The sequence below is a fragment of the Microbacterium enclense genome (assembly GCF_004022425.1).
GTDB lineage: Bacteria > Actinomycetota > Actinomycetes > Actinomycetales > Microbacteriaceae > Microbacterium > Microbacterium enclense_A.
Map to the genome: position 1 here is coordinate 1 of NZ_RBZY01000005.1, position 57,032 is coordinate 57,032.

General features: G+C 70.6%; 52 protein-coding genes, 3 tRNA genes and 1 pseudogene (1 of these 56 running past the window's edge). 17 read left to right on the plus strand and 39 right to left on the minus strand.

The window, feature by feature from the left end; translation table 11 throughout:
- The coding region (locus D8Y23_RS02030) for a Clp protease N-terminal domain-containing protein (RefSeq protein WP_128216509.1) at positions 1-1,216 on the minus strand (1,216 nt) is incomplete at its 3' end.
- Positions 1,217-1,408: 192 nt separating this feature from the next.
- On the opposite strand from D8Y23_RS02030, the gene D8Y23_RS02035 reads away from it, so the two are divergent.
- Genes D8Y23_RS02035 through D8Y23_RS02045 form a run of 3 tightly spaced genes read left to right on the plus strand, consistent with a single transcriptional unit; the run spans position 1,409 to position 2,903 of the window.
- Positions 1,409-2,035, plus strand: a complete 627-nt coding sequence (locus D8Y23_RS02035; RefSeq protein WP_128216510.1) for a hypothetical protein — start codon at positions 1,409-1,411, stop codon at positions 2,033-2,035.
- On the plus strand, positions 2,035-2,649 hold the full coding sequence (locus tag D8Y23_RS02040; protein ID WP_128216511.1) for a hypothetical protein: 615 nt from the start codon (positions 2,035-2,037) through the stop codon (positions 2,647-2,649). The genes D8Y23_RS02035 and D8Y23_RS02040 overlap by 1 nt, the downstream gene beginning before the upstream one ends.
- A complete protein-coding gene (locus D8Y23_RS02045) occupies positions 2,646-2,903 on the plus strand; it encodes a helix-turn-helix domain-containing protein (protein ID WP_128216512.1) in 258 nt (85 codons plus the stop codon). Before D8Y23_RS02040 ends, D8Y23_RS02045 begins: the two co-directional genes overlap by 4 nt.
- Here D8Y23_RS02045 and D8Y23_RS02050 read toward each other — a convergent pair.
- From D8Y23_RS02050 to D8Y23_RS02060, 3 genes are all read right to left on the minus strand, one after another.
- Positions 2,881-3,591, minus strand: a complete 711-nt coding sequence (locus D8Y23_RS02050) for a hypothetical protein (protein ID WP_128216513.1) — start codon at positions 3,589-3,591, stop codon at positions 2,881-2,883. The two genes, D8Y23_RS02045 and D8Y23_RS02050, sit on opposite strands and share 23 nt — an antisense overlap.
- Before the next feature lie 16 nt (positions 3,592-3,607).
- Positions 3,608-5,071 (minus strand): cardiolipin synthase, encoded by a 1,464-nt coding sequence (gene cls, locus D8Y23_RS02055; protein ID WP_128216585.1) that lies wholly within the window; start codon positions 5,069-5,071, stop codon positions 3,608-3,610.
- A 69-nt stretch (positions 5,072-5,140) separates the two neighbouring features.
- On the minus strand, positions 5,141-5,326 hold the full coding sequence (locus D8Y23_RS02060; RefSeq protein ID WP_128216514.1) for a hypothetical protein: 186 nt from the start codon (positions 5,324-5,326) through the stop codon (positions 5,141-5,143).
- A gap of 136 nt (positions 5,327-5,462) precedes the next feature.
- Between D8Y23_RS02060 and D8Y23_RS02065 the strand changes: the two genes are divergently transcribed.
- Complete coding sequence (locus D8Y23_RS02065; RefSeq protein ID WP_164878106.1) at positions 5,463-6,623, plus strand: DUF4192 family protein; 1,161 nt, start codon at positions 5,463-5,465, stop codon at positions 6,621-6,623.
- Here D8Y23_RS02065 and lysS read toward each other — a convergent pair.
- The 14 genes from lysS to D8Y23_RS02135 form a co-directional block, all read right to left on the minus strand.
- Positions 6,574-8,091, minus strand: coding sequence for a lysine--tRNA ligase (gene lysS, locus D8Y23_RS02070; protein WP_128216516.1), 1,518 nt, complete (start codon positions 8,089-8,091; stop codon positions 6,574-6,576). The genes D8Y23_RS02065 and lysS overlap by 50 nt on opposite strands.
- A gap of 84 nt (positions 8,092-8,175) precedes the next feature.
- Positions 8,176-9,030, minus strand: coding sequence for a pantoate--beta-alanine ligase (gene panC, locus D8Y23_RS02075; protein WP_128216517.1), 855 nt, complete (start codon positions 9,028-9,030; stop codon positions 8,176-8,178).
- The gene (locus tag D8Y23_RS02080; protein ID WP_128216518.1) at positions 9,027-9,758 is read right to left on the minus strand and encodes a DUF2520 domain-containing protein; all 732 of its coding nucleotides are present in this window, start codon (positions 9,756-9,758) and stop codon (positions 9,027-9,029) included. Before D8Y23_RS02080 ends, panC begins: the two co-directional genes overlap by 4 nt.
- On the minus strand, positions 9,755-11,368 hold the full coding sequence (locus D8Y23_RS02085) for a PH domain-containing protein (RefSeq protein WP_240663729.1): 1,614 nt from the start codon (positions 11,366-11,368) through the stop codon (positions 9,755-9,757). Before D8Y23_RS02085 ends, D8Y23_RS02080 begins: the two co-directional genes overlap by 4 nt.
- Positions 11,369-11,466: 98 nt before the next feature.
- A complete protein-coding gene (locus D8Y23_RS02090; RefSeq protein ID WP_128216519.1) occupies positions 11,467-12,066 on the minus strand; it encodes a PH domain-containing protein in 600 nt (199 codons plus the stop codon).
- The gene (locus D8Y23_RS02095; RefSeq protein ID WP_128216520.1) at positions 12,008-12,505 is read right to left on the minus strand and encodes a DUF3180 family protein; all 498 of its coding nucleotides are present in this window, start codon (positions 12,503-12,505) and stop codon (positions 12,008-12,010) included. Before D8Y23_RS02095 ends, D8Y23_RS02090 begins: the two co-directional genes overlap by 59 nt.
- Positions 12,502-13,029: a 2-amino-4-hydroxy-6-hydroxymethyldihydropteridine diphosphokinase gene (folK, locus tag D8Y23_RS02100; protein WP_128216521.1), complete on the minus strand. Its 528-nt coding sequence runs from the start codon at positions 13,027-13,029 to the stop codon at positions 12,502-12,504. The genes D8Y23_RS02095 and folK overlap by 4 nt, the downstream gene beginning before the upstream one ends.
- A complete protein-coding gene (folB, locus tag D8Y23_RS02105) occupies positions 13,026-13,394 on the minus strand; it encodes a dihydroneopterin aldolase (RefSeq protein ID WP_128216522.1) in 369 nt (122 codons plus the stop codon). Before folB ends, folK begins: the two co-directional genes overlap by 4 nt.
- Complete coding sequence (gene folP / locus D8Y23_RS02110) at positions 13,394-14,185, minus strand: dihydropteroate synthase (protein WP_128216523.1); 792 nt, start codon at positions 14,183-14,185, stop codon at positions 13,394-13,396. The genes folB and folP overlap by 1 nt, the downstream gene beginning before the upstream one ends.
- Positions 14,182-14,772 carry a GTP cyclohydrolase I gene (gene folE, locus D8Y23_RS02115; RefSeq protein WP_128216524.1) on the minus strand — a complete coding sequence of 197 codons (591 nt, stop codon included), beginning with the start codon at positions 14,770-14,772 and terminating at the stop codon, positions 14,182-14,184. The genes folP and folE overlap by 4 nt, the downstream gene beginning before the upstream one ends.
- Positions 14,773-14,778: 6 nt before the next feature.
- Entirely contained in the window at positions 14,779-16,782 is a 2,004-nt protein-coding gene (gene ftsH, locus D8Y23_RS02120; RefSeq protein ID WP_128216525.1) for an ATP-dependent zinc metalloprotease FtsH, read from the minus strand.
- Positions 16,783-16,931: 149 nt separating this feature from the next.
- The gene (gene hpt / locus D8Y23_RS02125; protein WP_128216526.1) at positions 16,932-17,483 is read right to left on the minus strand and encodes a hypoxanthine phosphoribosyltransferase; all 552 of its coding nucleotides are present in this window, start codon (positions 17,481-17,483) and stop codon (positions 16,932-16,934) included.
- 9 nt (positions 17,484-17,492) lie between these two features.
- A complete protein-coding gene (locus D8Y23_RS02130) occupies positions 17,493-19,112 on the minus strand; it encodes an FGGY family carbohydrate kinase (protein ID WP_164878107.1) in 1,620 nt (539 codons plus the stop codon).
- A gap of 10 nt (positions 19,113-19,122) precedes the next feature.
- Positions 19,123-20,766 carry a glycerol-3-phosphate dehydrogenase/oxidase gene (locus D8Y23_RS02135; protein WP_128216528.1) on the minus strand — a complete coding sequence of 548 codons (1,644 nt, stop codon included), beginning with the start codon at positions 20,764-20,766 and terminating at the stop codon, positions 19,123-19,125.
- A 212-nt stretch (positions 20,767-20,978) separates the two neighbouring features.
- Here D8Y23_RS02135 and D8Y23_RS02140 point away from each other — a divergent pair, with 212 nt between their 5' ends.
- Positions 20,979-21,923: a sugar-binding transcriptional regulator gene (locus tag D8Y23_RS02140; protein ID WP_164878108.1), complete on the plus strand. Its 945-nt coding sequence runs from the start codon at positions 20,979-20,981 to the stop codon at positions 21,921-21,923.
- Positions 21,924-22,024: 101 nt separating this feature from the next.
- A complete protein-coding gene (locus tag D8Y23_RS02145; protein ID WP_164878109.1) occupies positions 22,025-23,005 on the plus strand; it encodes a sugar-binding transcriptional regulator in 981 nt (326 codons plus the stop codon).
- A 97-nt stretch (positions 23,006-23,102) separates the two neighbouring features.
- Here the strand turns inward: D8Y23_RS02145 and pepD are convergent, their stop codons facing one another.
- The 16 genes from pepD to tilS all read right to left on the minus strand — a co-directional run bounded on the left by pepD (position 23,103) and on the right by tilS (position 40,600).
- On the minus strand, positions 23,103-24,596 hold the full coding sequence (gene pepD, locus D8Y23_RS02150) for a beta-Ala-His dipeptidase (RefSeq protein ID WP_128216531.1): 1,494 nt from the start codon (positions 24,594-24,596) through the stop codon (positions 23,103-23,105).
- 50 nt (positions 24,597-24,646) lie between these two features.
- On the minus strand, positions 24,647-25,663 hold the full coding sequence (locus D8Y23_RS02155) for an ABC transporter permease (RefSeq protein WP_128216532.1): 1,017 nt from the start codon (positions 25,661-25,663) through the stop codon (positions 24,647-24,649).
- A 4-nt stretch (positions 25,664-25,667) separates the two neighbouring features.
- Complete coding sequence (locus D8Y23_RS02160) at positions 25,668-27,194, minus strand: sugar ABC transporter ATP-binding protein (protein WP_128216533.1); 1,527 nt, start codon at positions 27,192-27,194, stop codon at positions 25,668-25,670.
- Positions 27,191-28,231, minus strand: a complete 1,041-nt coding sequence (locus D8Y23_RS02165; protein ID WP_128216534.1) for an ABC transporter permease — start codon at positions 28,229-28,231, stop codon at positions 27,191-27,193. Before D8Y23_RS02165 ends, D8Y23_RS02160 begins: the two co-directional genes overlap by 4 nt.
- A 72-nt stretch (positions 28,232-28,303) precedes the next feature.
- Positions 28,304-29,455 carry a sugar ABC transporter substrate-binding protein gene (locus tag D8Y23_RS02170; protein ID WP_128216535.1) on the minus strand — a complete coding sequence of 384 codons (1,152 nt, stop codon included), beginning with the start codon at positions 29,453-29,455 and terminating at the stop codon, positions 28,304-28,306.
- Between the two features lie 104 nt (positions 29,456-29,559).
- Positions 29,560-30,804 (minus strand): epoxide hydrolase family protein, encoded by a 1,245-nt coding sequence (locus D8Y23_RS02175; RefSeq protein WP_205796738.1) that lies wholly within the window; start codon positions 30,802-30,804, stop codon positions 29,560-29,562.
- A gap of 142 nt (positions 30,805-30,946) precedes the next feature.
- Positions 30,947-31,762, minus strand: coding sequence for a lipoyl protein ligase domain-containing protein (locus D8Y23_RS02180; protein WP_128216536.1), 816 nt, complete (start codon positions 31,760-31,762; stop codon positions 30,947-30,949).
- Positions 31,759-32,427, minus strand: a complete 669-nt coding sequence (locus D8Y23_RS02185; protein ID WP_128216537.1) for a 2-oxo acid dehydrogenase subunit E2 — start codon at positions 32,425-32,427, stop codon at positions 31,759-31,761. The genes D8Y23_RS02180 and D8Y23_RS02185 overlap by 4 nt, the downstream gene beginning before the upstream one ends.
- The gene (locus D8Y23_RS02190; RefSeq protein ID WP_128216538.1) at positions 32,424-33,296 is read right to left on the minus strand and encodes a class II fructose-bisphosphate aldolase; all 873 of its coding nucleotides are present in this window, start codon (positions 33,294-33,296) and stop codon (positions 32,424-32,426) included. The genes D8Y23_RS02185 and D8Y23_RS02190 overlap by 4 nt, the downstream gene beginning before the upstream one ends.
- Positions 33,297-33,350: 54 nt before the next feature.
- Positions 33,351-33,593, minus strand: coding sequence for a biotin/lipoyl-containing protein (locus D8Y23_RS02195; RefSeq protein WP_128216539.1), 243 nt, complete (start codon positions 33,591-33,593; stop codon positions 33,351-33,353).
- A gap of 22 nt (positions 33,594-33,615) precedes the next feature.
- Positions 33,616-34,647, minus strand: coding sequence for an alpha-ketoacid dehydrogenase subunit beta (locus D8Y23_RS02200; RefSeq protein ID WP_128216540.1), 1,032 nt, complete (start codon positions 34,645-34,647; stop codon positions 33,616-33,618).
- Positions 34,644-35,639, minus strand: a complete 996-nt coding sequence (locus tag D8Y23_RS02205) for a thiamine pyrophosphate-dependent dehydrogenase E1 component subunit alpha (protein WP_205796742.1) — start codon at positions 35,637-35,639, stop codon at positions 34,644-34,646. The genes D8Y23_RS02200 and D8Y23_RS02205 overlap by 4 nt, the downstream gene beginning before the upstream one ends.
- 36 nt (positions 35,640-35,675) lie before the next feature.
- Positions 35,676-36,515 (minus strand): HAD-IIA family hydrolase, encoded by an 840-nt coding sequence (locus D8Y23_RS02210; protein ID WP_128216541.1) that lies wholly within the window; start codon positions 36,513-36,515, stop codon positions 35,676-35,678.
- Entirely contained in the window at positions 36,508-38,007 is a 1,500-nt protein-coding gene (locus D8Y23_RS02215) for a xylulokinase (RefSeq protein ID WP_205796745.1), read from the minus strand. The genes D8Y23_RS02210 and D8Y23_RS02215 overlap by 8 nt, the downstream gene beginning before the upstream one ends.
- A complete protein-coding gene (locus D8Y23_RS02220) occupies positions 38,004-39,452 on the minus strand; it encodes an iron-containing alcohol dehydrogenase (RefSeq protein WP_128216542.1) in 1,449 nt (482 codons plus the stop codon). Before D8Y23_RS02220 ends, D8Y23_RS02215 begins: the two co-directional genes overlap by 4 nt.
- Before the next feature lie 155 nt (positions 39,453-39,607).
- A complete protein-coding gene (tilS, locus tag D8Y23_RS02225; protein ID WP_128216543.1) occupies positions 39,608-40,600 on the minus strand; it encodes a tRNA lysidine(34) synthetase TilS in 993 nt (330 codons plus the stop codon).
- A 98-nt stretch (positions 40,601-40,698) separates the two neighbouring features.
- Here tilS and D8Y23_RS02230 point away from each other — a divergent pair, with 98 nt between their 5' ends.
- Positions 40,699-41,232: an inorganic diphosphatase gene (locus tag D8Y23_RS02230; RefSeq protein WP_128216544.1), complete on the plus strand. Its 534-nt coding sequence runs from the start codon at positions 40,699-40,701 to the stop codon at positions 41,230-41,232.
- Positions 41,233-41,283: 51 nt separating this feature from the next.
- On the opposite strand, the gene D8Y23_RS02235 is transcribed toward D8Y23_RS02230, so the two are convergent.
- Positions 41,284-42,768 (minus strand): M23 family metallopeptidase, encoded by a 1,485-nt coding sequence (locus D8Y23_RS02235; RefSeq protein WP_342672098.1) that lies wholly within the window; start codon positions 42,766-42,768, stop codon positions 41,284-41,286.
- A gap of 216 nt (positions 42,769-42,984) precedes the next feature.
- Between D8Y23_RS02235 and D8Y23_RS02240 the strand changes: the two genes are divergently transcribed.
- The 3 genes from D8Y23_RS02240 (at position 42,985) to D8Y23_RS02250 (ending at position 43,294) form a co-directional block, all read left to right on the plus strand.
- Positions 42,985-43,057: transfer RNA gene (locus tag D8Y23_RS02240), tRNA-Glu, on the plus strand.
- 26 nt (positions 43,058-43,083) lie between these two features.
- Positions 43,084-43,157: transfer RNA gene (locus D8Y23_RS02245), tRNA-Asp, on the plus strand.
- 64 nt (positions 43,158-43,221) lie between these two features.
- Positions 43,222-43,294 (plus strand) — tRNA-Phe (locus D8Y23_RS02250).
- Between the two features lie 85 nt (positions 43,295-43,379).
- Here D8Y23_RS02250 and chrA read toward each other — a convergent pair.
- Together chrA and D8Y23_RS02260 are read right to left on the minus strand one after the other, a co-directional pair.
- The gene (chrA, locus tag D8Y23_RS02255) at positions 43,380-44,573 is read right to left on the minus strand and encodes a chromate efflux transporter (RefSeq protein ID WP_128216546.1); all 1,194 of its coding nucleotides are present in this window, start codon (positions 44,571-44,573) and stop codon (positions 43,380-43,382) included.
- Between the two features lie 45 nt (positions 44,574-44,618).
- The gene (locus D8Y23_RS02260) at positions 44,619-45,575 is read right to left on the minus strand and encodes a Gfo/Idh/MocA family protein (RefSeq protein WP_128216547.1); all 957 of its coding nucleotides are present in this window, start codon (positions 45,573-45,575) and stop codon (positions 44,619-44,621) included.
- Positions 45,576-45,688: 113 nt separating this feature from the next.
- Between D8Y23_RS02260 and D8Y23_RS02265 the strand changes: the two genes are divergently transcribed.
- The 7 genes from D8Y23_RS02265 (at position 45,689) to D8Y23_RS02290 (ending at position 52,934) form a co-directional block, all read left to right on the plus strand.
- Complete coding sequence (locus D8Y23_RS02265) at positions 45,689-46,840, plus strand: polysaccharide deacetylase family protein (protein ID WP_128216548.1); 1,152 nt, start codon at positions 45,689-45,691, stop codon at positions 46,838-46,840.
- Between the two features lie 135 nt (positions 46,841-46,975).
- Positions 46,976-48,100: a glycosyltransferase gene (locus tag D8Y23_RS02270; RefSeq protein ID WP_128216549.1), complete on the plus strand. Its 1,125-nt coding sequence runs from the start codon at positions 46,976-46,978 to the stop codon at positions 48,098-48,100.
- A gap of 44 nt (positions 48,101-48,144) precedes the next feature.
- Entirely contained in the window at positions 48,145-48,399 is a 255-nt protein-coding gene (locus D8Y23_RS02275; RefSeq protein WP_128216550.1) for a glutaredoxin family protein, read from the plus strand.
- 11 nt (positions 48,400-48,410) lie between these two features.
- Positions 48,411-49,346 (plus strand): hypothetical protein, encoded by a 936-nt coding sequence (locus D8Y23_RS17030; RefSeq protein WP_240663730.1) that lies wholly within the window; start codon positions 48,411-48,413, stop codon positions 49,344-49,346.
- Entirely contained in the window at positions 49,336-50,574 is a 1,239-nt protein-coding gene (locus D8Y23_RS02280) for a kynureninase (RefSeq protein WP_240663731.1), read from the plus strand. The genes D8Y23_RS17030 and D8Y23_RS02280 overlap by 11 nt, the downstream gene beginning before the upstream one ends.
- 47 nt (positions 50,575-50,621) lie before the next feature.
- Positions 50,622-52,370 carry a cation:proton antiporter gene (locus D8Y23_RS02285; protein WP_128216552.1) on the plus strand — a complete coding sequence of 583 codons (1,749 nt, stop codon included), beginning with the start codon at positions 50,622-50,624 and terminating at the stop codon, positions 52,368-52,370.
- A 90-nt stretch (positions 52,371-52,460) separates the two neighbouring features.
- Positions 52,461-52,934, plus strand: a complete 474-nt coding sequence (locus D8Y23_RS02290) for a dehydrogenase (protein ID WP_128216553.1) — start codon at positions 52,461-52,463, stop codon at positions 52,932-52,934.
- 37 nt (positions 52,935-52,971) lie between these two features.
- Here D8Y23_RS02290 and D8Y23_RS02295 read toward each other — a convergent pair.
- A pseudogene (locus D8Y23_RS02295) lies at positions 52,972-55,318 on the minus strand (ATP-binding cassette domain-containing protein).
- A 224-nt stretch (positions 55,319-55,542) separates the two neighbouring features.
- On the minus strand, positions 55,543-57,032 hold the 3' portion of the coding sequence (locus tag D8Y23_RS02300; RefSeq protein ID WP_128216554.1) for a DEAD/DEAH box helicase. Its footprint extends 52 nt past the window's final position; only the last 1,490 of its 1,542 coding nucleotides appear in the window; its start codon lies beyond the right edge, outside the window — the gene reads right to left on this strand; it ends in the stop codon at positions 55,543-55,545.

Genomic DNA, 57,032 nt, shown 5'->3' on the forward strand with positions numbered 1-57,032 from the left:
CGTCGATCAGGTCGATGGCCTTGTCGGGCAGGAACCGGTCGCTGATGTAGCGGTCGGCGAGGTTCGCCGCGGCGACGATCGCGCCGTCGGTGATCTGCACCTTGTGGTGCGCCTCGTAGCGGTCGCGCAGCCCCTTCAGGATGTTGATCGCGTGGGGCAGGCTCGGCTCGGCGACCTGGATGGGCTGGAAGCGGCGCTCGAGCGCGGCATCCTTCTCGAAGTGCTTGCGGTACTCGTCGAGCGTGGTGGCACCGATCGTCTGGAGCTCACCGCGGGCGAGGAGGGGCTTGAGGATGGATGCCGCGTCGATGGCACCCTCGGCGGCACCGGCACCCACGAGGGTGTGGATCTCGTCGATGAAGACGATGATGTCGCCGCGCGTGCGGATCTCCTTGGTGACCTTCTTCAGGCGCTCCTCGAAGTCACCGCGGTAGCGGGACCCGGCGATGAGCGAACCGAGGTCGAGCGAGTAGACCTGCTTGTCCTTCAGCGTCTCCGGGACGTCGCCCTTCACGATCGCCTGCGCGAGGCCCTCGACGACAGCGGTCTTTCCCACACCGGGCTCGCCGATGAGGACGGGGTTGTTCTTCGAGCGACGCGAGAGGATCTGCATGACCCGCTCGATCTCCTTCTCGCGCCCGATCACGGGGTCGAGCTTGTTGTCGCGCGCGGCCTGCGTGAGGTTGCGACCGAACTGATCGAGCACGGCCGATCCGCCCTGGGTGGCGCCCTGGGTCTGCTCGCCGGCACCGGATGCGACGCCCGCGGGCTCCTTGCCCTGGTACCCCGAGAGCAGCTGGATGACCTGCTGGCGCACCTTGTTCAGGTCGGCGCCGAGCTTGACCAGCACCTGAGCGGCGACGCCCTCGCCCTCGCGGATGAGTCCGAGCAGGATGTGCTCGGTACCGATGTAGTTGTGGCCGAGCTGCAGCGCTTCGCGCAGCGACAGCTCCAGCACCTTCTTCGCGCGCGGCGTGAAGGGGATGTGACCGGTCGGCTGCTGCTGCCCCTGACCGATGATGTCCTGGACCTGCTCGCGCACGGCGTCGAGCGAGATGCCGAGGGACTCGAGCGCCTTGGCGGCGACTCCTTCTCCCTCGTGAATGAGGCCGAGGAGAATGTGCTCGGTCCCGATGTAATTGTGGTTGAGCATCTTCGCCTCTTCTTGGGCGAGCACAACTACACGACGGGCACGGTCGGTGAATCTCTCGAACATCCTCAGTCCCTCCAAAAATGGGCTGACAGGCACGCCTCCGCGCGCCGTACATCGAGAGTAACCAGCGGTCGGATGCCACGGACCCGTGTTCGCCGTGGGCATAGCCGGTGCAGTGCCGGGCTTGCACGACACATCGACAATCGATAAATTATCGACAACCGATAACAACGATCTTCGATAAGGAGCGGGTCCATGGCATCTCCCCGTCCGACCTCCCGTGTTCTGTCCCGCGGCGACACCGCCGCGTTTCTGTTCTTCATCGTGCTGGGCGTGGGCCTCGCGGTCTGGGCCGTGGTGCACAGCGTGACCCGTATCGCCGAGGCGCTTTCGGGGCGCGACGTCCGCGTGTCCGCGCCGTTCCTCGACACCGTGGCACAGGCGCCGCTCGGGCCCGGCGGCGCGCCCGTGCCGGTCGAACTCGGCATCGGCGTCATCGTCGCGCCCGAACTGCCGATCGCCTCGCTGTGGGCGCTGGTCATCGCCGAGGTGCTCTTCGCGGCGGTCGTCGTCACCGTCGTCGTGCTCCTCCTGCTGCTCACCGCGGACATCCTGCGCGGCCGCATCTTCAGCCGCCGGAACACCGGGCTCGTCGCCGCGGCGGGCACCGTGACCCTCGTGGGCCTCGCGGGCGTCCCGTTCTTCCAGAACATGGTGGCCAACGGCGCCCTGGCGCGGATGTCGGACTACACGTACGACCGCGGGCTCGTGCAGGTCATCGAGCTGCCGATGCTCTTCGGCGCGGCGTTCGTCGCCGCCCTCGCCAGCACGGTGTTCACCGTGGGCGACCGCCTGCAGCGCGACACGGAAGGACTCGTGTGATGGAGAACCCGTCCTGGGTGTCGGCCCGCATGGAGCGCGGCATCGTTGTTCTGTTCGCCGCCGCCGGACTCGTGATGGGATTCGCACTCGCTCTGCCCGCGATCCGCGCAGCCGTCGACATCGCCGGAGGCAGCGCAACGATCAGCCTCCTGACCGAGGCCGACGTACCCCGGACGTCGAGTTCCGACGGTGCGGTGATCACCTCCGCGACGTTCGACTCGGCCCGCGTCGTAGCCGAGGGGCTGAGCGGGCACGCCCGCACGCTCCTGACCTTCGGCGCGGCGTTCAGCGCACTGACGACGTTGCTGACCGTCAGCGCCGTCGTCCTCTTCTTCCTTCTGTTGATGTGGCGCCGCCCGTTCCACCGGGCCCTGATCACGGCCACGCAGGTCGCCGGCTCCGCTCTGCTGATCGGCGGCATCCTCTCTGCGGGCCTCGGCGGCCTCGGACGCATGATGGCCGCAGACGAGCTCAACCCGGCAGCGGGCGATGTCTTCGTGATCGGTTTCTCGTTCGACCCGGTCTGGATGCTGGTGGGTCTCGGCGTCCTCGCCCTCTCCGTCGTCTTCACCTACGGCACCCGCCTCCAGCGCGACACGGAAGGACTCGTGTGAGCCCCGCGATCGACGACGACGGGCCCAGCGGCATCCACTGCCGACTCGACGAGCTGCTCGTCGAACGGGGCATGACCCTGACGCGGCTGAGCGAGCTGGTGGGGGTGAGCATCGTCAATCTGTCCGTGCTCAAGAACGACCGCGCCCGCGCGATCCGCTACTCGACGCTCGCGGCCATCTGCCGCGCCCTGGACTGCGAGGTCGGCGACCTGCTCGTGGTGCAGGGAGAGGTCAGCGACGGCCGAGGACGGTGACCGGGCCGTCGGAGGCGACGTTCCCGCCCGAGAGCGTCAGCTCGACGGGACCGTCCGCGGCGATGCCCGACAGGTCGGCGAGGGTGACGCGCGGAGCCATGTCGGCGGTACAGATCTGATCGGCCGGCGGCTCGACGAACGTGACGACGGCTCCACCCGCGGCCGAGGTCACGGCTTCGACCTGGGGACGGCAGCCGGAACTCCCCCACGTGAGGAGCGCAACCTGCTCGTCTCCGACCCACCCGGCGCTCGGGGCGAACTCGTCGACAGCAACCGGGGCCTCGGTGAGCCCCGAGAGCACGGTCTTCCCCGAGACGGCCCCCGTGACGTCGATGTCGAGGTCGCCCGTCGGCTCGACGTCGGCGGGCAGTGCCACGTACGTCGCCCGCGGGGCCATGTCACGCGTGCAGGCGCCGTCGGCGACCTCGACGAGGTCGACGGTGAGCGTCGTTCCGGCGAGGACGGGCTCAGCCGCGACCGGGACGCACGTGGAACTCCCCCACGTCACGACCGCGATCCCGCGGCCCGCGTCGAGCCATCCGGCCCGCACCTCGGACGGAGCGGCCGTGGTGTCATCGGCGGTCGGCTCGGGTGCCGAGGGGGCACCGGGTGCGGTCGCGCAGCCGACGAGAGCGCTCACCGACAGGATGCCGATGCTCAGGAGCGCGGCCAGGGAACGACGGGGCATCAGGGTCTCCGGGGGGTCACTGCAACGCCGAGGTGAGGCGCGCGAGGTTGTCGAGGATCGTCGAGCGCAGCGGCTGACGGCGCCACTCCTCGACCGTGAGCTGCCGGCTGAGGGTGCGATAGACGTCCTCGACCTGCCGCATGTCGCGCACGAACTCCTCGCCGCGCACGAGCATCGAGATCTCGAGGTTCAGACCGAACGAGCGCATGTCCATATTGCTCGACCCGATCACCGCGACCTCGTCGTCGATCGTCACGCTCTTGCTGTGCAGGATGAAGGGCTTGCGGTACATCCAGATCTTCACGCCCGCCGTCAGCAGTGCCTCGTAGTAGCTGCGCTGGGCGTGGTACACCATCGCCTGATCGCCCTCCTCCGACACGAACAGCTCGACGTGCACCCCGCGCTGGCAGGCGGTCGTGATCGCGAGCAGCAGCGCCTCGTCCGGCACGAAGTACGGACTCACGATGATGATGCGTTCGCGCGCGGCGAAGAGGAGGCCGAGGAAGAGCTTCAGATTGTTCTGGAAGTCGAAGCCGGGGCCCGAGGGCACGATCTGGCAGTCGAGGTCGCCCGGGCCGGATTCGACGCTGAAGAGGTCGATCTCGTCGGTGAGGGCCTCGTCGGTCTCGCTGTACCAATCGCTCAGGAACACGGCGTTGATGCTCGCGACGACGGGACCCTCGACCCGGACCATCAGATCGACCCAGTGGAGCCCCCGCCGAATGTTCCTGCGCAGGTTGTACGACGAGTCGGTGACGTTCTGCGAGCCCATGAACGCCACGTCACCGTCGATCACCAGGAGCTTGCGGTGATTGCGCAGGTCGGGGCGCTGGTAGCGCCCGCGCAACGGTTGGACGGGCAGCATGAGGTGCCAGTGGGCACCCATCTCGTCCAGCCGGCGCAGCGTCTGCCGATAGTAGGGCTTGCCGCGGTTCGCCCAGTGGTCGAGGAGCACACGCACCACCACTCCCCGCTCGGCGGCCTCCGCGAGGGCCCGGAAGAAGTTGTCCGTGGAGGCGTCCGCCTGCAGGATGTAGAACTCGACGTGCACGTACCGCTTCGCTCGGCGAATGGCATCCGCCATCGTGTCCAGGCTCTCCTGGTACTCGGCGATGAGCGTCGCGGCGTTGTCGCCGGCGATGGGCATGGCTCCGAGGTTCCGGTTCAAGCGAACGAGCGCGCGGAACCAGTCGGGTGCGTTCGGCCGCAGGGTTCCGAACTCGAGCGACTCGCTCGTGTCGTGGATGTACTGGTTGATATCGGTCTGCTTGCGGCGGCGCTTGCGCGGCAGACGCGGGTTGCCGATGAGCAGGAACAGCAGCACGCCCACGAACGGGATGAAGTAGATCGCCAGAAGCCACGCCATGGCGGCCGTCGGGCGGCGATTGCGCGGCACGATGATGATCGCGGCGATGCGCACGACCAGATCGATCACGAACAGCGCGATGACGAGCCAGCTCGCCTCGAACGTGGTGTCGATCACAGAACCTCCCGGGCGCAATGTCCCCCCAGCGTAGTGACCGGCCCCGACACGCGGGGACGGCGAGGCTCAGGGGGCGGTGCCGTCGGAGGCGGGCAAGCCGCGCTTGGCGCGCTCCTGCGCCTCGATGCGGGCGTACGCCTTGCGTTCGGTGCGATCCATGCGGATCACGCCGCGCAGGATGAAGAAGAAGGCAGCCGAGACCACGATGGTCGGCAGAATCGCCCACAGCACGGCAGCCCACATATTGTCCACCGGTCCAGGATACGCGGCGCGCCTGAGCATCGGACGGGAGCGGACCCCTCCTCCCCAGCCGACGATCTCACGTTCCCATCCCCGTATCCGCCGATCGCCCCGCGCGCGCCGGGATGTCTGCGCCACGCTCATGGCCATGTCATCGATCGTCCGTGCGCACTCCCCCTCCGAGTTCCTCGCTCTCGTCCCCCATCTGCTCGGGTGCACGCCCCGCCGCAGTCTCGCCATCGTCACGTTCGCCGCCGGCCGATCGCTCGGCGCGCTCCGCGTCGATCTCCCCGACACGGACTCCGGCGCCGATATCGACAGCGTCGCCTCGACGGTCATCGGCATGGCGTGCAAAGTGTCCCGAACGGATGCCATCGCCGTCATCGTCTACACCGATCGAGGGCTGAGGGATGCCATCGACCTGCCGCACCGCCACCTCGTCGAGGCGCTCGTCGCGCGGGCCGACATCTGCGGCCTGCGGATCATCGACGCCCTTGTCGTCGGGCCGGACGCCTGGAACTGCTACCTCTCCGACGCCGCGGACGGCCCGCGGCCCCTGGATGAGATAGCGCCCGATCCCGACCTCCCGCCCCTGCCCGACGTCGAGGGCGATCAGTTCGCCGCGGCGGCGCTGCCCGTGCTCCCCGACGGTGAGGCGGCCGCCGTCCACCGACTGCTGACCGACGCGCAGAACCTCATCGCACGTTCGCGGGAAGGCAAGCGTCTCCCCGCTCGCCGACGAGCCGCTGCGACCCTCGTCCTCGACGACCTCGCCGATCCTCCGGCCCTGTTCGAGGCGTTCGTCGCGCCCGACACCGACCCGGACGATCGCACCGTCGCCGCCGTGGCGTTCTGTCTCCAGCGTCCCCTGCTCCGCGATGTCGCGCTCATGCAGTGGGTCGGCGACCTGGCCACCGGCGACGCCGCCTACGGCGCTCAGTCCGCCTACGCCGCCGGACACCCGTTTCCCCACGACCTGGCCCGCCCGATGTGGGGCGAGGGCGCGGAGCCGGATCCGCCCCGCCTTCTGCGCGCCCTCGAGCGGTGCCGACACGTGGCCGCTGCGACGCCGCGCGCGGGTCGGGCAGGGCCCCTGGCGGCCTGCGCCTGGCTGGCATGGGCGACCGGGCGATCCACCCACGCCGCCGCCTACGCGGACGAGGCCCTCGCCATCGAGCCGCACCACGGCCTCGCCGATATCGTCCGGACCCTGTCCGGGAACGGGCGTCTACCCGAGTGGGTCTTCGACCGCGAGCCGGTTACTTCACCAGCGGGAACAGGATCGTCTCGCGAATCCCGAGACCGGTGATGGCCATGAGCAGGCGGTCGATCCCCATCCCCATACCGCCCGTCGGCGGCATGCCGTGTTCGAGCGCGCGGAGGAACTCTTCATCGATGGGCATGGCCTCGTCATCGCCGCGCGCGGCGAGCTTGGCCTGCTCTGTGAAGCGCTCGCGCTGTATGACGGGGTCGACCAGCTCCGAGTACCCGGTGGCCAGCTCGAAGCCGCGCACGTACAGGTCCCACTTCTCGACGACGCCGGCGACCGAGCGGTGTTCCCGCACCAGCGGGCTCGTGTCGACGGGGAAGTCCATGACGAAGGTGGGACGCGTCAGGCCGCCCTTCACGAAGTGCTCCCACAGCTCCTCGACCCACTTGCCGTGCGTTTCGTGAGCGGGCGCGTCGACGTCCGAGTCCCGGCCCAGGGCTCGCAACTCGTCGAGCGTCGTGGCGGGGGTGATGGCGCGTCCCGCGGCCTGCGACAGCGACTCGTACATCGAGATGCGATCCCACTCACCGCCGAGGTCGTACTCGGTGCCGTCGGCCCAGGTGACGGTCGTGGAGCCGGCCACCGCGACGGCCGCGTCCTGGATCAGGGTCTGCGTGAGATCCGCGATGCCGTTGTAGTCGGTGTACGCCTGGTAGGCCTCGAGCATGGCGAACTCGGGGCTGTGAGTGGAGTCCGCGCCCTCGTTGCGGAAGTTGCGGTTGATCTCGAAAACCCGGTCGATGCCACCCACGACGGCACGCTTCAGGAACAGCTCGGGGGCGATGCGGAGGTAGAGCTCCGCATCGAACGCGTTCGAGTGGGTGATGAAGGGGCGCGCACTCGCGCCGCCGTGCTGCACCTGCAGCATCGGCGTCTCGACCTCGACGAAGTCGCGTTCGGCGAACGTGCGACGCAGGCTGGCGTTCACCGTGGCGCGGGCCAGCACCGTCTCGCGGGCGCGGTCACGCACGATCAGATCGAGGAAGCGGCTGCGCACGCGGCTTTCCTCGCTCAACTCTGAGTACATGTTCGGCAGAGGCAGGACGGCCTTGGCCGCGATGGTCCAGTCCGACACCATGATCGACAGCTCCCCGCGACGGCTGGAGATCACTTCTCCCGTGACGAAGACGTGGTCGCCGAGGTCGACGAGTTCCTTCCACGCCTGCAACGACTGGTCGCCGACGTTCGCGAGCGAGACCATGGCCTGAATGCGGCTGCCGTCGCCGGACTGCAACGACGCGAAGCACAGCTTCCCGGTGTTGCGGCTGAAGACGACGCGGCCGGCCACACCCGCGGTGACGCCGGTCTCGGCTCCCGCTTCGAGCTCGGCGTACCGCTCTCGCAGCGAGGGGATCGTGTCCGTCACCGGAACGGTGACCGGGTACGGCCCGCCGGCGGCGTCCGTCCGCTCCTCCAGCAGGCGTTCCCGCTTGGCGAGGCGAACCGCCTTCTGCTCGAAGACGTCGTCTTCGGTGGGTTCGGCGTCGTTCGCGGGCGCGTCGGTCATCGTGGGGGCTCCTCGGGGTCACATCGAGTTTATCCGCGGGGAGCAGGGCGTTTCCCCGCCGGGGGCGAGGCCCGCGGGCCACGGTCAGCGCAGCGAGATCTCCGCGTTGTCGATGAACCGGTGCCCGCCGACCGTCGCTGCGATCAGCGCGATCGCGCGCCCGCGATGGCCGTCGTCCACGGGGAGGAAGGTCTCGGGATCGACGACGGAGAGGTACTCGAGGGTGATCCGAGGCTCCCCCATGAGAGACGACTGGGCTGCAGCGATGCACGAGTCCACACCGAGATCCGCGTTGGATGCCGCAGCCTCCAGTGCCACCGGGAGTTTGGCGGCCGCCCGACGATCCGCGTCGTCGAGCAGGCCGACACGGCTCGAGACGGGAAGGCCGTCCTCGGCCCGGACCGTCGGCACCAGCACGGTGTCGATTCCGAAGTCCAGGTCGCGGATCATGCGCCGGACGAGGAACGCCCGCTGCAGATCGCGTTCACCGTAGACGGCGACGTCCGGGCGGATGAGGTGGAACAGCTTCGCCTCGACCGTCAGGACACCGTCGAAGTAGAACGGGCGCATACGCCCCTCGTACCGCAGGCCGAGGTCGCCCGCCGACACCCGCGTCGTCGCCGTGCCCGCGGGGAGGAACTCCGCCGCCGTCGGGGCGAACACGAGGTCGATGCCGAGTTCGTCGAGGAGGTCGGCATCGGCGTCCGGCGTACGGGGGTAGGCCGCCGTCTCCTCGGCCGTGCGGAACCGGAGCGGATTGACGAACGTCGACACCACCACCACATCGGCGCGTTCGCGCGCGGTGCGGATCATGTCGACGTGGCCGTCGTGGAGGGCTCCGAGCGTGGAGACGAGCGCGACGCGCGCACCATCCCCCGGGTGGTCTGCGCCACGGGCTTCTGCCAGTCGGGTGCGCAGATCCTCGATGGTGCGGATCATCCGTCGATCGTAGCGTCCGGGGGGATGCCGTCCGCGCCGATCGTTCCGGCGCCCTCCGTCAAAGCCTGGTCGACACTCGAGCGCACGAGCGCCGACAGGTACGCTCCGGCGTTTTCCACGCCCACCCCGGCCAGCAACTCAGCCGACTGCCGGACGATCGAACGTGAGAACTGCGTCGCCGTCGCCACCGCCTCGGCGTACGCCGCGCGGTTCTCCTCGTCGACCACCACCGGTTCGCACCCGAGTTCGACGGCGAGCGCTTGCGCGATCGGCAGAACCGGACCGGGTGCCGTGACGGCGGCATACGCCTGGGCGAGCTGGCGAAGGTCGATCGACGACGCCCCGGTGAAGACGATCGCCGGGTGGATGGCGAGGGGGATGGCCCCCCGGCGGAGGGCCGGAGCCAGCACCTCCACGCCGTACCCCGCGTCGGTATGCAGCACGAGCTGCCCGGGCTGCCAGGCCTCCAGGTCCGCGAGGCCGACGACGAGGCCCAGGAGCTGATCGTGCGGTACCGCGATGACCACCAGTTCGCTCCGACGAACGACCTCTTCGGGCGCCAGGACCGGAACGCCCGGCAGGATCGCCTCGACACGGTCGTCATCCGACCCCGACGTGATGCCCGTGAGCGCGTGGCCCGCGCCGGCGAGCGCGGCGGCGATGACCGGCCCTACGCGCCCCGCGCCGATGACGCCGACGCCCAGGCGCCCGTCGCGACCGCCGCTCATCCCGCCCACCGATGGCTGCGGTCACCCGCGGCGGCAGCGATCGTCGCGTCCGCGGTGTCCTCGAACAGCGCGACGGCAGCGTCTCGATCGAGAGCGCCGACCGACGTCTGGACCGTTCCCGCGATGACGTGGGCCGACACGGTCGCCGTCCGCGTCGCGCGCGCGAGAGGCCCCTGACGCAGACCGATCGACTGCAGCCGCGCGAGCGGCACGATCGCGAGCGTGCGGCGTGCCCAGCCGCGACGGAGGAACAGAGCGTCGGCCGTGAGCTCCGCACCGTTGCGTCGCCACGAGAAGGGGCGGAGCAGTCGCGCCCGCCGCGGCGTGATCGTGTAAGGGTCGTCGTCCACCGGCCCCAGGATGCCGTCGCGGAAGACCGATGTCCACTCCTCGGCGGGCAGCGCCGGTGCGAGGATCCGCAGCACACGCTCCACGTCTTCTCGGGTGCCGATGGGAAGCACCGCCGCGAACGGGTCCGTCGTCGAATCCGTCGACCCCCGGCCGGACAGGCGGTTGACCGCGATGCTCCACCACCCGAACGGGCGCCACAGCAGCGGCTGGTGAACCTCGATCGCGTGGACGCGACCCGGCGGCACCACTTCGCTGATCGTGGTGAACAGGCCGAACGTCAGACGCACACCGTCGGGACTCGGCGCGATCGAGTATCGCAATCCACGCGCGATCGCGCGCACGTAATACGCACCGAAGGCCAGGAAGGCGGGAACGATCGTGAACAGGAGCCAGACAGTCGACAGCGACGCCGCGACCGCGATCGCGATGACGAGGGCGATGAGCATGAGCGTCGAACCGCTGAGCACCCGAGAGGCCACGAGTCGTCCGAACGGGATGTGCACGATGCTCTCGGGTTCGGCGTCGGACAGATCCTCTCCGTCGACGAGTCCTTGGATGCCGGCGGCAACCGCGTCCGCCGCCTGCCGGACCGTCGAGCCCGACGCTCCCGCTGCCGCCGCGCGCTCGGTGAGGCGTCGGCCCGAGGCCAGTCGGAGGATGTCTCCGCGGACCGTCTCGGCCGCGGTCGCCGAGAGGTACTCGAGCTTCACGTTCGAATCGAGCCCCGCACCCACGACCTCGAGCTTCGCCAGCCCGAGGAGGCGCGCCACCATGGGGCGCGTGAGGTTCACGCCCTGGACGCGATCGAGCGGCGCCCGACGGTGCGTGCGGAAAAGGACGCCCGAACGCACCTCGACGTCGTCGTCACTGATGCGGAAGGTGTGGAACCGCCACGACAGGCGGAACCCCAGGATCACGATGATGAGGACCACGAGGGCACCGCCGCCCGCGATCAGGAGGAGGTTGTTGGAGAGCAGGTAGTCGACGGGGTCCGGGGGAATCACGCCCGGTGGCAGGTCCGTCACCGCCGGGAGGAACAGCTCGATCAACCGCTCCCGAAGATTCGCGACGATGACACCGATGATCACGAGGAGGAACAGGCCCCCGCGCAGCAGCGGTGTCAGCGGGTGCAGACGCTGCCATTCGCCGTCGCTCAGCGGCGACCGGACGAGCGCTCGCGGTGGCGCGTCGCCACCCGGCACCGCCGTTCCCGCGTCGGGCGCCGGCCAGCCCGGATCAGGATGCGACGAACTCGGCAACGACGAACCCGAGACCGCCGCATCAGGACGCGGCGAACGCGGGACGGCCGAATCAGGCGACGTCTCCGACTGCGACGGGTCGCGAGGCGACGGGTCGGTCACAGCCCGGTCCGACGGGTCTCGGCGACATCGATGAGAGTGTCGCGCAGCTGTTCGGCGGCCCCCTGCGTCAGGCCCGGGATGGTGACGCCCGTCGACGCGGCCGCCGTGACCAGCTTCAGTTGCGCGATGCCGAAGCCGCGGTCGAGCGGTCCGTGCGTGATGTCGACCAGCTGCATACGTCCGTAGGGGACGGCGACGACGCGCTGCCAGAGGATGCCGCGACGGAACACCAGGTCGTCACGTCGCAGCTGATAGCCGAACGACCGCGCCTGTCGAGGAGTGATGAGGAGGCCGATCCCCGTTCCCAGCAGGATGATCCCGGCGGGGATCCACTGCCAGAAGACGCCCGTGATCGCCTGCGCGACGATCGCCGCGGCGAGCACGAGTGCGAACACCGCGCCCTGCGAGATGAGCTGCACCCGCACGTAGGCGCGCGCCAACTGGTGCCACGTGCCGTCTCCGAGCGGCAGGCGACCCTCGCTCCGCGGCTCGAGGATCCTGTCGTAGGTCGCATCGTCGAGGACGGATGCCGCGGACTCAGCCGGCCGAGGGTCCGGCGTCGGGTCGTGCTCCGGAAGATCCGGGGTGTTCGTCATCGTCGTCCTTCCGGATGGTGCACAGCTGCTCGGCCACGAGTCCCGCGGCGACCAGGAGGATGCCGCACACGGCCGTCGCGATGATGGACCCCAACGAGCCTATCGACGGAGTGAACGGCCGCGTGAAGACGAAGGCGAGAAGCCCCAGAGCGAACCCCGCCGCCGCGGCACCGACGAGCGACGATGCCTTCGCGAGCATGGCGATCCGCAATGCCCGGAAGGGATCGATGCGACGCGGGGTACGACCACGAGAGGCACGGAACACCGGAACGGCCGCGACGACGATCACGACGCCGAGGAGGACGAGGACCGTCGGCAGGCTCGCCGCGGGCACGAACGTGGGCCGACCGGCCGATGTCAGCACCGCGTCGACGAGGAATCCGACGACGAGGCCCGCGAGAGCGGCGGCGATGAGGATCGTCGCCCCGGTGCGCTTCACAGGGTCCCCCCTCGCAGCGCTGCGAGCAGCGCATCGACCCGACCGCGGCCGGGGATCTCGGCATCCGGATCGATCTCGTTCCACGGGGCGAGGACGAACTCGCGCTCGTGCGCCCGCGGGTGGGGAACCGTCAGATGCGGCTCGTCGATGCGGGCGTCGCCATAGGCGATGAGGTCGAGGTCGAGCGTGCGATCGCCCCACCTCTCGCGTCGCACCCGGCCGTGGTCGGCCTCGATGCGGTGGAGTTCGCGCAGCAGCGTCGCCGGCGCGAGCCGCGTGTGCAGCAGCGCCACGGCGTTGAGGTAGCGCGGGGCGTCGGCGTCCTCACCGGTGAGCGTCACCGCGACGGTCTCGATCGGCGCCGACACCCGGACATCGGCCGTCAACGGCAGGTGCCGCAACCGCTCGACGGCCGCCGCGAGGGTCTCGCGGCGCGAGCCCAGGTTCGCCCCGAGCGCGACGACGGCCGCGACGGGCTGATCGGCGGGTGGTTCGCCGATCCCATGTGCGAGACGGACGCTCATCCGCGACCCCGGCGAATGGTCACCGACACGTCGCCGAAGGGCACGGTGATCGGAGCCCGTGGCTTGTGGACGGTCACCGCGACGATCCGCACACGCTCGTCGCTCAGCACATCGTCGGCGATCCGCTGGGCGAGCGTCTCGAGCAGGTCGACAGGATCGCCCTCGACGTGGGCGACGATCCGCTCCGCCAACTCTCCGTAGTGCACCGTGTCGACGACGGCGTCCGACTCGGCGGCTGCGCGCAGTGACAGGTGCAGGACGACGTCGACGACGAACTCCTGCCCCTCGCGCTTCTCGTCGGCGTACACACCGTGGAAACCGAAGGCGCGCACTCCCGTCAGCGTGATCTCGTCGACGAAGTCCATCAGGCCTCCCAGGCGCGGGCGACGGCGAGCGCGTCGCGAGTGGTGGGTACATCGTGCACACGCACCGCCCACGCCCCCGCCTGATCGGCGAGAACGCTGGTGACGGCCGTGGCGAGGTCGCGGCGGGGCAGGTCGGCGTCCCCACCGATGGTCTCGACGAGGAACCGTTTCCGGCTCGTGCCGACGAGCACGCGGCATCCGAGGTCCGTCACCCGCGGCAGCGCGCGCAGCACGGCCCAGTTCTGGTCACCGCGCTTGCCGAACCCGATGCCCGGGTCGACGACGATCCGGGAACGGGGGATGCCGGCGGCCTCTGCTGCGTCGACGCGCTCCCGCAGCTCCGCCAGAACCTCGGCCACCACGTCGTCGTACTCGGCGCGCGCGTACATCTCGGCCGAAGGCCCGCGCCAGTGCCCGAGCGCGATGTCGGCAGCGGACTCGGCCACGGCTGCGAGCATCTCAGGATCCGCCAGCCCACCCGAGACGTCGTTGACGAGACGCGCACCCGCGGCGACGGCGGCTCGCGCGGTCGACGCGTTCATCGTGTCGACGCTCACGAACAGCCCCTCGGATGCCAGTGCTTCGACGACGGGGAGGACCCGCTGCTGCTCGATGCGCGGCGCGACCCGCTCGGCTCCGGGCCGCGTCGATTCCCCGCCGACGTCGAGCAGGTCCGCGCCAAGGGCGGCCAAAGAACGCGCATGCGCGATCGCCACGTCGGGATCGAGGAAGCGCCCTCCGTCGCTGAAGGAGTCGGGGGTGACGTTGACGATCCCCATGACGAGGGTCATGAGTGCCCCCGGCCGATCAGTGTCACGAGCTCGGCGCGCGCGACCGGGTCGGTGTACACGCCGCGCGCGGCGATCGTCACCGTGGAAGCCTCGGGCTGACGGCCGCCGCGCATGGTGACGCACTCGTGCGTGGCATCCAGCACCACCAGCACCCCGCGCGCATCGAGGGCACCGGCGATCGCGTCGGCGACCTGCTCACCCAGGCGCTCCTGCACCTGCGGACGAGCGGCCAGGATGTCGATGACACGGGGAAGCGCGCCGAGTCCGACGACCTCTTCGCCCGGGAGGTACGCGACGTGCGCGCGGCCGCGGAACGGCAGCAGGTGGTGCTCGCACATGGAACGGAACGCGATGTCGCGCAGCATCACGGCGCCGGAGGGGAGCGTATCGGGCGCCGGCCCGCGGCTCACCGAGATCGTGTGCTCGAGGGGGGCACCGGCATCCTGTCCGACTCCCCCGAAGAATTCGCTCCAGGAGTCCGCGACGCGAGCCGGGGTCTGCCGCAGGCCCGGGCGATCGGGGTCCTCACCGATCGCTTCGAGCAGCTCGCGTACGAGCGCGGCCACGCGCTCCCGATCGACGGCCACGGCGCCTTAGGCGGTGGCCGGACGCGTCTGTCCGCTCGGCCGCCGCTGCGGCTGGGTCGCGGGCTGCGCGTCGGCCTCGGCGGACGCGGCGACCCCGGCGGGGGCCGCGCGGCGCGGGACCTCGACGGGCGGAAGGCTCGACACCGGGCGGTCGCCCGACGAGAGCCACTGCGGGCGCGGGGGCAGACGCTTGACGTCCTTGAAGATCTCGGCGAGCTCCAGGTGGTCGAGCGTCTCCTTCTCGAGGAGCGCCAGCGCGAGGCGGTCGAGCACCTCGCGGTTGTCGTTGATCACCTGGTAGGCCTCGTTGTGGGCCTGCTCGATGAGTCCGCGGACCTGGGCGTCGACGCGCTCGGCGATGCGCTCCGAGAAGTCGCGGCCGTGACCCATGTCGCGACCCATGAAGACCTCGCCCGACGACGACCCGAGCTTGACGGGGCCGACCTCGTTCGTCATGCCGTACTCGGTCACCATCTTGCGGGCGATGCTCGTCGCCTTCTCGATGTCGTTCGAGGCGCCGGTCGTCGGGTCGTGGAACACGATCTCCTCTGCCACCCGGCCGCCCATCGCGTACGTCAGCTGGTCCTGCAGCTCGTTGCGGGTGATCGAGTACTTGTCGTCCAGCGGCAGCACCATCGTGTAGCCGAGCGCCTTGCCGCGCGGGAGGATCGTGACCTTGGTCACGGGGTCGGTGTGGTTCATCGCCGCCGCCGCGAGCGCGTGACCGCCCTCATGGTAGGCCGTGATGAGCTTCTCCTTGTCCTTCATCACGCGCGTGCGCCGCTGCGGACCCGCGATGACGCGGTCGATCGCCTCGTCGAGGGCGCGGTTGTCGATGAGCTGGGCGTTCGAGCGCGCGGTCAGGAGTGCGGCCTCGTTGAGGACGTTGGCCAGGTCGGCACCGGTGAAGCCGGGCGTCTTGCGCGCGACGACCTCGAGGTCGACCGAGTCCGACAGGGGCTTCCCGCGACCGTGCACCTCGAGGATGCGCTGGCGCCCCTTGAGGTCGGGCGCGTCGACGCCGATCTGCCGGTCGAAGCGGCCCGGGCGCAGAAGCGCGGGGTCGAGGATGTCGGGGCGGTTGGTCGCGGCGATGACGATGACGTTGACCTTCGGGTCGAAGCCGTCCATCTCGACGAGCATCTGGTTCAGCGTCTGCTCGCGCTCGTCGTGACCGCCGCCCATGCCGGCGCCGCGGTGGCGACCGACGGCGTCGATCTCGTCGATGAAGATGATCGCGGGCGAGTTCTCCTTGGCCTGATTGAACAGGTCACGGACGCGGCTCGCGCCGACACCGACGAACATCTCGACGAAGTCCGAACCGGAGATCGAGTAGAACGGCACGCCGGCCTCCCCCGCGACGGCGCGGGCGAGCAGGGTCTTACCGGTACCGGGAGGGCCGTAGAGGAGCACGCCCTTGGGGATGCGGGCCCCGACCTCCTCGAACTTCTTGGGGTCCTTGAGGAACTCCTTGATCTCCTCGAGCTCCTCGATGGCCTCGTCGGAGCCGGCGACGTCCTGGAACGTGACGGTGGGCGTCTCTTTCGTCACGAGCTTCGCCCGCGACTTTCCGAACTGCATCACCTTGCTGCCGCCGCCCTGGGCGCTGGAGAGCAGCCACCAGAAGAGCAGGCCGAGCAGCACGAGCGGGAGCAGGAGCGACAGGAATCCGTCGAACCAGCTCGGACGCGGGACCACGTCGTTGAAGCCGTCGGACGGAGCGGCGTCGTCGATCGCGGTCGCCACCTCGGACGCGCGCGCCGTGCCGTAGTAGAACTGCACGGAATCGGCGCCCTCGAAGGGCTGCGAGAGCTTCAGATCGACGCGCTGGTCGGGATCGTTGGTCGTGGCGGACGTGACCGTGTTGCCCTTGAGCAACTCGAGCCCCTCCTGCGTGGTGACCTGTCGCGCTCCGCTGAGGTTCGAGATGAGCGAGAAACCGATGACCAGAAGCAGACCGACCAGCAGAACGTAGATGATCGGATTGCGCGTGATCTTCTTGAAATTCATGGTGGGCGAGCCCAGCCCTTTCGTGATCCGCTCCGGAAAAAGCGGTGGCATCAGGGTAACGCCCGGCGGCTATGCCGGGACTGTGCGTTCGTCGTGGGCGTACCCGGGCGAGGGATGCCACGCCTCGGCGCGCGGCATCCGGATCATGCTCAGGAGTAGACGTGCGGCGCGAGCACGGCGACGTCGCGCAGGTTGCGGTACTTCTCGGCGTAGTCGAGGCCGTAGCCGATGACGAAGTCGTTCGGGATGTCGAAGCCCACGTAGCGGCAGTCGACCTCGACCTTCATGGCGTCGGGCTTGCGCAGGAGCGCGAGGACCTCGACCGACTCGGCGCCGCGCGAGGCGAAGTTCTCGAGCAGCCAGCTGAGGGTCAGGCCCGAGTCGATGATGTCCTCGACGATCAGCACGTGCTTGCGGGTGATGTCGGTGTCGAGGTCCTTGCGGATCTGCACCACACCGCTGGAGCGCGTGCTCGCCCCGTACGAGGACACCGCCATCCAGTCCATCGTGACGTGCATCGGCAGGTGTCGGGCGAAGTCGGCCATGACCATGACCGCGCCCTTGAGCACACCGACCAGGACGACATCGCGTCCGGCGTAGTCGGCGGCCACCTGCGTGGCGAGTTCGGCGAGCTTGCCGTGGATCTGCTCCTCGGTGAGGAGGACTTCGCTGATGTCGTCGGAGATGTCGGCCGCGCGCATTGGGCAAGTCTACGCAGGCGTCGGGGTCGTCCCGACGGGCGAGACCGTGGGATGCGGCACAGGTGCCGCCCCCGCGGCGCCGGGCGCGGCCGACGGGGCGGCCGGGTCGGGCACCGACCACGTGCGGCGGGGCGGGAGGGTGCGGATCGAGGCGATGGCATCCAACCATCCGGCATAGCGCTCCTCGCGCTCGTCCTCGCTCATCCGCGGCTCGAACACGCGCTCGAGATGCCAGCGTTGGGCGATCTCGTCGCGTCGCCAGATCCCGGCGCCCGACCCGGCGAGGTGCCCGATACCGAGTGCCGTGCGCTCCAGACCCTGCGGGCGGGCGACCGGGATGCCGAGGATGTCGGCCTGGAACTGGCACAGCAGGTTGTTCCGCGTGGCTCCCCCGTCGACCTTCAGGAGGGGGATCGTGACGCCGTGACGCCGCAGGTTGTCGACGTTGTCGCGCGTCTGGAAGGCCATCGCCTCGATCCCGGCGCGGACGACGTGCGCGGCCGTGGACTCGAGTGTCAGCCCGACGATGCCGCCGCGGGCGTTGCGGTCCCAGTGCGGGTCGAACAGTCCCGCGAACGCCGGCACGAGGTACACGCCACCGCTGTCGGGCACGCTCTCGGCGAGTCGCTCGCTCGCGGCGGCCCCCGGCAGGATGCCGAGCCGGTCGCGCAGCCACTGGATCGTCTGCCCGCTGTGGAACACCACTCCCTCGGCCTCGTACGTGACGTCGTCGTCGAACCGCCACGCGACGCTGCTGCACATGCCGGGCAGGGTCCGCGGGCGGGAACCGACGTTGACGGTGAGCACGCCCGCGGTGCCGAAGGTGTTCTTGGCGCTGCCGGGCTCGAGGCACGCCTCGCCGTACAGGCCCGCCTGCTGGTCGCCGAGGACCGCCAGGATCGGCACCGACCGGTGCTCGGCCCCGGGGAGGATCCCCGGGGCCACGTCGCCGAACCACGCGTTGGAGGGGACGATCTCGGGGAGCAGGCTGATCGGGATGTCCAGGATGCCGCAGAACTCGTGGTCCCACTCGGCCCGGGCGAGCGACATCAGGCCCGTGCGGGACGCGGCCCCGGGCTCGGTGCGGTGAGCGGCGCCCCCGGTGAGGTTCCACAGCAGCCACGTCTCGGGGGTGCCGATGGCCAGCTCGCCGCGCTCGGCGCGCTCCCGGGCGCCCGGGACGTGCCGCAGGAGCCACGCGACCTTGGCCGCCGAGAAGAACGAGTCGTTGCGCACCCCGGTGCGGGAGCGGAACTCGTCGTCCAGACCGCGCGCCGACCACTCCCGGACGATGTCGTCGGTCTGCTTCGACATCCACATGATGGCGTTGTGGACGGGGGCGCCGGTGCGGCGGTCCCACATCACGATCGTCTCGCGGTGGGAGGTCACCCCCACCGCGCGCACCTCGGAGCCGTCCACCCGGGCGCGCGCGAGCGCCCCCAGGATCGCGGTGCGCGGCGCGTCCCACAGGTCGAACGGATCGAGCTCGACCCAGCCCTCGTGCGGGAAGATCGGGTCGATCTGCGACGACGCCTCTCCGACGACGGCGCCCTGCGCGTCGATGAGCACGGCGCGCGCGCTGCTGGAGCCCTCGTCCAGGGCCAGGACGTAACCCGAGGAGGTCGACACGGTCGCTCCGTCAGGCCGGCTGGGCCGCGCGGGCGGGGACACGGAGGTGGTCGAGCCAGCGGCGGTACCCGGCGATCTCGGCCGCGCGCCGATCGGCATCCCACCCCTGTTCGTCGGCCACGATGTCGGCCGCGCGCTCGAGACCGCGCACGCCGTGCTTCGGCTCGAAGGCGAGCAGGAGGCGACGGGCGAAGACGTCGGTGAGCGTCTCGGCGAACTCGGTGCGCATCGCGAAGACGAGCTCGGCCGCGATCGCCGGCGACTCGGGATCGAACCGCTCGGCGAGCGTCGGGCGCTCGCGGACCAGGTCGAGCACCCGTTCGGCGCGCGTGCCGTAGAGCGCCCACAGCCGCTCCGCGGTGTCGCGCTCGACGAGGCTCGTCGACAGCAGCGCCTTCTCGAACGCGCCGAGGTCGGCGGCCCGGGCACCGGGGAACGGCTGGTGCTTGCTCACGGGGCGCTTGAGTCCGGCGCGCAGCCGCTTGACCGCGGCATCCGTGGCGTCCTCCGCCAACTGGCGGTAGGTGGTGAGCTTCCCGCCGACGATCGAGAGCAGACCGGGGTGGCCGTCCTCGGCGTGGTCGCGGACGATGTGGCTGCGCGGCACCTTCCACTCGGGGACGTTCGGTGCGTACGGCAGCGGCCGCACCCCGCTGTAGGTGTAGAGGACATCGTCGACGGTGAGGTTCGCGCCCGGGACGAGGGCGTTGGTCTCGGTGAGCAGGTACTCGATCTCGTCGGCCTCGGCACGAGCCTCATCAGGATCGAGATCGAACTTCGTGTCGGTGCAGCCGATGAGGTAGCGGCCCATCCACGGGATGACCAGGACCAGACGGCCGTCGGTCTGCGACTCGTAGTAGACGACGTCGGAGGGGGCGCCGGGGAACGGGTCGACGATGATGTGACTCCCCTTGGCGCCGCCGATCAGACGCGGGGCGGGGATGCCGGGGAGGGAGGACGAGGCCGCGTCGCCCTGCAGGACGGCGTCGACCCAGGGACCGCCGGCGTTGATGGTCAGGCGGCCCGAGATGTCGGCGACCGAGCCGTCGGCGTGCTGGACCCTCACGCCGGTGACGCGCTTGCCGGTGCCGAGCAGGCCGATCGCGCGCGTGTGGAGGAACAGCCGCGCACCCGCGTCGACCGCGGCCACCGCGAGCTCGACGCACAGGCGCTCGGCGTATTCCAGCTGCCCGTCCGTGAAGAGGGCGGCGCCGCTCAGGCCGTCGCGTGCGGCACCGCGGAAGCGCTCGCGGACACCGGATGCCGAGAGCACGCGGTGCCACGCGACGCTCTTGTCGACCGAGAGCACGTCGTAGGCGAGCATGCCGAGGCGGATCATCCACGAGGGGCGGGTGTTGCGCGCGTAGAACGGCATGATGAGCCGCACCGGCTTGACCAGGTGCGGGGCGACCTTGAACAGCAGCTCTCGCTCGCGCAGCGACTCGCGCACGAGCCGGATGTCGCCGCGTTCGAGGTACCGCAGGCCGCCGTGGACCAGACGCCCGGACCACGCCGAGACCCCCGCGCAGACGTCCTCCTGCTCGACGAGGGCGACCGAGAGGCCGCGCTCGGCCGCGTCCCGGGCGATGCCCAGACCATTGATCCCGGCACCGATGACCACGATGTCGAACGTGGGGTGATCGACCTTGTCCACGACTGTCTCCCTTGACCGTGGTACACGTCTGAATAATCAGTCGCGTATTGAATGTGTTTCCACTATCGTAGCGCCCAGCCGTCGGGACGGGAAGCGCGGACCGGCTTTCGGGAACCGGTAGAGGGAGTCTCGCAGACACGCGCCGACGCGGGAACGGTGGAGAGGAGAGGTCGCCGATGACACCGCCACGCGATCCCCATGCCCTGCGCGCGATGACCCGCGTCGCCCACCTCTACCACCGACGCGGACTCGTGCAGACCGAGATCGCCGCCGAGATGGGACTGTCGCAGGCGGGCGTCTCGCGCCTGCTCACCGCGGCGGCCGATCGCGGCATCGTCCGCACGATCGTGGTGCCGCCCGCGGGATTCCACAGCGACCTCGAGCAGGCCATCGAGCAGCGTTTCGGCCTGCGGGAGGTGCACATCGTCTCGGCGGGGGCCCTCACGGGGGAACGTCGCGTCGAAGCGCTCGCCCGCGCCCTCGTGCAGATCCTCCAGCTCACCCGCATAGACCGACGCTCCATCGGTCTCACCTCGTGGAGCCGCACGCTGCAGCTCGCGGTGTCGGTCATGCCCGACTTCCCGCGCGCGACCGCGGCCCGCGTCGTCGAGGTCCTCGGCGACGTCGGGCGCCCCACGCTGCAGCACCGCGCCGCGCTCACCACCGAACGCTTCGCCCAGGCCACGGGCGGAGAGCCCCTGTTCCTCCGGGCCCCGGGCGTGGTCGCGACGCCGCGCATGCGCACCGCCCTGCTGGACGGCGACCCCCACGCGCGTCTCGCGCTGGATGCCATGGACCACCTCGACCTCGTGCTCACAGGCATCGGCGACGCCCACCCGACGCCGCCGCTCGTGGCGGGCGAGAACTTCTTCACCGACGAGCAGTTCGCCGCCGCGCGGGCGCAGGGGGCCGTCGGCGAGATCGGTCTGCGGTTCCTCGACGCCGACGGTTCGCCCGTGGCATCCGAGCTCGACGACCTCGTGCTCGGGATGGAGCTCGCCCAGCTCCGGCGGACCGAACGCCGCATCGCCGTCGCCGGCGGTGCGGCCAAACACGCCGCCGTCCTGGCGGCGGTGCGCGGCGGCTGGATCGACGTCCTGGTCACCGACGATCTGACCGCCCGCCACCTGGTGGACGCGCCACCGTCCGGGGGATGAGGACCGGCGTGCGCGGGCGCGCGGATGCGCCTCGCTCGGGGACACCGCGGTGGCCTGGCAGAGTAGGACTCCACGATCCTTACGGACAGGGGAGGCAGACGATGGCGCGCGATCCCAAAGAGCTCGAGCAGCTGCGCATGATGACGAAGGTCTCGCACCTCTATCACACGCGCGGAATCGTCCAGACGGAGATCGCGAAGACCCTCGGCATCTCGCAGGCCCGCGTCTCGCGTCTGCTCGCCGCCGCCGAAGAGGCCAACATCGTCCGCACGATCGTCGTCCCGCCGCCGGGACTCAACGCCGATCTCGAAGAGGGCGTGGAGCGCATGTTCGGCATGCGCGAGGTCCACGTCGTCGACGCGTCGGGCGAGACCGGCGAACAGTGCACCGAGACGCTCGGCGTCGCCCTCGCCGGGGTGTTCCAGGTGCTCCCGGTGGGCGACAAGATGATCGGTTTCACCTCGTGGAGCCGGTCGATGCGCCGCTTCGTCGAGAACCTCACGAGCTTCCCGCACTCCTCCGCCCGGGCCGTCGTCGAACTGCTGGGCGGCGTCGGACAGCCGACGATCCAGCACCAGGCCACCAACGCCACCGAGCGCCTCGCCTCACTCACCGACGCCGAGGCCCTGTTCCTGCGCGTCCCCGGCGTCGTCTCGACCCCCGACGTGCGCGAGGCGATCCTCGCGAACGATCCGCACGCCCGGCGCGCCCTCGCCGCGATGGACGAGCTCGACATCGCCCTGGTCGGCATCGGCAACGCCACGATCGTGCCTCCGCTCGTGGGAGGCGAGAACTTCTTCACGCAGGAGCAGTTCGACGACGTGCGCGCCCGCGGGGCCGTCGGCGAGATCAACCTCAACTTCATGGATGCCGACGGCCGCCCCGTGGCATCCCCCCTCGACGACCTCGTCATCGGCGTCGGACTCGATCAGCTGCGCCGCGCCGAACGACGCATCGGCGTCTCGGGCGGCGCCGACAAGCACGAGGCCCTGCTGGCCGCCGTGCGCGGCGGGTGGATCAACGTGCTCGTCACCGACGAGGAGTCGGCGCAGTACCTCCTCGCGCAGGGTCCCGCGCGCTGAGCGATCCACGCCTCGGCACCGGCGCAGCACGCCGGAAAGAGGCACGGATGCCGCGACCCCGACGACCGGGCCGCGGCATCCGCGCCGAGGGGTCGTGTCAGCCGAGCCGCGACACGACGCTCTTCACGAGCGGCCACACGCGGGCGACCGATCGGTGGTTGACCTTCTCGGCGGGCGAGTGCAGCGCGTGCAGCTCGGTCCCGATCGAGATGATGTCGGCGACGGGGACCCGCCGGCTGAACATGCCCAGCTCGAGCGAGCACTGCGAGACCTCGACCGAGGGCTCGGCGCCGAGGACGTCGCGGTACGCGGCCGAGGCCACGGCGAGGAGCTCGGAGTCGGGACGGTAGGGGAACTCGGGAGCGTCGAGGCCGTACATCTCGATGCGCGCCCCGCCGCCGGCGAGGTCGACGAGGGCCTTCACCCGGTCGAACAGCTCGTGCTTGCGCGAGGTGAGGGCCGAGGTGATCGTCGACATGAGCCGGAGCCCGTCGTCGGTCGGTCGGACCGTGCCGAGGTTGTTGGACGTCTCGACCCGGTCGGGTACGTGCAGGTTCCAGCGAACCACCCCGTGCGGGATGAGCAGCGTCACCGCCGCGAACCGCCGCGCGGCGACGGGCGAGAGCGACCGCTCGACCGCGGCGGTCTCGACGAGCTCGACCCGCACGTCGGGGTCGGCCAGGTCGTACTCGACCGCGAGGTCGCGCTGCAGATCGGCGACGACGGCCCGGACGGCCTCCTCGTCCCCGGGGAGCAGGCTGAGCACGGCCTCGGCATCCGCCGGGATGGCGTTGTTCTGCGCCCCGCCGACCACGTCCGAGACGCGGACGTCGCGCCCGTCGGTGACCGCCTGCACGGCACGCGCGAGGATCTGCAGCGCGTTGGCGCGCTCCAGCTGGATGTCGAACTCGCAGTGTCCGCCGCGCAGACCCCGCACCTGCAGGCGCAGCGCGCGCGAGTGCGAGGCGGGCACGGCCTGGAATTCGCCCGGCAGATCGACGGTGAAGGTCACGTCGCCGCTGCAGCCGGCGAGGATCTCCTGGTCGGTGATCCAGTTGAAGTCGATCATGCGACGCCCGCGCAGCTGCGAGGTGTCGAACTGGCCGGCACCGACCTTGCCCTTCTCCTCCATCGCGGTGAGCACGGCCTCCAGGGGCGGGTGCGGGAGGTCCTCGTCGGCGAGCAGCGCGAGGATGTACGAGACGCCGATGCCGTTGTCGGCACCGAGCGAGGTGCCGTCGGCGGTGATGAAGTCGCCGTCGACGAGCAGACGGATCGGCTCGGTGACGAAGTCGAACTCGACCCCCTCCGCCTTCTCGCACACCATGTCGAGGTGTCCGTGCAGGATGAGGGGCGCGGCATCCTCGAGACCGCCCTGTCCGGGCTTGCGCACCAGGACGCAGCTGACCTCGTCCTTGACGGCCTCCAGACCGCGGGAGCGGGCGAACTCGACGACCCAGTCGGCGACGGCGGACTCGTTGCCCGAGCCGCGTGGGATGCCCGCGAGGGACTCGAACCACCGCAGCACCTCCCGGGGCTCGAGGTCGTCCAGGACACCCGTGGTGGGCGGAACGGAAAGCGTGTCGGACATGGTTCTCCTCTCTGAGAACGGCGGGGCGATTTCGGGGATCGGCCGCGGGGTCACTTGACGATAGACCCGCGCGAGCGGGTCATGGTCAGGGCCACGACGGTGATGATCACGACGCCGTAGACCAGGCTCTGCGCCTGGGCGTCGATGCCGAGAGCGGCGGTGGCGATGGGGACGAGGGCGACGGTGAGCGCGCCGAAGACGACGCTGATGGGGTTTGTCGCCCCGCCCGAGATGGACGTGCCGCCCACGATCGCCGCGGCGATGGCGGGGAGCAGGAGGTCGCTGCCGAGCCCCGTCGGGGAGGCCGACCCGGCCTGGGCGATGATCGCGATGCTCGCCAGACCCGCGGTGAAGCCCGAGAGGCTGAAGGCGACGACCTTGATCGCCCGGGTGCGGACGGCCGAGAGGATGGCGCCGGACTCGTTCCGTCCGACCGCGGTCATGCCGATGCCGAGGCGGGTGAAGCGCAGGACGGCCCACAGGATGACCGCGACGACGACGCCCAGCCAGAACGTCAGCGGGATGCCGACGACGCCGGTCTGGTAGAGCGCGGCCACGCCCTCGCCGTTCGCCGTGACGTAGACGGTGGTGGCGCCGCTGGTGACGAGGGCCGCCGCCGAGTAGATGCCGAGCGTGCCCAGGGTGAGGGCGAACGACGGCACCTGGGCGAAGGCGACGAGCAGGCCGTTCAGCGCACCGCAGAGCGTCACGATCGCGAGCACGACCAGCGGGGCGACCGCGCCGAGCGGCGCGAGGAGCGTGGCGAGGAGGATCGCCCCGAGCAGCGCGATCGCCGCGTTGGACAGGTCGATGGAGCCGATGTGCAGCACCAGCGCCTGGCCGAGGGCGACCAGGAGGATGGGGGCGGCCGAGGCGGCGATGATCGTGAGTCCGCCACCGCCGAGGAACGCGGGGGTCAGGGCGGCGACGACGGCGAACATCACCACGAAGATCACGGGCGGACCGACGGTCTGCCAGACGCGCTGCGGACGCAGGCGCGAGCGCTTCGGGGTGGACTTCTCGTCGCGGACGGCCGAGCGGTCGGCGACGGTGGCGAAGGCGTTCACGGGATCACAGCATCCTTTCCAGCAGGTCGAGGGTGGACGGATCCTCCGTCACCAGGTCGTAGCGGGCCGCCGTCCGGCCGTCGCGCATCACGATGATGTCGTCGCCCATGTCGAGGGCCTCCTCGAGGGTGTCGGCGAGCAGGATCACGGCCGTGCCGTTCTCGCACGCCCGTCGGATCTGGGCGTTGACGATCTGCGCGGCGCCCGGGTCGAGCCCGCGCAGAGGGTGGTCGAGCACGAGGAGCTTGAGGTCGGAGGCGGTCAGCCACTTGGCCATGACGACCTTCTGCTGGTTGCCGCCCGAGAACCGCTCGAGCTCGAGCGAGATGTCGTTCGGCCGCACCTCGAGGGCGTCGAACCACTCCTGCGACGTGCGATTGCGGCGCCCCGGGCGCAGGATGCCACCGGCGGCGGCATCGCCCGGGTGCGTCAGCGTGAGGTTCTCGGCGGCGCTCAGGCCCCCGACCATCCCCTCCACGCGACGCTCGGCCGGGACGTACCCGACACCGGCCTTGACCGCGTGCGAGATGGTCCAATCCTTCACGGCAACGCCGTCGATGAGGATCTGCCCGCGATCGAAGACCTCGGCGCCGAACAGCGCGCGGGAGAGGGACTCGCGCCCCGAGCCGCTCGTGCCGACGATCGCGGTGAGACGCCCGGCGTGGACCTCGAACGACACGTCGTCGTATTCGCCGCGGCGGCCGAGACCGCGCACCTCCAGCACGGGGCGGTCATCGGCGCCGAGCGCCTGCCGTTCCCGCGCCTCGGCGTGGGCTTCGCGACCGACCATGAGCCGGAACAGCTCGGCCTCGGTGACGTCGGCCACCGGGCGGTCGGCGATGAGTTCGCCGTCGCGCATGACCAGGACGCGATCGCAGATGCGCATGACCTCGTCGAGCCGGTGCGAGACGAAGATCACGGACCCGACGTCGCGGAGCTTGCCGATCTCGCGCTCCAGGATGGCCGTCTCCGTGCGCTCGAGCACCGACGTCGGCTCGTCGAGGATGACGAGCGGCTGACCGCCCGCGCGGGTCTGCACCCGGATCGCGCGAGCGATCTCGACCATCTGACGGTCCACGAACGACAGGTCGCCGACCTTCGTGCGGGGGTCCAGCTGCGAGCCGATCTTGGCGAGGGTCTCGGCGGCATCCTTGTTCAGGCGCCCCCAGCGGTAGAAGCCGGCGCGACCCACCCCGCCCTTGCCGGGCTTGGTGTTCATCTCGACGTTCTCGGCGACCGTGAGGTTGGTGAAGAGCGACTGCTCCTGGTGCACGACGCCGACACCGGCGGCGATGGCATCCCGGGGTCCGCGGAACCGCACGGGGGCGCCGTTGACCTCGATCGTGCCCGCGTCGGGCTGGTGGATGCCGGTCATGATCTTCAGCAGCGTCGACTTGCCGGCGCCGTTCTCGCCGATCAGTCCGACCACCTGGCCGGGACCGATCTCGAGGGAGACGCCCTTGACGGCGGCGACGGCGCCGAAGGAGATCCGGATGTCGCGCAGGGCGATGACGGGGGTCTGCTCGGTCATTTCGCGATCCTCAGACGGTTGCGCTGCGACCAGGCAGCGGCGACGATCGCCACGACGAGGATGGCCCCCGACACGGCGGATTGGAAGCTCGGGCTGACGCCCGAGAGGATCAGCCCGTTGCTGAGGACGGTCAGGAGGAACACGCCCAGGACGGTGCGGAGGATGCCTCCGCGGCCGCCGCCCAGCGAGGTCCCGCCGATCACGACGGCCGGGATGACGAGGAAGAGGGTTCCGGCACCGACCGTGGCCGATCCGGCGCCGAGCTTCATCGTGGCGATGATGCCGGCCAGACCGCTGAGGAGCCCGGCGACGAGGAAGACCGCGGTCTTGATACGGGCGACGGGCATGCCGGCCGAGCGGGCGATGCCCTCGTTATCGCCGATCGCGAGGGTCAGGCGTCCGAAGCGGGTGTAGCGCAGCAGCAGCACGCCGAGGACGACGACGCCCACGGCCAGCCAGAAGCCGTTCGGGATGCCGGCCGTCGTCTGCGACGACCACGTCGACAGGGCGTCGTCGGTGAGCGTCGGGATCGACTCGGTGCCGAAGAGGATCGTGGCGACACCGAGGCCGACGTACCAGATGCCCAGGGTGACGATGAAGGAGGGCACCTTCAGCCGGGTGAAGATCACACCGCTGAGCCACCCCAGGGCCGCGCCCACGGCGAGCGCGATGATCCACGCGAGCGGACCGAGGTCGGGGCCGCCGCGGGTGTTCGCCGACAACAGGATCCACGCCATGCCGGCGGCGCCCATGACGCCCTCGACCGACAGGTCGATGGATCCGAGCAGGATCACCAGCGTCGCGCCCACCCCCACGATGAGGGGGACCGTGGCCTGGTCGAGGATGTTCTGGAGGTTGCTCACGCTGGCGAACCGGGGGTTCAGCAGCGAGAAGACGATGACGAGCACGACCATCGCGCCCACGAGGGCGACGGGCTCGGCCCATCCGGAGAAACGGGTGCGACGCGCGATGTGATGCTCTCGGGTGCGGATCGCGGTGGTGTCGGCCACGGGGGGCCGCTCGGTGGTGTTCGTCATGATCGACTCCGTCGTCGTGGGAGTGAGGGGTGGAGCGTCCCCCGGCCGCGTGCGGCCGGGGGACGCGGGCCGTCAGTTGGACGGGAGGACCTCCGGGCCGCCGCCGATGAGCTTCATCGGCTCGGTGTCCCAGGGGCCGTTCTCGATGAGCGAGTCGACGAACTTCTCCGGACCGTCCGCGGCGTCGTAGCCGAGGTAGTCCTTGAGCGTGTCGGGGGTGACGCAGCTCAGCTCGAAGAGGCTGTCGCGCTTCTCCTGCGGGAGCTCCGACGGCTTGATCTCGCCGATGGCGGCGAGGTAAGCGGTGTAGAGCCCGACGGCCGAGGCCATGTACCCGCGGTGGAACGTCTCGCCGACGATGGCGTTGTTGCCCTCACCGGACTGCATCGACGCGATCGTGTCGGGGTAGAGGCCGTCCGAGGCGAACTTCGTGGTGTCCAGGAGTCCGGCATCCTTGAACGCCTTCATCGACCCGGTCTGCATCGCGTCGTCGGCGCTCCACACGCCGTCGATGGTGTCGCCGTACTTGGCGATGAGGTCCTGCGAGTTCTTGTAGCCGAGCTGCGGATCCCAGTTGGAGGGGCGCTCCTCGAGGATCTTGATGTTCGGGTACTTCTCGGCCATCTGCGCCTTGAAGCCCGCGACGCGCGTCTGGCTGGTGGTGCTGTCCTGCACGCCCGGGAGCATGATGACGTTGCCCTGCCCGTCGAGGGACTCGCCGAGCGCGTCGGCGTTGCACTTGCCGGACTCGACGCCCGGGATCTTCTGGAAGGCGACGAAGTTGTCGCCGACCTGGGCCGGGTCGAGGTTGTCGGGCTTGTTCCACCAGATGGTCACGTATCCGCCGGCCGCCTTGACCGCGTTCACGATCGTCGGGGCGTCGGAGCTGGCGACGGTGTTGACGAAGAGCACGACCTTCTTGCCCTTGGCGAGGATCGCCTGGATCTTCGAGATCTCCGTCTGCGAGGAGCCGTTGGAGTCGACGATCTCGAGCGGGATGTCGAGCTTCTTCGACAGCGCCTCGGCGCCGGCGATGTTGGAGGCCATGTAGGGGTTGGTGGTGTTGATGACGGATGCCACCAGCACGAGGTCCTCCTTCTTCAGCGGCTGCGCGGCGCCACCGGTGGCGCCGGCGGTCGAGGTGCATCCGGTGAGGACGAGGGCGGCGGCGGCCGACAGGGCCAGGCCACGGAGGATCCGTGTGCGGGAACGGGTGCTGATCATTTCGACTCCTTCGTCGAGTGCGCCGGCGGAGCGGTCGCGAGGTGGGGTGGGAACCGGCCGGTGGGGTGGACCGTGAGCCGGGGTCGGCAGGACGAGAGCGGGGATCAGCCCGCCGGTCGCAGGGTGCGGAAGAACGTGCGGACGTCGTCGACGTAGATCTCGGGGACCTCGAGCGGAGCGAAGTGCCCGCCCTCGTCGTGGACGCGGTACTGCTGGAGGTTGAAGTAGGCGTCGGTCCAGGTGCGCGGGGGCTTGTAGATCTCGCCGGGGAAGATCGAGACGGCGGTGGGGACGCCGACGACCGGGGTGCGGTCGTGCGACGGGGTCCAGGGGTTTCCGCGGCACTCCCAGTAGTAGCGCGACGACGTTCCGCCGGTGCCCGTGAGGAAGTACACGGCGGCCGTGGTGACGAGGTCCTCCTTGGGCCAGACGCGTTCGAATGCCTCCGTGCCCTCGCCGCGCTCGGCGAGGCCCCAGAAGTAGCGCTTCTCGGTGATCCACGCCAACTGCGCCGCCGGGGAGTCGACCACGAGGGCCGCGAGCGTCTGGGGCTTGGTCAACTGGATCTCGCCGTACCCGCTCTCGCGCTCGACGAAGAGCTTGCCGCGCTCGAACCAGCCTTCCTCGCCCGCGCCGTACTCGGAGGCGGCGGGGAGGCCGAGCGCCGGGTCGTACTCGACGTGCGTCGGCTGGTCGGGGTGCTCGGGCAGGTAGTGCGAGAGCTGCGCGGGGAAGTGCGTGTAGACGCCGATGACGTCGTCCTCGTACTTGTGCCCGTGCTGCTGGGCGATGAGGGCGCCCCAGTCGCCGCCGGCGGTGGCGTAGCGCTCGTACCCGAGCACGTCCGTCATGAGCGTGTTCTCGAGGTCGGCGGTGCGCCAGAAGTTCCAGCCCGGCTCGCGCAGCGGCGACGAGAATCCGTAGCCGGGGAGCGAGATCAGCACGACATCGAAGCTGTCGGCCGGGTCGCCGCCGAACTTCGCGGGGTCGGTGAGGGGCTCGATGACCTTGCGGACGTCCCAGAAGGTCCAGGGCCAGCCGTGGTGCAGGAGCAGCGGCATCGGGTTCGGACCCTTGCCCTTGACATGGATGAAGTGCAGCGGCACGCCCATCAGGTCGACCCGGAAGTGCGGGAGCTCGTTCATGCGGCGCTCCACGTCGCGCCAGTCGTACTCGTTGATCCAGTAGTCGACCAGCGTGCGGTGGTAGGCGGTGTTGTAGCCGTAGCGCCAGTCGTCGTTGGCGAAGTCGTCCGCGAAGCGCGTGCGCTTCAGGCGCTCCATCATGTCGTCCAGATCGTCCTGGGGGATGTCGATCCGGAAGGGCCGGACGTCGTAGCTGTCGGACACCGTGAACCTCCTCGTTCTCGGTCGGGGACCTGTTGTACTAACTATTCATCTTGCGATTGGCTATACGTTAGGCCTCCCGGGCGCCCCTGTCAACGGGTGATTCCGCCCCGGAATTCCGCGGCGCCGGCCGCTCCCCGAGAGGTCACGAAGAGGTCGCGATCCGGTCGCCGGAGAGCGCGGCGAGCGCCTCGGCGGCATCCGGGATCAGGTCGTGCAGGCGCACGCGTCGAGCGTCCGCGCCGGCGAAGAACGCCGTCACGTCGGCGCGGACGACCGCCTCCGTCACGGCGGTCTCGTCCGCGAGCGACCCGGCGGTCGCGGGATCCCACGGGAGGTCCAGGATGCCGTTGACCCGGTCGAGCAGCCGCCGGGCGTCGGGGGTCACGCGCAGCGGCAGGCTCGCGGTGAACAGGCGGGCACCGCGGACCACGCGCTGCGCGGTGCCCACGAGCTTCACGCGGCCTCCGGCGTTGACCGACCAGTCCCCCGGGCAGTACTCCCCCGGGACGGGACCGAGGCGCGCGTCGACGCCCCAGCGCCGGGCGAGCCCGACGAACTGCTCTCCGCGCGCGCGGAAGATCTCGGCATCCGCGCCGCGCTTCTTCTCGGGGTGGATGACGTCGATGACGAGCCAGTCCGCGTCCAGCACGACGGCCCGGCCGCCCGCGGGGCGCACGATGGGCAGGTAGCCCGCCGCGCGCGCGGCCGCGGCCGCCTCGGAGAAGCGGGGATGCAGGCTCTCGCGACGACTGAACGCCACCGTGGGCTCCGGGGAGAAGACCCGGACCACCGCGGGCCCGGCGTCGGCGGCGACGCGGTGCAGGAGCAGCAACGACGTGAGCACCTCGCGCGCGGGGTCGCGGCCCGGGACCCCCGGGGAGTCGTCGTCGACCAGCAGACGCACGCCCCCCGCGTCCGCGGGCGACGGTCCCCCGTCCCCGCGGACGCGGGCGGTCACGTCGCGGGGCTTTCCAGCTCAGCGCGCAGGACCCCGAGGAACCGCGCGGCGGTCGCCCCGTCGAGGGCGCGGTGGTCGGCGGTGAGGGTGAACTCCGCGGTCGGCACCCACAGCCCGGCATCCTCCCGGTGGACGTACCGCGGAACGGTCGCGCCGACGGCGAGGATAGCCGCCTGGGGGACGTTGAGGATCGCGTCGAAGCGCGTGACGCCCATCATCCCGAGGTTCGACACGGTGAAGGTGCCTCCGGTGATGTCGTCGCGGGTGAGCGCCCCCTCGCGCGCGCGCGAGACGACGTCGGCGCGGGCACGCGCGATGTCGGGCAGCTCGGCCGCGCCGATGTCGTGCACGACGGGGACGACCAGCCCCTTGGGACTGTCGACGGCGACACCGACGTTGGCGCGGTCGAATCGGGTGACGCTGTCGTCCCCGACGTGGACGTTCACCTCGGGGACGGCCACGAGGGCGCGCGCGCTGGCCTGCAGGATTGCGTCGGTCACCGTGGCACCGGGGGCGCGCTCGCGGGTGCGCAGAGCCGCCGTCATGTCGATCTCCACGGTGACGTGGAACACCGGGGCCGCCCACGCCTGGACCATCCGTCGCGCGGCGGTCCGCCGCAGGCCCGTCAGCGGCTCGACGCGCCCCTCCTCGACCACGGTGCTCACACGAGCACCGCCGATGCGTCGCGGGGAGCCGAACCGCGGTCGGCGCAGCCGTACTCGCGCATCTTCTGCACGGTCGCCTCGATCATGCGCTCGCGCCCCTCGGAGACGGCCTCCTCGAACTGCCGGTCGCCGCGCGACCACACCTCTTCGATGCCGCGTCGGAAGGCGTGCCGCAGGTCGGTGTCGGCGTTGAGCTTGTGCACTCCCGCCTCGATCGCCGCGTGCAGCTGGTCGGCCGGCACACCGGACGCGCCGTGCAGGACGAGCGGGATGCCGACGGCGTCGCGGATCGCGCGGATGCGTTCGATGTCGAGGGGACGCGGCTCGATGCCCGTGACCCCGTGCATCACACCGGCCGAGATCGCCAGCAGGTCGACCCCGGTCTCGGCGACGAAGCGCTCGGCCTCGTCGACGCGGGTGTAGTACTCCTCCCACGGGATGTCGTCGGCGGCATCCGGGATCCGACCCAGCTCGGCCTCGACCGGGATGCCGAACGCGTGGGCCACGCGGACGACCTCGGCGGTGACGCGGATGTTCTCCTCGAAGTCGAGGTGCGCCCCGTCGAACATGATCGAGTCGAATCCGAGGCGGATGGCCTCGAACACCTCGTCGTACGTGCCGTGATCGAGATGGATCGGCGCCTGGAGGCCCGAGGCGTCGAGTTCGCGTCGCGTCATCTCGTACGCCGCCCGCAGCCCCATGTGCGGGACGATCGCGCGCCCCACCTGGAGGAACACCGGCGCGTCCGCGCGCTCGGCGGCACGGATCAGGGCCTGCGTGGTCTCGGGATTGTGCATGTTGAACGCGCCGACGGCGTATCCGCCGGCCTGCGCGGCGGTGATGAGACCCAGCGGGTCGACTCCGGTCATGATGTGCCCTTTCTCTGTCGCCGGGCTCCTTTGCCCGGCGGATCGTGCGATGGCCTAGTCCGTCTCGATGACGGCGACGACGGCGCGGACCTCCACGACGTCGCCCTCCTCGACGAGGAGCTCGGTGAGGGTTCCGGTGGCGGGGGCCTCGAGGGTCTCCTCGACCTTCTCGGCCTCGACGTCGGCGAGCGGCTCGTCCTCGGCGACGCGGTCGCCGACCTTCTTGTGCCACTGGACGATCGAGCCTTCGCTCATGCCCATGCCCCACTGCGGGAGCAGAACCTCTACACGTGCCATGTCGTTCTCCTTCTGTCGTCTCTCACTCGGCGCCGGCGGTCGCCAGCGCGGGGGCGGTCAGGCCGGCGACGCGCCGGACGGCGGCGGCGATCCCGTCCTTGCTCGGGTACATCTGCTTCTCCAGCGCGGGGCTGAAGGGGATCTGCATGTCGGGGGCGGTGAGGCGCACGATCGGCGCCTTGAGCGCGTCGAAGACCTCTTCGCTGACGAGCGCGCTGATCTCCGCCGCCGCGCCGCACGTGCGGTGCGCGGGCTCGGCGATCACCAGGCGACCGGTCTTGGCGACCGAGCGGAGGATCGCGTCGCGGTCCAGCGGCACGAGGGTGCGCGGGTCGATGACCTCCGCCGACACCCCCTCCGCCGCGAGCTCCTCCGCGGCGGCGACGGCTTCGGGGACTGAGCTCGAGATCGCCACGATCGTGACGTCCGTGCCCTCGCGGACCGTGCGGGCGACGCCGAACGGCACCCAGAAGGGCTCGTCCTCGACCTCGCCCTTGGCGCCCCACAGGATGCACGCCTCGAAGGTGAGCACGGGGTCGTCCATGTCGATCGCAGTGCGGAGCAGCCCCTTGGCGTCCGCCGGCGACGAGGGCACCATGATCTTCAGGCCCGGGACGTTCATGAACATCGGGTACGGGCGGTCCGAGTGGTGGGCGCCGGTGTTGAGGCCGTAGAACATCGCCGAGCGGAAGACCACCGGCATCGAGGCCTGTCCGCCGAACATGTAGCGGTTCTTCGCGACCTGGTTCACGAGCTGGTCCATCGCCATGTAGAGGAAGCTCGAGTACGACAGGTCGACGATGGGCCGCAGGCCCGTCATCGCGGCGCCCGCGGCGGCACCGACGATGCCCTCCTCCGAGATGGGGGTGTTGCGGATGCGGCTGCGGCCGTACATCTGCACGAAGTCGCCGGTCTCGCGGCGGGTCTTGCCGCCGCCGGTGGTGCCGTAGACGTTCGCCTCGACGTCCTCGCCGATGATGACGACGCGCTCGTCGGCATCCATCGCCTCGCGCTGGGCGGCGCCGATCGCGCCGAGGAAGCTCATCACGCTCATGCTGCGTACTCCGAGTCGGTGTAGAGGTCGTCGAAGGCGACCGAGGGGTCAGGGAAGGGGCTGTTCTCGGCGAACGCGACGGCGGCGTCGACCTCGGCGAGGATCTCCTGCTCGAGCGCGTCCATCCGCTCGGCGGTGAGGCCGTGCTCAGCGATCAGTCGCTCCCGGAAGAGCACGAGGGGGTCCTTCTTGAGCCACGCCTCGCGCTCGTCGACGGGCCGGTAGTCCGTGCCGAGTCGCAGGCCCTCGGAGTGCTCGTTGTACCGGTAGGTGACGACCTCGATGAGGGTGGGGCCCTCGCCGGCGCGGGCACGGGTGACGGCGGCCGACACGGCCTCGTACACCGCGAGCACGTCCTGCCCCTCCTCGACCCGGATGCCGGGGATGCCGAATCCGGCGGCGCGCTCGGCGATGACGCCGGACGTGACCGTGTGCGCCGGGGTGGAGAGCGCGTACTGGTTGTTCTCGCAGAGGAAGATCACCGGCAGGTTCCAGACGCCGGACATGTTCATGGATTCGTACAGGACGCCCTGGTTGGCGGCTCCGTCGCCGAAGAACGCCAGCGCGACGCTGTCGCGGCCGAGCACCTGCGACGACAGCGCGGCGCCCATCGCGATCGGGATCGAGGAGCCGACGATGCCGGACTCGCCGAGGCTGCCGACGGCGAAGTCGGCGAGGTGGAGCGATCCGCCCTTGCCCTTGCAGACGCCGTCGGCCTTGCCCTGCAGCTCGGCCATGAGAGGCCCGAGGGGCGACCCCTTGCCGATCGGGTGTCCGTGGCTGCGGTGGTTGCCGGTCATGTAGTCGCCGTCGCGGAGCGCCATCGTAGCCCCCACGACCTGCGCCTCCTGGCCGATCGAGGTGTGCACGGTGCCCGGGATGTGGCCGCGCTTGACCATCTTCGACGCGCGCTCGTCGAAGCCGCGGATGCGCAGCATGCGCCGCTGCATCTCGAGCAGGAATTCCTCGTCCATCGCTGACCTCTCCGTCATTCGTGGGAATGCTTATTCGGTGTGTGGTTGATTATTCTAAGCGCGCGAGAGACCGGCCGCAACCGTCGATCGCGGACGCAGGCCGCCGATGCCGTCGAGCACGAAGTCGGGACGCAGATGCGGCTCGCACCTCACGACGTCGGCGAGCGAGGCGTCCCCCGTCAGGACCAGCGCGGACGAGATGCCCGCGTTCTTGGCCATCCGCACGTCGGTCTCGAGCCGGTCGCCCACCATCACGACCGAGCGCACCTCGGGTCCGAGCATCGCCGTGACCGCGTCGATCATGATGCGGTCGGGTTTGCCCATGTTCGCCGAGCAGCGCACCCCGGTCGTCGCCTCCAGCGCCGCCACGATCCCCGCGGCATCGGGTTCGCCGCGCCCGCCCGGGAACGGGCAGTACCGATCGGGGTTCGTGGTGACGAGGATCGCGCGCCGGTGCTGCCACAGGGCGTCGAAAGCGATCTGGAGCTTGCGATAGTCGAAACCCCGGTCGTAGCTGGCCACGACGATGTCGATCTCGGTCGGGTCCTCGCTCACCCGGATGCCGGCGGCCTCGAGGGCTCGCACGAGCGGCGCCTCCGCGATCGGGAAGACCGTGGCGCCCGGGTGCTCGCTGCGCAGCCACGCGACCGTGCTCACGACGGTGTTCACGATCTCGCTCGGATCCACCGGGATGCCGAGGCGCTCGAGCTTCGCGACGTACATCGCCGGGTCGCGCGTGGGGTTGTTCGAGAGGAAGACGGTGCGCGCGCCGCGCGCGCGGAGATCGGCCAGCAGCTCGCGCGCGCCCGGGAGCAGCTCGTCGCCGAGGTAGACCGTTCCGTCCAGATCGAACAGGTAGGCGTCGAACCAGCCCTCGGGCCGCGCGTCAGACATGCGCCACCTCCGCGATCCGCGGGAAGACCGGACGCAGCGCCGGGTAGATCGCGCCGTACGCGTCGAACAGGTCGTCGTAGCGCGCGGCGGCCCCCGGGTCGGGGTCGTAGCGACGACCGCGGCGCGTCATGGCCGCGACCGCCTCGGGGATGCCGGGGAACAGCCCCGCGCCGACGGCGGCGAGGATGCCGACCCCCAGCGCCGTGGCCTCGTCGTGGCCCGCGAGGACGACGGGGCGCTGCAGGACGTCGGCGAAGATCTGGCACCACAGATCGCTGCGCGCCCCGCCGCCCATCGCCACGAACTCCGTCACCGGCGCCGGGAAATGCTCCTCGGCGCGCTCCAGACACCAGCGCAGCTCGAAGGCGATGCCCTCGAGGATCGCGCGGTAGATGTGCGCGCGCGTGTGCACTCCCCCGAATCCGACCATCGTCCCGCGCGCCCGGTGATCCCAGGTGGGGGTCAGCTGGCCGTTCCAGTACGGGACGACGAACAGCCCCTCGGCGCCGGCGGGCACCGTCCGCGCCTGTTGCTCCCACCAGTCCTCGCGGACCACGCCCGCGGGCTCGCCCGCCGCGATCTCGTGCAGGAACCAGGTCACCATGAAGGTCCCCGCCCCGACGAACATCTCGTTGCTCACGGTCCGCGGGATCGCGCCCGACATGGCCCGGTACGAGGTGTGGGGATGGAAGCGGGCCCCGAAGCACCCGGACACGAGTCCGGTTCCGATGTTCAGGTAGGCGTCGCCCTCGCCGCACACGGCGGCGCCGAGACCGGCCGACTGCCCGTCGCCGGAACCCGCGACCACGAGGACGTCGGTCGTGAGCCCGAGCTCCGCGGCCTCCTCGGCGCGCAGCCCCCGCAGAGGCGTGCCGGGCTCGACGAGGCGCGGCAGCACGCTCCGGTCCAGACCGAGTCCGCCGAGGATCTCGTCCGAATAGTCGCCGGCGGCCAGGTCGAGGATCCCGAGCGGGTCGGCGCTGGCGATCGAGGTCACCCACTCCCCCGTCATCCGGTGGACGAGGTAGGCGTGCACATCGGCGACGTGCGCGGTCAGAGCGAGGGACTCGGGCTCGTTCTCCGACAGCCAATGCAGCTTGTAGAGCGCGGGCGTCGGGTTCGGCGGCTTGCCGGTCAGCTCGTGGATGCGCTCCGTCCCGACGCGGTCGACCTGGTCGCCGGCGCGGGAATCCAGCCACAGCATCGCCGGACGCACCGGGCGGTCCTCGGCATCCATCAGCGCGAAGCTCTCGCGCTGATGCGTGATCGAGAGCGCGCGGACCCGATCGGGCCCCACCGTGCGCACGCACGCGCGGACGGCCCGCACGGTCGCGCGCCACCAATCCTCGGGGTCCTGCTCGCCCCAGCCGGGCTGCGGGATCGACAGCGGCATGTCGCTGCGACCCTGCGCGACGGCGCGCCCGTGCCGGTCCCAGGCGACGCACTTGGCCCCGGTGGTCGAGCAGTCGACCCCGAGGACGATGTCGCTCACGCCGTCACCTCCGCGGCGACGGCCGCCCGCACGGCGTCGTCGGCGAGCGCCAGCACGGCGTCGACGTCGGCCGCGGTCCACCAGCCCGCCGCGGCGAGGAGGTCGATCACGGTCACGCGGTTGCGCATGTAGAGGCAGTTCGCCACGGCCCACCGCCAGATCTCGGGCGTGACGTGGGCGCCGAGGTCCTCTCGGCGCAGCGGCGCCCCGGCGACGGCCAGCGCACGCGCGATCGCCTCCCGGTCGGGTCGCATCGCACCGAGGCGCTGCTCCAGGGCGGCGGGGTCGGCCAGCAGGTCCAGGGGGTCGGCGGGCGCCGCGGCCCACGCCGCCCGTTTGGCCGAGTAGTCGCGCCAGCACTCCGCGCCCAACGCGCCCGAGGGGTCGCAGACCGCGAACGCCGCGCGCACCGTCGCCTCCTCATCGCCCACCGGAGGGACGACGGCGCGACCGGCCCGAGCCTGCGCGAAGAGGTGATCCCAGGCCGCCGCGGCGACCACCGACGCCACCCCCACCTGGGCACCGTGCAGCCCCACGTCGGCGCCGCGGGCCACGGCGTTCATGTCGAGCATGTGGCTGACAAGGTGTTCGACGCCCGACAGGCAGGCCGTGGATCCGGCGATCCCGGTGCCGATGCCGCGGATGGCGAGGACGCGGGTGAGCTGCTCGACCGGCCGGGCGCGCCCCTCGCCGAGACCGGCCCCCCACTCCGCCGGATCGCCGGCGAACTCCAGCAACAGGTCGCGGGGCGTGGTGTGGAACGTCGTGTCGGTTCCGACCTGCGCGGCCAGCCACCAGTCGGCGGGCGCGGTGAACAGCGACTGGAGCTCGCCGAAGCCGGAGGCGTTCAGCTCGACGGGGGCGGTGGCGATCACGGTCGTGTCGGCGAGCACGACGTCGGGCCAGCGGGAGTCGATCGTCCGCTTGGCCCCCGAGCGCAGCACCACCGAGACGTTGTCGGTGAACCCGTCGACCGACGCGGCCGTCTGCACGATCACCAGCGGGATGCCGCCCGCCCGCGCCGATGCGACCTTCGCGATGTCCGAGATCGTGCCGGACCCCACGGCCACCACGGCGTCCGCTCCGGTGACCGCGGCGGTGGCGCCGTCGAGGGCCGCGTCATCGACGTGGAGGTGGCCCGGTTCACCCAGGACCGTGGGGACGACGACGAACTCCTCCTCGAGGGCGCGGTGCACCGTCTCCTTGAGGTCGGTCTCGCCCGAGAGGATGCGGGTGGCGTCGACGAGGAGTGCGACGCTCGCGCGACCGGCGCCCTCGGGGAGCAGGGCCCGGACGTGCGCGGGCGCGAGGGAGGCGACGTCCGGCGCGATCACCAGGGTGCGCAGCCCGAGGGGCACGAGGTCCTCAGGGCGCTCGGCATCCGCGATCGCGGCCCGGACGGCCTCGAGGTCGGTGGGGTCTGCGATGCGGGAGAACGCGCTCATGTCCAGCCTTCGACTCTGAATCGGACGTATGCATATTCATTCACTAATTGAATATGTTTGTTTCGTGAGTCTAGGAACGCCTCGCAGACCCGTCAAGGGGCGCGCGAGCCGCGCGACGACCGGACCGACCCGCGATCCGGCGACGAAGGGGCGGCTCAGCCGCGCGCGACGATCTCGATCCGGCCCCCGACGCGACGCGCGAGACAGCCGGGCAGGTCGATGGGTCCCTGGCCGTGCCAGTCGGTTGCCAGACGCGCGACCTCGAGTGTCTGCGTCCGTGTGAGGGCGACGCCGAACTCACTGTCTACGACGTAGCGCACGATGCGGTTGCGCAGTGCGGGCGGGTTGGCGGCCAGGGCCGCGACCGACACCGAGATCCCCGCCTCGGCGTGCTCGACGATGTCCTCGATCGTCTCGTCGATCATGTCCTGGAACGCGTCGGAGTCCTCCCGCAGCTGCTCGGCCGTGCGTGCGAGCGCCTCCGCGATACCGGGTCCGAGTTCGCGCTCCAGCATCGGCAGGACGGTTTCCCGCACACGTACGCGCGCGAATGCGGCGTCGAGATTGTGGGGATCGCGCCACGGGTCGAGGTTCTCGGCGAGGCACGCAGCCGCGGTCGTCTCGCGCCTCACGGCGAGCAGAGGACGCAGCCACGCCGGGCCGGTGGCATCCCTCCGCTCCGGAGCCATCCCGGCCAGACTCGCCGCCCCCGATCCGCGGGCGAGCCCGAGCAGCACCGTTTCGGCCTGATCGTCGAGGGTGTGGCCCAGCAGCACCGCGTCCGCCCCCGTCTCTGCTGCGGCACGGGCCAGGCCGAGGTACCGCGCGTCGCGCGCGGCGGCCTCGGGTCCGCCCCCGGGGTGCACCTCCACCGCCACGACGCGGGCGGCGAGCCCCAGTGCGCGCGCGACGTCGGCCGCCCTCTCCGCGATCGCGGCGGAGCCGGGCTGAAGTCCGTGATCGATCACGACGGCTTCGGCCCGGATGCCGGACCGCGGCGCCTCGAAGGCCGTCGCCGCCGCGAGCGCGAGCGAGTCCGCCCCGCCCGACAGCGCGACCACGACGGCACCGCGACGTCCCTCGAGGCTCGCCCGCACCGCTCGGCGCACCTCCGCGACGGCGGGGTCGAGTCCAGGTCGTCGCTCCACACGTCCACGCTAGCGGCCCGGGGCTCCGTCGCGTGGGCCGGACGGGACGCCCCGGCTAGGCTGGGCGGCGGAAAGCCACCGATCTAAGGAGCACACGTATGGGCGCGTACGACGCCGTCATCGAGATCCCGCGCGGCAGCCGCGTGAAGTACGAAGTCGACCACGGCACGGGCCGGGTCTTCCTCGACCGCATCCTGTACACGGTGTTCGGCTACCCGGCAAACTACGGCTTCTTCGAGAACACGCTCGGCGAGGACGGCGACCCGCTGGACGTGCTGGTCCTCCTCGACCGCGACCTCTACCCGGGCATCCTCGCCAAGGTGCGTCCCGTGGGCGTGCTGAAGATGAGCGACGAGGCCGGTGGCGACGACAAGGTCGTCGCCGTGCTGGCGAAGGACCCCCGGTGGGACCACATCCAGGATGTCGGCGACATCGACGAGTGGACGAAGAACGAGATCGCGCACTTCTTCGAGCACTACAAGGACCTCGAGCCCAACAAGTGGGTCAAGGTCGACGAGTGGGCGGATGCCGCCGAGGCCGAGCGCCTCGTCGGCGAGGCGTTCGCACGCTTCGAGGAGCACGAGGGTCAGACCAAGACGCAGGGCGAGGGCGAAGCGCCGAACACGCTCTGACCCCCGGTCACGACGAAGCCCCCGGTCTCGGACCGGGGGCTTTCGGTTTGCTCAGACCCAGATGCCGCGATCGCGCAGCCACGTCGCGGGGTTGGTCGTCCCGCCCCACGGCGGATAGACCTCGAAGTGGAGGTGGCATCCGAACGAGTTGCCGGTCTGACCGGTCGCCGCGATCTGCTGGCCGGCCGAGACACGCTGACCGTTGGAGACGTAGATACCGCCGGGGACGATGTGCGCGTACCCCGTGCCCGACCCGTCGTCGTGCTGGATGCGGATGTAGTTGCCGTAGCCGCCGTTGTAGCCGGCGTAGGTGACGCGGCCGCTCGCCGCGGCGTAGATCGGTGACCAGCAACTGGCGCCGAAGTCGAGGCCGAGATGCCACGTGCTCGCGCAGTAGCTCGCCCCGCACTGCCCGGAGCGAGGGCCGTAGCCCGAGGTCGTGCCGGCCGACGACGGACGCGCCCAGCCGGAGCCACCGACGTTGCCGCCGCCGCCACCGCTGTTGCCGCCACCGCCACCGCCGCCGCCGCTGTTGCCGCCGCCGCCACCTCCGCCGCCGCCTCCGCCGCCGTTGTTGGCTGCGGCGGCAGCAGCAGCAGCCGCCGCCGCGGCCGCCGCTGCCTCACGGGCTGCACGATCGCGCGCCTCGGCCTCTTCGCGGGCGCGGCGCTCGCGCTCTTCGCGTGCCTTCCGTTCCGCCTCGACGCCGGCCTGGTAGTCGGCGACGGTCTTCGCCGTCGTGTCCTGAAGGGCGGCGAGCTGGGCCTGCAGCGTGACCTGGTTCGCCTGCTGCTCGGCGAGAGCGGCCTGCGCGGCGTCGGCCGCCTGCTGCGCCGCGACCATCTTCTCTTCCGCGACCTTCTGCAGTCGGTCGCGCTCCGCCTTGGCGTCGTCCGCCTGGCTGCTGAGGTTCCTGGCGTTGTCGCGCGCGGCCACGGCCGCCGCGTACACCGAGCGGTTGCGCTCGAGCAGCTTGTCCATCGTGCCGAGCTTGGCGAGCAAGTCGTCGGCGGTGGCCGCCGAGCTCGAGAAGAAGAGGTCGAGCGACGTGTCGTCGCCGCCGCTGCGATAGAGCTGCGCGGCCACCTTGCCGGCCCTCGTCGCCGCCTCGGTCGCCTTGGCGGTCTCGGCATCCGCCTGCGCCCGGATCTGCTGCGAGCGGTAATCGGCATCGAAGAAGGCCTGCTGAGCCGCGTAGTACTCGTCGGCCCGCGCAACGACCTCGGCCTGCGTGCGCTCGACCTCGGATTGCAGCCCCGCGATCAGCCCCTGGATACGTGTGATCTCGGCGCCCTTGGCCGCTTCGTTCGCACGAGCAGCCTCGACGTCGGCCCACGACGGATAGTCGGCGGCGAACGCGGCCGACGAGGAGACGAGCGACGGGACGGTCGCTCCGAATGCGCCCAGCGCGACCGCACCGAACGCTCCGAGTCGGAGGGCACCGCGACGATCGATCGAGGGCCAGAGCCGCGCCCGCTCCGCAGGGGTAGGCGCGCAACCGCAGTCGTCCGCGCCGACGGGGGATTCAGGCGCCACGGGAATACCTCATCTCACCGGTTCGCAACTCGCACCACAGTAGCAACACGAATCACACGAACAACAGGGCGAGTTCCCGCTGCCGCGGCCCAGTCTGACGCCTCGACACGCCAGGCCGACGCAGCGCCACGCCCCGGATTGGCAATCTCGAACATCATGAAGTAGGCTCGGTCGTCGGCAAGCGAGCTCGGAAACCTCGAGTTTCAGGGTTCATCCGGCCCCATCGTTTAGCGGCCTAGGACGCCGCCCTTTCACGGCGGTAGCACGGGTTCGAATCCCGTTGGGGTCACTCGCCGGTCACAATTAAACAAGCATGGCCCTGTAGCGCAGTTGGTTAGCGTGCCGCCCTGTCACGGCGGAGGTCGCGGGTTCAAGTCCCGTCAGGGTCGCTCCATAGCGACGGGCCTTCTTTCGAGGAGGCCTTTCGTCTAGGAAGCGGCAGACATGCCGCTCGGCTCTGTAGCTCAGTTGGTAGAGCGTTCGACTGAAAATCGAAAGGTCACCGGATCGATGCCGGTCGGAGCCACTGGAACCCTCGCGTAGCTTCTACATCGCGGGGGTTCTTTCAATTCCCGGCGCGGAGGCGTCCCCTGATTTTGCACGCGCTGCGCTCAGACCAGCGCGAGCAGGACGCCGCCGACGGCCCCCACGATCACCACGATCCACGCGGGAATGCGGAACGCCGTCAGCAGCACGAAGCCGACGAGCGCGAGCACGAACGGTCCGGGTCCTGTGACGGCGGTGGTGAACACCGGCGAATAGAGAGCGGCCCCCAGGATGCCGACGACGGCCGCGTTCGCCCCGCGCATGGCCGCACGCACCCAAGGCCTCTCGCGCAGCGCGTCCCAGAAGGGCAGCACCCCCACGAGGATGAGGAACCCGGGCAGGAAGATCGCCGCGAGCGCGACGGCCGCGCCCACGATCCCGCCGGGACCGACGGCCGAGACCGAGCCGAGGTACGCCGCGAAGGTGAAGAGCGGACCGGGTACCGCCTGCGCGGCGCCGTAGCCCGCGAGGAAGGCGTCGGGCGACACCCATCCCGTCTGCACGACCTCGGCCTGCAGCAGCGGCAGGACCACGTGCCCGCCGCCGAACACCAGGGCGCCGGAGCGGAAGAAGGCGTCGGCGAGCGTGATCACGCCCGAGCCCGTCGCGGCCGCGAGCACGGGGAGTCCGACGAGCGCCAGGGCGGCGACGGCCAGGCAGCCGATCCCGACCGCGCGCGACACCCCGAACGACGGCAGCGACTCCCCCGGCTGCTCCGCGGCGCCACGCAGCAGCACGAGTCCCGCCACGATGCCGATAGCCAGGGCCCCCACCTGCCCGACGGACCCCGGTGCGAAGATCGCGAGGGCGGCGGCGACCACGGCGACCCCGGCACGCGGAGCGTCCGGGGTGAGTGAGCGCGCCATCCCCCAGACGGCCTGAGCGACGATGGCGACCGCGACGATCTTCAGACCGTCCAGGATGCCGTCACCCACCGGGCCGCCGAACAGGGACGCCCCGGCGGCGAACGCGACGAGCAGCACCGCCGACGGCAGGGTGAAGGCCAGGAACGCGGCGACGGCGCCGAGGAAACCGGCCCGCTGCAGACCCATCGCGAAGCCGACCTGGCTGGACGCGGGGCCCGGGAGGAATTGGCAGAGCGCGACCAGGTCGGCGTAGGCGCGGTCGTCCATCCACCGCCGGCGGCTGACGAGGTCGTCGCGGAAGTAGCCGAGATGAGCGATCGGCCCGCCGAACGAGGTCACGCCCAGGCGCAGGAAGGCGAGGAAGACCTCGGAGACGGTGCCGGCTCGTGTCATCCGTTCTTCCTAACGTCGGCGGGGAAACGGCGGGTGAATCGACGATCAGCCGCGCGGGGGCCGTAGGAGCGTGTCGACGAGGCGGAGGGTCTGCGCCGTCCGGTCCTGGTCGGTCGTGACGTCGGCCCCGCGGATGGCGTCGCGGAAGCGCTCGACCTCGCCGATCATCGGGTTCTCGGGTGCCTCGACCACGATGGTCTCGGCCGCCCCTCCACGCGGGGCCAGGACCAGCCGCCGTGGTGCGTCGATCGCATCGATCGTCAGGGAGGCGTCCTCGCCCTGGATCTCGCTCGGCAGGGCCGTATCGGTGATCTTCGACCAGGCCACGTCCGCCACGACGTCGTCGTACTCGGCGATGGCGCTGCCCAGTCCGTCCGTGCCCGAGGCGATGCCGACCCGTGCCCCCGTGATCGACGTCGGTTCACCGAACAGCTGGACGAGCGCGTGCAGCGGATAGACGCCGAGGTCGCGCAGCGCACTGCCGCCCAGGGACGGATCGAAGATGTTGGTCTGCTCTCCCGCGAGCACGTGATCGTAGCGCGCGGAGCGCTTCTCGTACCGGAACGAGATCCGCCGCACACGGCCGACCCGCGGCAGCACAGCCTGGATGGCCCGGATGCCGGGGTCGTAGGCCGTGCGCATCGCTTCCAGGAGCACGACCCTGCGCTCACGCGCGCGCCCGACGAGGTCGTCCCACTCGGGGGCCGTGAGGGTCGCCGGCTTCTCGACGAGCACCGGGATGCCGGCATCCACTGCCGTCCGCACCTGCGCGGCGTGCACGGCGTTGGGGCTGGCGAGATAGACGGCGTCGACGTCGCCCGACGCGAGCAACGCCTCCAGGCCGACGGCGGTGCCCGCGGCACCGACGCGATCGGCGAACTCCGAGGCCCGGCCCGCGTCGCGTGACGCGACGCGGCCGAGCGCGACACCGTCGACGGCGTGGACGGCGTCTGCGAGACGCTCGGAGATGGAACTGGTGCCGACGATGCCGATGCGGATCATGTCCCCATCTTCGCGCCCCGATTCTCCGCACGCCCCATCCGGGTCTGCGTGAAACGTCCCGCTAGGATCGCCCTGATCGTGGGGACGATCACCACACGCGGGGGGAAGATCCGATGACCACGCGCGCGCAACGACGCCGCCGGATGTCGCGGCGCGCACGGCTGCGCCGCACGATCACCGCGCTGGTCGCGGTGGCGCTCCTCGTCGGCGGCGTGACGGCCTTCGCGGTCCTGCGCGATCCGGCCACGCCGTCCGCGGAGGCGAAGCCGACGGCCACAGCACCATCGCCCCCTGCCCCGACCCCGCTCCCGACGCCCCTCACACCGGCGCAGAAGCTGCTCGGCACGACGAGCGACCCGACGGCCTGCGCGGTGTCGTTCGCGGGCGACGGCCTCGCCCTCGACCCTCAGCTCGAGACCCAGGACCTGCGCTACGACCGGCTTCCGATCCCGCAGATCGACGGGCGTGTCTTCGCGGGGTGGTACGCCACCGCCGCGGACGCGGCCGCGCTCTCGATTCCGGGACGGGTCAACGGCGCCGATCTCGTTTCCTGCACGGGCCGTCAGAAGACGCTCTTCGGCGCCTGGACCACACCCGAGGCGAATGCGGCGGAGGACGCCGGCATCCCGATTCTGATGTACCACCAGTTCACGCGACGGCCCGAAGGAGAAGACGGATGGCTTCGCGCGAACTACATCCACGTCGGCGACTTCGACGCGCAGATGGCCTACATCCAGGAATCAGGCTTCTATCTGCCCACGTGGGACGAGCTGAGCGCATTCATCGACGGGACGCTCTTCCTCCCCGCGCACTCGGTCGTCATCACCGACGACGACGCCGACAGCTCCTGGCTGGAACTCGCCGCACCGATCGTCGACGGTCGCCACCTCCTCACCACCTCGTTCGTCATCACCTCCGCGCGCAGCGAGGGCACGCCCAACCGGTTCGTCCTGCAGCGCTCTCACACGCATGACATGCATCGGGCGGGGGCGAGCGGGAAGGGCCGCATGGTCGACGAGGATGCCGCCACCATCGCCGCGGACCTCGAGCAGTCGGCCATGATCCTCGGCGCGAAAGAGGTCGTGGCGTATCCCTTCGGGCACTACGACGACACGACCAAGGAGGGTCTGCGGCAGGCCGGGTTCGAACTCGGCCGCACGGTCGAGCACGGGTACGTGCACGTCGGAAAAGACAAGCTGGCGCTGCCCGTGATCCGGATGAACTACGGCATGACCGTCGAGGATCTGAGGGATGCCATCGGCTGACGGTCGCCCGCTACGCCCCGGTCACGCGGATGAACGCCCCGCTAGCTCTCAGCTAAATAATCCACAATGCTCATTTGGGCACGCGTCGGCCGTTCTACGCTGTGTATCCCCGGCTTCACCGAAACGCGAGCACTCATGGACCTATCCGTCATCGTTCCGACCTTCAACGAGGGTCCGAACGTCGCCGAACTCGTCCGTCGAACGACGGCCGCGCTGCCCGGTCGCGCCGTGGAGATCATCTTCGTCGACGACTCGACCGACGACACTCCCGACATCATCCGCGCCGTCGCCGCCCAGTCCTCCGTTCCCGTCCGGCTCTTCCACCGCGACCAGCCCGTGGGCGGCCTCGGCGGAGCAGTCGTCGAGGGCATCCGGGCTGCGACATCCGATTTCTGTGTCGTCATGGACGGCGATCTGCAGCACCCGCCGGAGGTCATCGCCGAGTTGCTGTCGCGCGCCGAGGTCGGCGACGCCGACGTCGTCGTCGCCTCCCGCTACATCGCGGGCGGCACGTCCGATGGACTCGCGAACGCGGTACGCACCCTGGTCTCGCGGGGGTCGACGATGCTGACCAAGGCGATGTTCCCGCGGAAGCTGCACAATTGCTCCGACCCGATGACCGGCTTCTTCCTCATCGACCGCCGTGCGCTCGACGTCGAAGACCTGCGTCCGCGCGGGTTCAAGATCCTCCTCGAGATCCTCGCGCGCAAGCAGATGCGGGTGGCCGAGGTGCCGTTCTCGTTCGCCCCCCGCTTCGCCGGTGAGTCGAAGGCCTCGTTCAGCCAGGGCCTGCGGTTCCTGACCCAGTTGACCATGCTGCGGTTCGGCAGGATGTCGGCGTTCGCGGTGGTCGGCGGCCTCGGGGCGGTGGCCAACCTCCTCATCACCTGGGGGCTGACCACTCTCGGCGTGCAGTACCTCATCGCCTCGGTGATCGCGAGCGTTCTGACCATCATCGGCAACTTCCTCGCGCTCGAGTACCTCGTCTTCGCCGACATGCGCGCCGAATCCGGTCTCATGCGGCACCGGTTCCTCAAGTCGTTCACGTTCAACGGCATCGAGGCGATCGTGCGCATCCCGTTGCTGTGGCTGCTCGTGAGCGCGGCGCACCTCCACGTGGTGATCGCGACGGCTCTGACACTCATCGCCGCCTTCGTCGTCCGCTTCGTCTACCACGCGCTGGTCGTCTACGCGCCGAAGAAGAACCGGCTCTCGCGCCTCCCCCTCCCCGAGACGCTCGAGGACGAGCTGACCGCCTGACGGCCTCCGAGCCGCGGCTCGTCTCGGCGGCGTACGCTGGAAGCATGTCCGACGCATCCATCCGCATGTTCGGCGCCGACTGGTGCCGTGATTGCATTCGTACGAAGAAGCAGCTCGACGACCTGGGCGTCGCCTACGAGTACGTCGATCTGGTGGCCGACCCCGCCGCGGCCGACGTGGCGAAGGAGATCTCGGGCCGCACGAACATCCCGGTCGTGGTCTACCCCGACGCCTCGCACCACGTCGAGCCGTCCAACGCCGACGTCGAGGCCAAGCTCCGCGAGCTCTCGCTGATCTGACCCCGCCCCCGATGCTCACCGCCGCGTGGCCGGTCCGCCGACACGCGACCGGTGAGATGGGAACGGCGCTCCCGGCATTCGTCGATCACCACGTGCACACGCACCTGGTCGACACACCCGCACTGCCGGCGCGAGGGATCGCCGCCGTCGTCGATCTCGGCGGAGATCCGGCGTACCTCGCTCGGCACGCGTCCGGGCTCCCGCGCGTTGCCTTCGCCGGGGCCTTCCTCACCGTGCCGGATGGGTACCCGACCGGGCGTTCTTGGGCACCGGATGCCATCGTGCACCGGGTCTCGAACCCGTCCCGGCACCCCGGGGAACCGGGCGGAGCCCGCACCGCGGTCGATGCTCAGGCCGACGCCGGCGCGTCCGTCATCAAAGTGGCTCTGAACGCCGACGCGGGGCCGGTGCCCTCCGACGAGATTCTCGCGGCCATCATCGCCGCCGCTGCCGAGCGAGGCCTGGACGTGGTCGCCCACGCGCAGGGGACGGGGCAGGTCGAACGGGCGATCGAGGCGGGTTTCGCAGCTCTCGCGCACGCGCCGTTCGACGACTCGCTGTCGCGACGACTCATCGCCCGGGCCGCCGATGCCGGACAGATCTGGATCTCGACGATCGACATCCACCGCGGGTCCGCCCGCGCCCGGACCGTCGCCCACCTCAGTGCCTTCGCGGCGCGGGGTGGGCGCGTCCTCTACGGCACCGATCTCGGAAACGGCCCACTCCCTGTCGGCGTCAATCGCCGCGAGCTCCTCGCTCTGCAGGAGGCGGGGATCCGCGGCGATGCGCTCGTGGCATCCCTCACCGACGCCTGGCCCGCGCGCTCCGGCATCGACGCCGTCCGCAGCTTCATCGCCGGCCCTGCCCCCACCGACCGCGACGACCTCGCCACGTGGTTGTCGCACGCGGTCGTCGTCCCGACCGAGGAGCTCACCCGTGTCGACTGACCCGCTCGCCGCCGAGGCCCTCGCCCTCGACACCGCCGACCCCCTCGCCACGCACCGGGACGCGTTCGTCGACGCCGAGACGCCGCTCGTCTACTTCGACGGCAACTCGCTCGGAAGGCCTCCTCGCGCGACCGCACAGCGGCTATCCGACTTCGTCACCGCCGAGTGGGGCGGCCGCCTCATCCGCGGGTGGGACGAGTCGTGGATGGAACTGCCCTTCGCGATCGGCGACCGCCTCGGGGCGCTCGCCCTCGGTGCAGCGGCGGGGCAGACGGTCATCGGCGATTCCACCACCGTGCTGCTCTACAAGCTGCTGCGGGCCGCGCTCGCGGAGCGGTCGACGGCCGAGCCTGCCCGCGTCGAGATCGTCGTCGGCCGCGACGATTTCCCCACCGACCGCTACCTCGTCGAGGGGATCGCCGCAGAGCGCGGCGCGCGGGTCGTATGGGTGGAGGTCGACACCTCCCGCGGGGTCGACGCCGAGCAGCTCCGCGCGGCCGTCGGCCCGCGAACGGCGGTCGTGCTGCTCAGTCACGTTTCGTACCGGTCGGGGTACCTCGCGGATGCCGAGACCCTCACGCGCATCGCCCACGACGCCGGTGCCCTCGTGCTGTGGGACCTCTGCCACTCCGCGGGCTCGGTGCCGGTCGAACTCGACGCGTGGGACGTGGATCTCGCCGTCGGCTGCACGTACAAGTACCTGAACGGCGGCCCGGGGGCGCCGGCGTTCGCGTACGTCGCGGCACGCCACCAGGCGACGCTCGCCCAACCGATTCAGGGCTGGATGGGCGCGGCGGACGTGTTCGCGATGGGACCGGAATACCGACCCGCCGACGGTATGCGGCGGTTCCTGTCGGGAACCCCGCCGGTGCTCGCGATGCTCGCGATGCAGGACACGCTCGACCTCATCGAGGTTGCCGGGATCACTGCGATCCGCGCCAAGTCCGTGGCCCTGACCGAGTTCGCGCTGCGGGTGAGCGATGGCATCCTGAGTCCGCTCGGTGTGAGCCTCGCCTCGCCCCGCGATCCGGCCGAGCGCGGCGGCCACCTGACGCTGTCGCACCCCACGATGCGCGCCGTGACGGCGCGGCTGTGGCGGCAGGACGTCATCCCCGACTACCGCGACCCTCACGGCCTGCGGATCGGCCTCGCTCCGCTGTCGACGAGCTTCACCGAGACGCTCACCGGTCTCGTCGCCGTCGCTGAAGCGGTGCGCGCGGAGAGCTGATGCGCGCCCGCCGTCGAGCAGACCCGCGGGAGGTCTAGCCTCGGAGGGTGGTCGACCCCCTCCTCATCGTCGTCGTCGGGATCGTGGTGATCTCGCTCGTCACCGTGATCGCGCCGCGGTTCAACGTCGCCGGGCCCCTGGTGCTCATGGCCATCGGTCTCGGCGTGAGCCTGCTGCCCTTCGTGCCCGCCTTCGCCGTGCCCCCCGAGGTGATCCTCATCGGCGTCCTGCCGCCGCTGCTGTACTCGGCGGCCGTGCAGCTTCCCGCGATCGAGTTCCGACGCGACTTCGGCCCCATCGCCGGGTTGTCCGTACTCCTCGTCGTGCTGAGCTCCCTGGGGCTCGGGCTGTTCTTCGCCGCGGTGATCCCCGGACTCGGACTCGCCCTGGGCGTGGCGCTCGGCGCGATCCTGAGTCCGACGGATGCCGTGGCCACCTCGATCGCGAAACGCCTGGGCATCGCACCGCGCGTCGTCACGCTGCTCGAGGGCGAGAGCCTGCTGAACGATGCGACCGCGCTCGTCCTGCTGCGCACGGCGGTGGCGGCTCTGGCATCCGGGTTCGCCTTCGCCGACGCGGTCGCCAACTTCGCCTGGGGCGTGCTGCTCGCGCTCGCGCTCGGCGCACTCGTCGGGTGGGGGAACCTGCGAGTACGCGAGCGGGTGAACAATCCCGCGGCCAACACCGCCCTCAGCTTCACCGTCCCCTTCATCGCCTACCTCCCCACCGAGCACCTCGGCGGTTCGGGCCTCGTCGCCGCCGTCGTCGCGGGGATCGTCACGGGCCAGGGCGCCGCCCGACGCTTCACCCCCGAACAGCGGGTCAGCGATCGACTCAATTGGCGCACGATCGAGCTGATCCTCGAGGGCGGTGTCTTCCTCGTGTTCGGTCTCGAGTTGAAGGACATCGTCGGCGCCAACCTCCGCGAGCATGAGGGGCTCTGGTACGGCACGTGGCTCGCACTGTCGGCGTTGGGGATCGCCCTCGCGGTACGCGCCGTGTACGTCGCGGGACTGATCTGGGTCCAGGGACGCAGGGGTCGGAACAGCCCCCGACACCGTGAACGCGCGAAGCGCATCAGCGAACGCGTGGACCGGATCGAAGAGGCCTATCGCGCCGACCCGACGACTCTCGCCCGCCGCGGGGAGGTCGATCACGCACGTGCCGAGCGACGCTTCTCCTGGGTGCGTCACCGGGTCGCCAGCACGATGGCCGACCTCGACTACTACCGCGACAGCCCGCTCGGGTGGCGGCACGGCATCATCATCGTGTGGGCGGGGATGCGCGGCGTCGTGACCCTCGCCGCCGCGCAGACCCTGCCGAACGAGGGCGTCGAAGACCGCCCGCTGCTGATCTTCGTGGCCTTCCTCGTCGCCCTGTTCAGCCTGCTGCTGCAGGGACTCACGCTCGCGGTCGTCGTGCGCGGCGTCGGACTCTCGGAGGGCGGCGGCGAAGGACCCACGCGCGACGAACAGCGTGCTCTGGATGCCGAGCTCCGCCGCGCGGCGGTCGCCGCCGTCACCTCGGGGACGTTGACCCGCCGCGACGGCCAGCCGTTCCCCGCCGACCTCGTCGAGCGCGCCGGCGCGCGGTTGACGCGACCGCCGGACGACGACGTGACGGCTCGGGCACGTGACCTGCTCGAGCTGCGGCTCGCCTCGATCGACGCGATGCGTCAGGAACTCAACCGCATCAGCCACGGGGGGCGCTACAGCACAGCAGCGCTCCGCCATGCCCTCGCCGAACTCGACGCCGACCAGCTGAGCCTCGAACTGCGCATCGACGGCGAGGACTGACGGGTGGGACCGGGCATGCCGAGGCAGACCGGACCGGGCGCACAGGCGGCCAACAGCGGGGCGTACGGCAGAATGGATGCGGAGGTGCCCATGAGCGATCCGATCCCGACGTCGACGTCATCGACGGATGCCACGAGCGCTGCCGTCCCCGTCGCGCATACCGCGGCCGACTGCCCGCAGTGCTTCACCGAGATGCAGAGCGACGGCGCGTGGTGGCGTGCTCGACCCGCCGGTTCGCGGCTCGTCGGACTCGTCGTCTCCCGGACGGGGCTCCCCTCGGTCGTGCAGCAGCGTGATGATCTGACCCGCTTCGGCGTCCCGATCGAGGGCTTCCGCCACCCCGCTCCCGAGACGCTCGAGGACTGGGCGGCCCGACTCGAGCGATTCTTCGGCACGCTCACCCGCGGCGATGTCCTCGTCGTCACCACCGTCGAAGCCCTCGGCGTCTCACGCTCCGACGCCTCGCGTGCCGTCGCGGAGCTGCGGCAGCGGGGAGTCATCGTGAAGGTCCTCGCCCACGGCGACCGCCACCTCCACACCGCCCCGGTCGTCCCGCCGGCCTGAGGCCGGCCCACCCTCGCGGGTGCGTCGGCGATCGCGCTCACGCCCCGACGTAGAGGGCGAGGTGTTCTCCCGTGAGCGTCGACCGGGCGGCGACGAGATCGGTCGGAGTGCCCTCGAACACGATCGTGCCCCCGTCGCGTCCCGCCCCCGGGCCGATGTCGATGATCCAATCGGCGTGCGCCATCACGGCCTGGTGGTGCTCGATCACGACGACGGTGTTACCGGCATCCACGAGCGAATCGAGAAGAGCGAGCAGGATGTCGACGTCGGCGAGGTGCAGACCGGTCGTCGGCTCGTCGAGCACATACACGGCGCCCTCCTTGGCCATCGAGATCGCGAGCTTCAACCGCTGACGTTCACCGCCCGAGAGGGTGTTGAGCGACTGGCCGAGCGTGATGTAGCCCAACCCGACGTCGACGAGGCGTCCGAGCACGGCCACCGCCGGTCCGCGAGTGAGGAAGGTGGATGCCTCGGACACCGACATCCGCAGGACCTCGGCGATGTTCTTGCCGTCGAGGGTGTACTCGAGCACCTCGTCAGCGAAGCCGGACCCGCCGCAGAGTTCGCAGACGGTCTCGACGGTCGACTGGAATCCCAGCTGCGTGACGATCACCCCCAGACCGGTGCAGGCGATGCACCCGCCCTCGGAGTTCGCACTGAACAGGGCCGGCTTCACGCCGTTCGCCTTCGCGAACGCCGCACGCACGGCATCCAGGATGCCGGTGTAGGTGGCGGGGCTGCTGCGCCGCGACCCCTTGATCGGTGACTGATCGACGACCACGACGTCGTCGAACGCGGGGAGATTGCCGTGGATCAGCGACGACTTACCCGACCCCGCGACGCCCGTCACGACGGTGAGAACGCGGAGGGGGATGTCGACGTCGATGTTCTTCAGATTGTGCTGCGACGCTCCACGGATGGGGAGGGCGCCGGTACGCGGACGCACCGCGGACTTGAGCTGCGCACGATGATCGAGGAAGCGCCCGGTCAGTGTGTCCGAGGTGCGGAGCCCACCCACGTCGCCCTCGTACTGAATGGTTCCGCCGTCGCGTCCCGCGCGGGGCCCTAGGTCGACGACGTGATCGGCGATCTCGATGACCTCGGGCTTGTGTTCGACGACGAGAACCGTGTTGCCCTTGTCGCGCAGCTGGCGGAGGGTGTCATTCATCCGCTGGATGTCGTGCGGGTGCAGCCCCGCCGTCGGCTCGTCGAAGACGTACGTGATGTCGGTCAGGCTCGACCCGAGATGGCGGATCATCTTGGTGCGCTGGGCCTCGCCGCCCGAGAGCGTGCCGCTCGCGCGGTCGAGGGAGAGATAACCGAGACCGATGTGGACGAACGCATCGAGCGTGTCGCGCAGGCCCGCGACGATCGGCGCGACGGACGGGTCGTCGATCGAGCGCACCCAGACGGCGAGGTCGGTGATCTGCATGGCCGCGGCATCCGCGATGTTCACCCCGTCGATGCGGGACGAGCGCGCACCTTCATTGAGCCGCGTGCCCTCGCACGCGGGACACGCCACGAACGTGACCGCGCGGTCCACGAACGCGCGGATGTGGGGCTGCAGACCATCACGATCCTTCTGCAGCATGCTCTTGGTGATCTTCGGAACGAGGCCCTCGTACGTCATGTTGGTGCTGGCGATGCGCACCTTCTGCTGCTCGCCGTAGAGGAAGATCCGCCGTTGCTCGGGGCTGAAGTCGCGCACCGGAGTGTCGCCGTCGAAGAACCCGGACTCCGCGAAGACCCGCACCATCCAGCCGTCGGCCGTGTACCCCGGAACGAGGATCGCGCCGTCGTTCAATGACCGCGACTCGTCGACGATCTGCACGATGTCGATGTCGCTCACCTGACCGAGGCCCTCGCAATCGGGGCACATTCCCCCCCGTGATCTCGAACGAGCGCCGTTCCTTCTGGCCCTTGCGGGCTCCGGTCTTGATCTCGACCGCTCCCGCTCCCGCGAGAGAAGGGACGTTGAACGAGAAGGCCTGCGACGAGCCGACGTGCGGCCGACCGAGCCTGCTGAACAGCACCCGCAGCATCGCGTGCACGTCGGTCGCGGTGCCGACCGTCGAGCGCGCGTTGGGAGCCATGCGTTCCTGATCCACCCGGATCGTCGCGCTGAGGTTCTCGAGCGCATCGACCTCGGGGCGTGACGGCTGTCCCATGAACTGCTGCACGAAGGTCGGGTACGTGTCGTTGATGAGCCGCTGCGACTCGGCCGCGATGGTGCCGAAGACGAGGGACGACTTGCCCGACCCGCTGACCCCGGTGAACACCGTCAGTCGCCGCTTGGGCACGTCGACATCGACGTTCTTCAGGTTGTTCTCGCGGGCACCGCGCACGCGGATGACGTCGTGGGTATCGGCGGGGGCATCGGTCATGGCGGCCTCCTCGGCAGGGTCGACCCTCAGTGTGCCCGAGGCCTCCGACATCCGCGACCGGTCGACCCACCCCCGAGACCGTGCCGCGGAGGATCCTGCCGACGCGCCGGGCCACGGCATCCCGAACCGGTGCGTCACCCGCGACCTCCGCACGACGGCGAGCCACCCGCCGGAACGACGTCGCCCCCGCGGACGGATCCGCGGGGGCGACGAGAGGAGGAAGGTCAGCCCTGGGCGCGACGGCTGGTGCGCGCGCCCCGACCGACGACCATGCCGGTCGTGGGAGTACCGGATGCCGACCGCCCGGCGCCCTGCGGGCGGGCGGTGTTCGCGCCGCCCCGGGCGTTGCCACCGGCTCCCTGGCCACGACCCGCGCCGGAGCGCTGGCCCTGCCGCCCGGGCTGCGCCGCGTCGGCCGCGGGGGCGGCCTGACCGGCACCGCGACCGCGGCGACGGCGGCCCTCGCCGGGCGCGGACACGCGGGGAGCAGCGTCCGACGAGCCCTGACCGCGAGCGGCGCGCTTGCGCTGCGCGTTGGCACCCTGCGAGCGCCCACCGCCCTGCGGCTGCGCGACGATGGGCTCGGGCTTCACGTACGCGGCGACCTCGCCGACGAGCGCGACGACCTCGGGGGAGGCCGAGGTGACCGGCTGCGGCGTGACGTCGATCTTGGCCTTGCGCAGGATGTCGAGGGTGTCGCGACGCTGCTCGGGCAGCATGATCGTGACGACGTCGCCGGCCGAACCGGCCCGGGCGGTACGGCCCGAGCGGTGCAGGTATGCCTTGTGCTCGACGGGCGGGTCGACGTGGACCACGAGCTCCACACCGTCGACGTGCACGCCGCGTGCCGCGACGTCGGTGGCGACGAGGACCTTGGCGCGTCCGTCGCCGAACGCCGCGAGGTTGCGGTCGCGGGCGGGCTGCGACAGGTTGCCGTGCAGGTCGACGGACGGGATGCCGGCGGCGGTCAGCTCCTTGGCGAGCTTCTTGGCCTGGTGCTTGGTGCGCATGAAGAGGATGCGGCGAGCGGTTCCGGAAGCGAGTGTCCGGACGAGCTGCTTCTTGGCATCCGCGTCGGCCGGCGCGAAGACGTGGTGGGTCATCGCGGCGACGTGCGAGTGGGCCTCGTCAACCGAGTGCAGCACCTCGTTGCGGAGGAAGCGCTTGACGAGCTTGTCCACGCCGTTGTCGAGCGTCGCCGAGAACAGCAGGCGCTGACCGTCGGCGGGCGTACGCGCCAGCAGACGGGTGACGCCGGGGAGGAAGCCCAGGTCGGCCATGTGGTCGGCCTCGTCGAGGACGGTGATCTCGATCGCGTCGAGGCTCGCGAAGCCCTGACCGATGAGGTCCTCCAGTCGGCCGGGGCACGCGACGAGGATGTCGACGCCGGCGTTCAGAGCGTCGACCTGACGCTTCTGGTTCACGCCGCCGTAGACGGTCGTGGTGGTGAGGTCGTAGGCCGCGGCGAGGGGCTTGATGACCTCGTCGATCTGGTTGGCGAGTTCGCGGGTGGGGGCGAGCACGAGAGCGCGGGGCTTGCGTCCGCGGCGGCGGTCGCTCGTCGCGGCCAGGCGCGCCACGAGCGGCAGCGAGAACGCGAGGGTCTTGCCGGAGCCGGTCTTGCCTCGGCCGAGCACGTCGCGGCCGGCGAGCGTGTCGGGAAGGGTGTCGGCCTGGATCGGGAAGGGCTCGTTCTTGCCCTGCTCGGCGAGCA

Coding starts and splice junctions, on each gene's coding strand:
- D8Y23_RS17030 (WP_240663730.1), top strand. CDS start 48,411: ATGCTCACCGCCGCGTGGCCGGTCCGCCGACACGCGACCGGTGAGATG.
- D8Y23_RS02200 (WP_128216540.1), bottom strand. CDS start 34,647: ATGAGCGTGATGAGCTTCCTCGGCGCGATCGGCGCCGCCCAGCGCGAG.
- ftsH (WP_128216525.1), bottom strand. CDS start 16,782: ATGAATTTCAAGAAGATCACGCGCAATCCGATCATCTACGTTCTGCTG.
- D8Y23_RS02145 (WP_164878109.1), top strand. CDS start 22,025: ATGGCGCGCGATCCCAAAGAGCTCGAGCAGCTGCGCATGATGACGAAG.
- D8Y23_RS02230 (WP_128216544.1), top strand. CDS start 40,699: ATGGGCGCGTACGACGCCGTCATCGAGATCCCGCGCGGCAGCCGCGTG.
- D8Y23_RS02205 (WP_205796742.1), bottom strand. CDS start 35,639: ATGACGGAGAGGTCAGCGATGGACGAGGAATTCCTGCTCGAGATGCAG.
- D8Y23_RS02035 (WP_128216510.1), top strand. CDS start 1,409: ATGGCATCTCCCCGTCCGACCTCCCGTGTTCTGTCCCGCGGCGACACC.
- D8Y23_RS02065 (WP_164878106.1), top strand. CDS start 5,463: ATGTCATCGATCGTCCGTGCGCACTCCCCCTCCGAGTTCCTCGCTCTC.
- D8Y23_RS02210 (WP_128216541.1), bottom strand. CDS start 36,515: ATGTCTGACGCGCGGCCCGAGGGCTGGTTCGACGCCTACCTGTTCGAT.
- D8Y23_RS02050 (WP_128216513.1), bottom strand. CDS start 3,591: ATGCCCCGTCGTTCCCTGGCCGCGCTCCTGAGCATCGGCATCCTGTCG.
- D8Y23_RS02195 (WP_128216539.1), bottom strand. CDS start 33,593: ATGGCACGTGTAGAGGTTCTGCTCCCGCAGTGGGGCATGGGCATGAGC.
- folP (WP_128216523.1), bottom strand. CDS start 14,185: ATGACCCTCGTCATGGGGATCGTCAACGTCACCCCCGACTCCTTCAGC.
- D8Y23_RS02265 (WP_128216548.1), top strand. CDS start 45,689: ATGACCACGCGCGCGCAACGACGCCGCCGGATGTCGCGGCGCGCACGG.
- D8Y23_RS02140 (WP_164878108.1), top strand. CDS start 20,979: ATGACCCGCGTCGCCCACCTCTACCACCGACGCGGACTCGTGCAGACC.
- folK (WP_128216521.1), bottom strand. CDS start 13,029: ATGAGCGTCCGTCTCGCACATGGGATCGGCGAACCACCCGCCGATCAG.
- D8Y23_RS02275 (WP_128216550.1), top strand. CDS start 48,145: ATGTCCGACGCATCCATCCGCATGTTCGGCGCCGACTGGTGCCGTGAT.
- D8Y23_RS02190 (WP_128216538.1), bottom strand. CDS start 33,296: ATGACCGGAGTCGACCCGCTGGGTCTCATCACCGCCGCGCAGGCCGGC.
- D8Y23_RS02270 (WP_128216549.1), top strand. CDS start 46,976: ATGGACCTATCCGTCATCGTTCCGACCTTCAACGAGGGTCCGAACGTC.
- D8Y23_RS02090 (WP_128216519.1), bottom strand. CDS start 12,066: ATGACGAACACCCCGGATCTTCCGGAGCACGACCCGACGCCGGACCCT.
- pepD (WP_128216531.1), bottom strand. CDS start 24,596: ATGTCCGACACGCTTTCCGTTCCGCCCACCACGGGTGTCCTGGACGAC.
- hpt (WP_128216526.1), bottom strand. CDS start 17,483: ATGCGCGCGGCCGACATCTCCGACGACATCAGCGAAGTCCTCCTCACC.
- D8Y23_RS02260 (WP_128216547.1), bottom strand. CDS start 45,575: ATGATCCGCATCGGCATCGTCGGCACCAGTTCCATCTCCGAGCGTCTC.
- D8Y23_RS02220 (WP_128216542.1), bottom strand. CDS start 39,452: ATGAGCGCGTTCTCCCGCATCGCAGACCCCACCGACCTCGAGGCCGTC.
- chrA (WP_128216546.1), bottom strand. CDS start 44,573: ATGACACGAGCCGGCACCGTCTCCGAGGTCTTCCTCGCCTTCCTGCGC.
- D8Y23_RS02160 (WP_128216533.1), bottom strand. CDS start 27,194: ATGACCGAGCAGACCCCCGTCATCGCCCTGCGCGACATCCGGATCTCC.
- D8Y23_RS02290 (WP_128216553.1), top strand. CDS start 52,461: ATGAGCGATCCGATCCCGACGTCGACGTCATCGACGGATGCCACGAGC.
- folB (WP_128216522.1), bottom strand. CDS start 13,394: ATGGACTTCGTCGACGAGATCACGCTGACGGGAGTGCGCGCCTTCGGT.
- panC (WP_128216517.1), bottom strand. CDS start 9,030: ATGATCCGCACCATCGAGGATCTGCGCACCCGACTGGCAGAAGCCCGT.
- D8Y23_RS02080 (WP_128216518.1), bottom strand. CDS start 9,758: ATGAGCGGCGGTCGCGACGGGCGCCTGGGCGTCGGCGTCATCGGCGCG.
- D8Y23_RS02170 (WP_128216535.1), bottom strand. CDS start 29,455: ATGATCAGCACCCGTTCCCGCACACGGATCCTCCGTGGCCTGGCCCTG.
- lysS (WP_128216516.1), bottom strand. CDS start 8,091: ATGACCGACGCGCCCGCGAACGACGCCGAACCCACCGAAGACGACGTC.
- D8Y23_RS02165 (WP_128216534.1), bottom strand. CDS start 28,231: ATGACGAACACCACCGAGCGGCCCCCCGTGGCCGACACCACCGCGATC.
- D8Y23_RS02040 (WP_128216511.1), top strand. CDS start 2,035: ATGGAGAACCCGTCCTGGGTGTCGGCCCGCATGGAGCGCGGCATCGTT.